The organism is Pseudomonas sp. FBCC-B1565 (assembly GCF_059133265.1).
In genome coordinates this window covers 4348946-4405903 of sequence record NZ_CP101438.1, presented here as the reverse complement: position 1 = coordinate 4405903, position 56958 = coordinate 4348946, and the positions used below count along the sequence as shown (strand labels likewise).

The window sequence follows — 56958 nt, the reverse complement described above, 5'->3', positions numbered from 1 at the left end:
TTCAGATTCATGTGTAAGCCCCTTGACCAGTTGGCGATCTATCAGTTGGTTCGTTAATACTTCGTAAGTTGTCTCCGGTTGCGAAAACCGGGCGTCAGCGACTGTCTGCCGAATACGGGCAGGGTCTTGAACCTGATGCATGTAGTCTTGCTGATGAACTGCTACGCAATGCTTTCATAACGAAGACAAGCCGCATTTGAGCGCCTTGTACCGAACCCTTCGGGCCGGTCAGCTTCATCAATCCGCCTTGTGGGCAGTGCACATCCGGAAAAAACAGCTCGGCGGTCAGACGAGCTTGTTCAAAACGCTTGTTGCCAACGCTCCCGATCCGGGAGACGTCTCGATAATGCAAGGACAAAATGGTTACGTCAACGGTTATGTAGTGATTATTTTTGCTCACTACATAAATTGCCGTGGGGACGGGAGGATGCGGGAAAACGTGACTTGGGCGTCATTTTCTGGAAGTACAGGTCAGGCTGTCTAACGCCTGTTGTGGCGAGCGGGCTTGTCCCGCGTTGGGCTGCGAAGCGGCCCCAATAAGAACACTGCGCAGCATCAGGAACTTTTCAGCGCCTGGATTGGGGCTGCTCTGCAGCCCAACGCGGGACAAGCCCGCTCGCCACAAAGGATCTGCGCTTGATTGAGTTACCGTAACCGTTCGACCAAACGCGGCAAAAGTCGCTCGCACTCGGCTTCGATCTTCACCTGCAACAGATCATCTGCGCGGGTCTTGCCCAGGTTGATGGCGATGACGGGTTTGCCCTGTTCGACCATGGCTTTGCACAGGCGGAATGCCGAATAGGCCATCAGCGACGAACCGACTACCAGCAAGCCCTCGGCATGGCCGACGGCGGCCATTGCCCTGGCTGCTGTCGCCGGTGCTACGTTCTCACCGAAAAACACCACATCCGGCTTCAGGCGCTCGCCATTGCAATGGGGGCAGTGGGGGACCTGAAAGTGTTCTTCAAAAGCAGGGTCGAGCAAGGTGTCTCCATCGGGCGCCTGCACCGCATGGACCTGCGCCAGGTAGGGGTTGTCGATTTCCATCTGCCGCTGAATTGCATCGCGTGCACTGCGCAACTGGCAATCCAGGCACAGCACCCGGTGCAGGCTGCCGTGCAGTTCGATTACATCATGGGTGCCGGCCTGATCATGCAGGGTGTCGACGTTTTGCGTGATCAGCCCGCTGATACGCCCGCGTTGCTGCAATGTCGCCAATGCCAGGTGCGCCTTGTTCGGCTGCGCAATGCGGACCCTCGGCCACCCGAGCATCGCCCGCGCCCAATAACGGCGGCGTGCCTGCGCGGTGGCGAGGAACTCCTGGTACATCATCGGCGCCTTGCCCCGGCGCACGCCGTCACTGTCGCGGTAGTCGGGAATGCCCGACGACGTGCTGATCCCCGCACCGGTCAACACCAGAAAGTGCCGTTCGGCCATGGCCCGATGCAAGGTGTCGAGGTGATCCTCTTGGTGTTCCAGGGTGTCGAGCATGGGTTCCCCTATTCGCCGCGGATGTACTGCTCCAGCTGTCTGATCAGGTCAGCCTGGTCGGCAATGGCTTCCTTGACCAGGTCGCCGATGGACAGCAGCCCCAACAGCTTGCCGTCTTCGACCACGGGCAAGTGACGCAGGTGGCTGTCGGTCATGATGTTCATGCACTCATCGACCTTTTTGTGGGTTTCGACGGTGATCACCGGGGAACTCATTACCTCATGAACCTTGGTGGTGACCGACGACAGGCCCTTGAGCATGATTTTGCGGGCGTAATCACGTTCGCTGATGATCCCGACCACCACGCCATCCTGAACCACCGGCAAGGCCCCGACGTTTTTCTCCGACATCCGGACCAGTGCTTCAAACACGGTGTGATCGTGTTTGATGACATGGACTTCCTGGTTTTTCTGGTCCTTGGCTTTGAGCACTTCTGCAACGGTTTTCATGGTGGCCACTCCGGTATTGTTGTTGGTTAGTCAGGGTCCCACTACAGAATCCTAGACCGGCCACCGCGCTGCAAGGTCCAAAGCGGCGCTAAACCCGTCAAAAAACGTCATTCACCGGTTTTTTTCAGTGTTTACCCCGCATTTGTCGGTTTTTTGGCCCGCTTGGGGCTGGCTGCCGTCTTGCGCGGTGCGCTCTTGCGTTTCTTTTTCCATGGCGTGGCACCTCGGCCTGCCGGGCTGGCGGGACCGGTGATGGTCATGCGCATGCCATTGCAGCGGGCGACCTGCTTGCTCATCCAGGCCGCCTGTTTGGCGACGAAGTCTTCCAGGCTCATTTCGCCGCTTTGCACCATGTCCAGGGCCTGCTCCCAGATGGCGGTGGTGCCTGGGTCGGCGATGGCCCGGGGCACGGCGTCGATCAGGCTGAATGCCGCCGGAGTGGCTGATAGCGCCTTGCCGTTCTTCACCAGGTAACCACGGTCCAGCAGCCCCTGGATGATGCCGGCGCGGGTGGCTTCGGTGCCGATGCCGGTGGTGTCCTTGAGTTTTTGCTTGAGCAGCGGGTCTTCGACCAGCTTGGCGACGTTCTTCATCGCCTTGATCAGGTCACCTTCGGTAAAGGGTTTGGGCGGTTGGGTCCATAGGTCCTTGAGGTTGACCTTGTCCACGGCATAGTCCTGGCCTTGCATCAATGGCGGCAGGGCTTGCGGAGCCGGTGCTTCACGTCCCTTGGCCGGCGCCAGGGCTTCGGGCAGGGCGCGTTTCCAGCCTGGTTCAATGACCACTTTGCCCACTGCACGCAACGCAAAACCTGCGCAATCGAAATCCGCCTGGGTGCGATCGTACTCATGATTGGGCAGGAACTGCGCCAGGTAGCGTGCACGAATCAGGGTATACACCGCCCGGTGCTTGCCGGTGAGTTGTCCCACGTCCTTGCCGGCGCCGGTGGGGATGATGCCGTGGTGGGCGCTGACCTTGGCGTCGTTCCACGCCCGCGAGCGTCGCTGGGGATCAATATGCGGCATCAGTTCGTTCACTGCAGTATCCGCGCTCGCCAACGCAGCCAGGATCTTCAATGCGTCGCTGTGCTGGCTCATCGGCAAGTAGCCGCAATCACTGCGCGGGTAGGTGATGGCTTTGTGGGTTTCATACAGCGACTGGGCGATATCCAGGGTTTCCTGGGCGCCGAGGCCGAGCTTCCTGGAACAGATTTCCTGCAGGGTGCCCAGGTCGAAGGGCAGGGGCGCCACTTCGCGCATGCGTTCGGTGCGCAGCTTCACCAGCCGGGCGCTGGCGGCGTTGGTCATGGCGTCGGCCGCGTCCCGCGCCAACTGCGGGTTGAGGCAGCGACCCTGGTCGTCACAGGCGTCCTCGGCCGCGCGCCATTGGGCGGTGAAAGTCATGCGTTCGTGGTGCAGGTCGACGTCGATGGCCCAGTAAGCCACCGGCACAAAGTCGGCGATGCTGCGGTCGCGGTCCACCACCAGGCGCAGTGTCGGCGTTTGCACCCGGCCTACGGGCAGCACGCCCTGGTAGCCGGACTGGCGCCCGAGCAAGGTAAACAGGCGGCTCATGTTCATGCCGATCAGCCAGTCAGCACGGGAGCGACCCAGGGCCGAGTGATACAGGCTGAAGGTCTCCGCGCCCGGTTTGAGCGCCCCGAGGGCCTTGCGGATCGAGGCATCATCCAGCGCCGACAGCCACAGCCGCTGGATCGGCCCACGGTAGCGGCAATGCTCCACCAGTTCGCGCGCGATCATTTCGCCTTCGCGGTCGGCGTCGGTGGCGATCACCAGCGCCTGGGCTTCCCCCAGCAGGCGCTTGACCGCCTTGAACTGGCTGGCGGTCTTGGGTTTGACGCGCATCTTCCATTTTTCAGGGACGATGGGCAGGTCGGCCAGTACCCAGCGCTTGTACTTTTCGTCGTAGGCATCCGGCGGGGCGGTTTCCAGCAGGTGGCCGATGCACCAGGTGACCGTGACCCCATTGCCCAGCCAGCACCCGTCGCCACGGCGGCTGGCGCCGAGCACGGCCGCGATGTCCTTGGCCTGGGAGGGTTTTTCACAGAGGTACAGCCGCATGGTCGTCACATCAGATCGGGTTGATGCTGTGCAGGATGCTCAGTCAGCGCGCATTGATCAACCATTATCTGTATGGATGTACAGCAATTTATGTAGGCGCCTGAAGGCACATGTGGGAGGGGGCTTGCCCCCTCCCACAGCGGATCTTCTGTGCTCAGGAGATCGGATTAGTTGTTATCGATATCCACGTGACGGGTCTCTTTAAGGCACACCATCCCCACGATCAAACTAACCCCGGTCACCACCACCGGGTACCACAGGCCGTAGAAGATATCGCCGGTGTACACCACCAAGGCAAACGAGACGGTCGGCAGGAACCCGCCAAACCAGCCATTGCCGATGTGGTAGGGCAGGGACATCGAGGTGTAGCGGATGCGCGTCGGAAACAGTTCCACCATCAACGCCGCCAGCGGGCCGTAGCACATCGCGGCGATCAGGATCAGCGCCACGATCAGCACCACTACCATGGTCTTGTTGACCTGGGCCACATCCGCCGAAGACGGGTAGCCAGCCAGGGTCACCGCGCCACGCAGGGCTTTTTCGTCAAAACCGTCGATACGCACTTCGCCCACGCTCACCTGCACCGGGCTGCCGGCGGGTGCGGCGGCGCTGCTGTAGGGCAGGCCTTGCTTGACCAGGAAGGTCTTGACCTTGTCGCACGGGCTGTCAAATTTCGCCTTGCCCACCGGGTCGAACTGGAAGGTGCAGGTGGCCGGGTCGGCCATCACGGTGATCGGCGCCTGGTTGCTCGCCTTGTCCATCGCCGGGTTGGTGTAGTGCGCCAGGCTCTTGAAGATCGGGAAGTACAGCACGGTGGCCAGCAGCAGGCCGAGCATCAGCACCGGCTTGCGCCCGACCTTGTCCGACAGCCAGCCGAAGAAGATGAAGAATGGTGCGCCGATCACCACGCTGATGATCAACAGCATGTTGGCCAGGGCCGGGTCCATTTTCAGGAATTGCGTGAGGAAGAACAGCACATAGAACTGCGCTGCGTAGAAGGTCACTGCTTGCCCGCCGTTGATGCTGAACAAGGCGATCAGCACCACCTTGAGGTTTTCCCATTTGCCGAAAGATTCACGGATTGGCGATTTGCTGGCCTTGCCTTCCTCTTTCATCTTCAGGAACGCGGGTGACTCGTGCAGGCTCATGCGGATCCAGGTGGAAATGCCCAGCAGCACGATGGAAAACAGGAACGGAATGCGCCAGCCCCACACTTCGAACTGGTCACCGGTGAAGTAGCGGCAGGCCAGCACCACCAGCAGCGACAGCAGCAGGCCGATGGTCGCGGTGGATTGAATCCAACTGGTGTGGAAGCCGCGTTTGCCGGCCGGTGCGTGCTCGGCCACGTAGGTCGCCGCGCCGCCGTATTCGCCGCCCAGCGCCAGGCCTTGCAGCATGCGCAGCACGATCAGGATGATCGGTGCCGCAATGCCGATGCTGGCGTAGGTCGGCAGCAAGCCGACACAGAAGGTCGCCACGCCCATCAGAATGATGGTCACCAAAAAGGTGTACTTGCGCCCGATCATGTCGCCCAACCGGCCAAATACCAGCGCACCGAAGGGGCGCACCACAAAGCCGGCGGCAAAGGCCATCAAGGCGAAGATGAACGCCGTGGTGTCGTTGACCCCGGCGAAGAACTGCTTGCTGATCACCGCCGCCAGGGCGCCGTAGAGGAAAAAGTCATACCACTCGAACACCGTCCCCAGGGACGAGGCGAAGATGACCTTCTTTGAGTCGTTGCTGGTGCTCGCGTCGATCGACGAGCCCAGGGGTTGAGCATGTTCTGACATCGGGTAGCCCTCACAGTGATTATTTATTGTTGTTCCACTGTCGGCGCCAGGTTCGGCGCCGCTATTCAGATTGCATGAACCAGTTCTTTCTCCGGGGCGAGACTCCTTGTATTCGGCGAAAGGATCAGCTGCGCGGCCTTCTCCGCGATCATCAGCGTAGGTGAACAGGTATTGCCGGACGTAATGCGCGGCATGATCGACGCATCGGCGATGCGTAAACCGGGCACGCCGTGCACCCGCAGTTGGGCGTCGACCACAGCGTCTTTATCGCTGCCCATGCGGCAGGTGCCGACCGGGTGGAAGATCGTCGTTCCGATGCGTGCGGCGGCTTCGTGCAATTGCGCTTCGGTTTGCAGCGCATCACCCGGCAGGTATTCCACCGGCTTGAACTGGCTCAGGGCCGGTGCGGCGACGATGCGACGGGTCAAGCGGATGGCATCGGCGGCCACGCGCAGGTCTTCCGGATGGCTGAGGTAGTTGGGCCGGATCAGCGGAGCGTCCGCCGGGTTGGCCGAGCGGATGTCGATGCGCCCGCGACTCTGCGGGCGCAAGTCGCAGACCGATGCGGTAAACGCCGGGAATGGGTGCAGAGGTTCGCCAAATCGCTCAAGCGACAACGGCTGCACGTGGTATTCCAGGTTGGCCGAGGTCTGTTCCGGACCCGAGCGTGCAAACGCACCGAGTTGGCTGGGCGCCATCGACAACGGGCCGCTGCGGTCATACAGGTAGCGCAGGCCCATGCCCATCTTGCCCCACAGGGTGCCGGCGATCTGGTTGAGGGTGCGGGCGTTTTCCAGTTTATAGATCAGCCGCAGTTGCAGATGGTCCTGGAGGTTGCCGCCGACGCCGGGCAGCTCGTGCAATACATTTATGCCCAACGGTTTGAGCACATTCGAAGGGCCAATTCCCGAGCGTTGCAGGATGCCCGGCGAACCCACTGCGCCGGCGCACAGTACAATCTCCTGGCGCGCTTTCCAGCTCACTTGCTGGCCCTGCTGACGCCCGACCACTTGGGAGGCACGGCCGTTTTCCAGCAGTACGCGGTCCACCTCCACTTCGGTCAGCACGGTGAGGTTGGGGCGCTGGCGCACCGGCTTGAGAAACGCCTTGGCCGCGTTCCAGCGCACCCCGGCTTTCTGGTTGACCTGAAAGTAGCCGCAGCCTTCGTTATCGCCCTGGTTGAAATCTTTGATGTTGGCGATGCCGCTCTGCGCCGCCGCATCGCGGAACGCATCGAGGATCGGCCAGTGCAGGCGCTGCTGCTCGACCCGCCATTCACCGCCGTCGCTGTGAAACTCCGAGCCGCCGGCAAAGTGGTTTTCGCTCTGCTTGAACAGCGGCAACACGTCCTTCCACGCCCAACCTTCATTCCCCGCAGCGGCCCAGCCGTCGTAATCCTGGGCCTGGCCACGCATGTAGATCATGCCGTTGATGGACGAGCAGCCGCCCAGCACCTTGCCCCGTGGATAACTCAGTGCACGGCCTTGCAGGCCTTCCTGGGCTTCGGTCTTGAAGCACCAGTCGGTGCGTGGGTTGCCGATGCAGAACAGGTAGCCGACGGGGATGTGGATCCAGGGGTAGTTGTCGCGGCCACCGGCTTCGAGCAGCAGCACGCGATGTGCGGGGTTGGCGGACAGTCGATTGGCCAGCAGGCAGCCCGCGGGGCCGGCGCCTACGACGATGTAATCGTATTCAGCAGTTGCAATGGGCATCTGAAGGTCTCGCTTGTTTTTCTTATTGGCCCCATCCTAGTTGTTAGTTTTCGTCTTAAAAATGTTAGTTTTTGCCCAGCTGCTGTGCGTTTTTAAACAGCGCAGCCCAGGGATAGGCAATGGAGGCGTCATGTTCGACTGGAACGACCTGCGGTACTTTCTTGAATTGCAGCGCAGCGGCCGCCTGCTGACCGCCGCGCAACGCTTGAAAACCACCCACGCCACCGTCGCCCGGCATATCGAAGCCATCGAGAAAAGCCTCGGCACCGCGCTGTTCGTGCAGCATGCCCAGGGCTACGAACTGACCCCCGCCGGCGAAGCCTTGCTCAAGCACGCCGAGGCCATGGAAAACGTTGCGCTGCTGGCTGAAGACGAACTGACCCACTCGGCCGCGCCCCTGGGCAAGATCCGCCTCGGTGTGGCCGAAGGCCTGGGCGTAATGTTCCTCGCCAGCCGCATGGGCGGGCTGTTCGAGCGCTACCCCGGTCTGGAAGTGGAACTGGTGGCGGTGCCGCGCTTTGTCAGCATCCTCAATCGCGAAGCGGAAATCAGCATCCACCTCGAACGGCCGAGCGTCGATCAACTGGTCACGCGCAAACTCACCGACTACCGCCTGGCCCTCTATGCCAGCCGCACCTACCTGGCGCGCAACCCGCCGATTGAAAAACGCGAAGACCTCGCGGCACACGCGTGGATCGATTACGTCGACGACCTGCTGTTCAGCCAGGAACTCAAATTCCTCAGCAGCTTCTGCCGCAACCCCAAGGTGGTATTCCACAGCACCAGCGTGATCGCCCAGCATCAGGCGGCGCGCTCCGGGTTGGGCATTGCGGTGTTGCCGTGCTTCATGGCCGCCGGCGACCCGGAACTGGTGCCGTTGCTGCCGGGGGAGGGGATCCAGCGCAGCTACTGGATCAGCTCGCGCCGGGAATTGCACAAGTCAGTGCGGCTGCGGGTGTTATGGGATTACGTGGTGGAGTTGTGCGCACGGGAGCAAGGCTTGTTGCTGGGCGAAGCCAACTGAAGAAACCGGATCGATACCGTGGAGTCATTGAACCCCGTCAGGCACGCAACTCAAACTCGGCACTGCCCAGCCTTTCCCCATTCACCCACACATGCACCACATGCCGCCCAGGGTAATGCTTGCGGGTTGTCATGTCGCGAATGTGCTGTTCGCGCCGAATGTGCTGCTGTTCCCCGGCACCCAGGCTGAACGCCTTGAGTTTGAATACCTTGTTTGCACTGTGGCCGGCGCTTTTCACATAGTCGATGGCATAGTCCACCACCAGCTTCTGTGGGGCTGCGGCGGTGGATTCCAGGGTGAAGGACAGGTTGATCCGCTCACCCAGGTTGATCACCGCCGGCGTCACTTTCAGATGGTGGAGCTTTACTTCGGCCCTGGCCCCGGCGCCCATGATCGTCAGCGCGCGCGTGTTGCCTTGCTTGATCAGGCTGCGCAGGGCATGGCGGGCAATCCAGGCGGTATGAGGGTTATCGAGGTCCCAGCCTTCGATCAGGCTGAGCACCCACTCCGGATGGTCCTTGGTGATGTCGTTGAGGTGGTTGGCCACTGATTTGCGCACGTACAGGCTGCTGTCGGCCTTGAGGTTGTCGAGGATCGACGCACACAGCGCAGGGTTGGCCTGCACCTCGGCCAGGCGGAATGACCAGGGCAAGCGCGGCCGCGAACCTTCGCTGGCGAGGCGACGCACGTGTTCGTTGGCATCCAGCGACCATTCGTGCAGCACCGCCAACGTGCGCGGGAAGTCGTGCAGCAAAAAGTGGCGGATAGCGAATTCGGCGGAGCCAAACGTCGTGAAGTACTTGAGCGCGGCCATTGAATGCTTGAAATCATCCCGTCCGTAACTCGCCACGAAGTGCGGCAGGAACAGGCTGACAAACGCGCTGTTCAAGCGCGGGGCCAACGCATAAAGCACCTTGAGGGTTTGCGGGTAGTCCAGTGGGATCACCGCATGCAGGCTCTCGCTGACCCGTGCCATGCGCTGCATCACCGACAGCTCGGCCAGCCCGGCCTTGGCGTGCTTGAGAAAGCCCTTGGCGTCGAACGCCGGGTACACCGCCGTCATCTCGCTGGCGATGTGGTGCAGGCGTTCGACGTTGAAGATTTCCTTGAGGGCCGGGGCGCTTTGGTCGGTCATCGGTGATTCCGTAGGTGATGTCAGAGAAACCAGCGATATTCCCGCGCATGGATCTCTTGCTGGAAGGCCAGGTGGTCCTGGCGTTTGTTTTCGCAGTACACGTCGACAAATTCGGCGCCCAGCTTATCGCGCAATACTGCTTGATGCTGCATGGAACGCACGGCGTCGAGCATTTCCAGGGGGAAGTCGCTGCCGCTGCTGCGGTCCTCATTCAGCGGCGCAATGGGGTCGCGCTTGGCTTCGAGCCCATGTTCCAGGCCGACCAGGATCGCGGCCAGCACCAGGTACGGGTTGGCGTCGGCGCTGGCCAGGCGATGCTCGATGCGCAGGTTGCGCGGGTCGGATTCGGGGATGCGCACGCACGCGTCGCGGTCTTCAAAGCCCCAGCTGGCGCGGGTGGCGGCGTTGACTGTGCCGCCCAGGCGCCGGAAGGCGTTGTGGTTGGGCGAGAAGATCGGCATGCAATGCGGTAGCAATTCCAGGCAGCCGGCCACGGCATGACGCAGGGATTGCTGCTGGTGTGCCGCCAGCAAATTGTTACCCACGCCGTCGTACAGGCTGACATGCACATGCATGCCGCTGCCGGGGTATTGCAGGTAGGGCTTGGCCATGAAGCTGGCGCGGTAACCGTGTTTCAACGCGACGCCACGGGTGCTGCGGCAGAACAGGGCGGCCCAGTCGGCGGCGCGCATCCCGTCGTCGAGGTGGCCGAAGTTGATCTCGAACTGGCCGGGGCCGATCTCGGCAGTCATTACGGTGATGTCGATGCCCTGGTCCTTGGCGGTTTGTGCCATGTCATCGAGCACTTCGCTGAAGCGCGACAGCCGTTCGATATGCAGGTTGGGCTGGTCGTCGGGGTCATCGCTCAGCGGGTCGCGGGCGAATTGCGGCAGGCCGTTGTCGAGTTTCTTGTCGAACAGGTAGAACTCCAGCTCGAACGCCACCACCGGGTGAATGCCCTTGTGCTGCAAGCGCTCCAGCACCTTGGCCAGCACTTCGCGGGGTTCGAATTCGATGGGCGCTTCGGTGCCGTCCGAGGTGATCAGCATCTGGCCCAGCGGCTGCGATTCCCAGCTCACCGGCTTGAGCGTGCCCGGCACCAGGCGGCGGTTGGCATCCGGGTCGCCGTCGTTGAAGCAGTAGTCGCCAATTTTGAACAACCCGCCCTGAACCCCCAGCAACACCGCGTTCTGCGGCAGCTTCAACGGGCTGCCGGCGGCGACTTTTTCCAGCATCTCGATGGGGTAGCGCTTGCCGTAGAAGTGCCCGGGAATGTCCAGGGCGATCAGGTCGACATAACGCACGTCCGGGTGGTTCTGGCGAAAGGTCCGTACTTCGGCCAGTAACGTGGAGGCATGGCTTTTCACGGGTGTTGCTCCTAGTTGTAAACCCACAACACGCGGGCGGGCAGGTCGGTCAGGTTGGCGTAGCGGCAGTGGGCGAAACTGGCCAGGTGGAAGCTGTCGCCGGGGCCGAGGGTGACTGAGCCGTCTTCACCCTCCACCCATAACGTCAACTCGCCCTCCAGCACAAAACCGGCTTGTTCGGCGCGGTCGCTCATGGTCTGTTCACCGCTGTTGGCACCGGGGGCCAGCAGGCTGTCGAGCATCGAGAAGGCGCCGTTCATGCTGGGTGACACGAGGATGTCGGTGATGCCGTTGGCGTAATACACCGTGCGCCGCTCGTTGGGGCGGGTGATCCAGTCCACGGCCTTGGGTTTGGGCTGGCTGTAGAAGTACGTGGTGGGCACGTCGAGGGCGTGGCTGATGGCGGTCAAGTCGGCCACGGTCGGGCGCGACAGGCCGCGTTCGACCTGGGACAGGAAGCCCACCGAGCGCTCGATTTTCTGCGCGAGCTGGGCGAGGGTGAGCTTCTTGTGCTTGCGCAGGTCATGGATCAGCGCGGCGAGGGTGGCGAGTTCTTCTTGGGGTGTCATGAAATTTATGTCGAATAATTTCATGAAAAACTACAGGAATTATTTCATGCAGGCAATCGGCACCTTCGCCATGGCATTGGCCTCAGGGTCGGAAGATAAAGGGTTTCACGCCCCAGGTGCCTGTCAGTTCTACGCCGCCGACCAACAGCAGCAGGTTCCCCTCGTCGCGCGCTTGAATCAGTGCATCGCGCAGGGCATACCGTTGTCCTTCCAGGTTGGCCGGTGTGGGTGCTTGAGGGTTGTACTGTTTGGCGGACAGCTTCGGGGAGTGGGTCTTGCGCAATGTCAGCCAATACCAGGTCGGTCGGTCTGGGCGCCGAAAGATCAACTCGGTGCTGTACCGCGAGTCGAAGACTTCGTAGTGGCTGTCTGTCAGCAGTTCGCGCATCAGCGTTTTGATGTTGATTTGGGTAGGCCGCTCCAACAGGTTTGAAACCAGGACGGGACGTACCCCAGCCGTATCGAACCGTATGAGGTTGAACTCATTTGAAACCCCCAATGACCACTCGAATGGCCCTGGCCCTCTCGGCAAGGTGGGCAGCAGTGCCAACGGATCGTTCGCGATCAGAGTGTGCCGCTGGGTCAGTGTGCCGACAGCGCCCCTGGTCCATTCGGTCCAGTCCTGCAGGGTGTTGAGCACATGCGCATAGCCTTTTGCGGTCAGCCCGGATGGGTTCGCTGTGTTGAACAGGCTTGCGCCAACCTGGGCGCGGGCGCGTGGGTCGAAGTGGGGAAACATGCGGTTCATGTGCGTGGCAATCGATGAGGGAAGCGGCGGCTGCGGGTGGATGAGCCAGGTGTCCAAGTGAGCGTTGTATTCCACGAGCCTGGGTTGTTCAAACGGCGCGTTCGCGACCACGTGCTCGAATTGCGCGAATGTCGAGTGAGTCTGGTCCGCCGACACGATGGCGGTTCTCGCGCCTTGTGTGGCGAATACGCTATCGCCTGGCAGGATCGCGTAGTAACGCCCGTTGATCTTGATGTAGTCCTGTAGCGCCTGGCTCGGCGTTGCCTGGCTTCGGCGCCACACGCCCGGGCGCCCCGGCACAGGGGTCATCGTCTGTGGCGCAAAGGCCTGCCCCCAATCCACAAAACGCTCGGCGTCGCTGCGCACAGGGCGCTGAGGCGGCAGGGCTGGCCTGCTTGGCCCGGGGGCGGGGCCGATGGCGGTGACGGTTTGGGTGCCCGGCAGGTCGGTACCATGCAACCTGGACCAGAAGCGGTTCTCTGTGGTTTGCAGGTACGCAAAGCTTAGATCGAGTTGGCTTGGCGCCTGGCTCAGGCGGAACACCAGGGACATCTGGTGTTCAAGGTTATTGAACGCGGGGAAATTGAAGGATTCAAACACCCTTCGAGCCTGTTGCAGGTCCAGGTGCGGTAAAAGATCCATCAACGCCCTTTCCGGCACGGTAGGGGGTGAGCCACCGAACAGCCCGATGAGTGGCGAGCGGATCTCCCAGGCTCCTTGAACCGTGCGGTAGAGCGGCTCGCCCGGGTACGCACTGGGTGCGCGCCGTGGGTCCTTGAGTCGCCAGACCTGACGATCGTGATCCCTGCGGATCGAATACCAGCGGCCACTCTCCTGCAGGAAATGCCGAGGCGCCTCGAAGGCCCCGGGCGTCGCCGTATCCTGTACGTAGATCTGCTGGTCTTCCCATCCTGCCAGCGGCTTGACGCCCGTGGGCTTGCTGCGCAACGCCAGCTTCGGGTTAAGTTTGGGGCCGGTTGCGATACCTCTACTCGCCGAACGCGCGCCGCCGATGGCGCCGTCGATCACCGCGCCCACCATTTCACCCAGGGCCCGCACAATGTATTGGGCGGCGGCGGTGCGGTCGCCGAGTTGGGCGGCTTCCACGGCATTGATGATGGACAGGATGCTTCTGGACAGGCCAATCGGCAGCATGACCTTGACCGGCAGGAACAACGTGGCGAAGTCGAGTGCCGCGGTGACGAGGGTGGCGGCGCTTTCGAGGTTGGCTTCCTGGGTGCTGGTCGATTGCGCATTGGCATCGTTGATCACGGCAGACGCTTCGGCCTGGTAAGCCTCTTCCAGGAAGTGATCGGCGATACGGCTCAAGGCGATGACCGTTTCATTGGCCCTACCCTTGAGCAGGTTGTGGATGCGCGGGCGGGCACTGAGTTGCACGCGGGCAGTCAGGTAGTCGCGCCAGGCGCTGTGGTTGATGAAGTCGCGGTGCATGGCCGAGGCATCGGCGTATTCGTGGAACAGCCGGCCGTTGGCGGTGCCGGGGGTATACACCACCAGGGAGGCGACGCTGTGGGACGCGGTTGAAAACACCAGCACCCCGCGCACCCGTTCACCGCGCAGTTTCAGGCTGCTGACGATGATGCGGTGCTCTTCGACGGTGGGGCGTTTATCGTCATCCGTGGGGCCGGCGAGGGCACTCATCACCCAGTTGTACCCGCGGTCGAGCCGGTCCGGCAGGAAGTCGCCGGCGATTTTGGCCTCGATGGCGTCCACCCGCAGTTGCAAGGCCATGAGTTGGGCGTAGCGATCCTGGTCGGCGTGCGCCTCGCTGGAGCTGACCAGGCGCGACTTGAGGAATTGCTCGTAGCTGTCACCGATATTGACCTTGCGTACCAGCTCCTTGACTTGCGCCACCGTCAGCGCGGTATAGGGTGCCTGGTCTTTATCGGTCAGCCAGGCGAAGTTCGTGAAGTTCAGGTCCAGCCATTCGATGTTTTCCAGCGCCAGTGCGGTCAGGGTCAGCGTACGTGTGGTGTAGACCGGCGTGCCCGTCGCCGGCGGTTGCGGCTTGCCGCCGACCACATAGCTGCCGGTGGGGCGGGTGGCGTAGGTTTTGGTGTGGATGAGGAGGGTGTCCGGGTCGGTCACCACGCCGTAGTCGGCCTCCAGCTGCCTGCGCAACTGCTCATTGCTGTAGGACAGTACGGCGGCGGGGTCGCTGAATTGGGACAGGGAGGGCAGCCCCTCGGGCACGGACAGCCGCTGCAGCTCATCGGCGTATTCCTGTACTGCGCTTGTCCAGCGTTGTTGATCGCCGGGGCTCGCTTGCTTGAGAAACTGCTGGAGCTGGCGCCGCAGTTTCTTCTGGTGGCGGGCGACCAGGACGCCACTGGCATCATAGGCACGGCTCAGATCGGTGACCCGGTCGAGGCTTGCCGGCAATTGCCGTGGGTCCAGGCCGTGTGGCTGACGCTGGTAGTGCGCAATCATCCAGCTGAAGTCTGCCTGTGCCCGCTCATGCAAGGCGTGCAGGCTATCGCTGAACACCGACTCCAGCCGTTCGAGGTAGCGAAACTGGTCGCCTTGGGGTTGTTGCTGGTGAAACGCCAGGCCGCTGGCACGATCGTTGTGACTCATCAGGGCCAGGATGTCGCCGAATTCGATGGCGCTGTTGAGTCGGCGATGCAATTCACGGTCAAGGCCGGCCAACGAGTCGAAGGCTTCGAAACCGCTGGTCGGGAGGTACAACAGCACATTGCCGACGTTGGCTTGGGGGGCGATGTCACGCATCTGCAGCGGTTTTTCCTCGCCTTCGAAGCGCACCTGGGCGTCGTCCGGGTCTCGGGCAGTGAGCACGAATGCCCCGTACAGCGGGATATCCCGCGACAGTTTGTCCTTGACCGCCACGCCCAAGGCGCAGGGTCGGTAGCCGTTCAAGGCGCGTCGGGAGGCCGCATCCGGGTAGCGCATGACACGCAGGAGCAGCAGCTCGCTCGCCACATCGAGCAGGCCGTCGATCTTCAGCAGTTCGGCTTCGGCTCTCATCAGATCCAGGCGCTTCTCGGCCAGCCACTGTTTGCTGGTGCGGGTATCGTTGGTGTCGATGGGCGTCCCCCAGAACTGTTCGACCTGGGTGTTGAAGCGCGCCACCAGGGTGCTTGCCAGCGTATCGAGAAAACCGTCGAAGGCCTGCGGGGTGAGTGCCAGTGCCGAGCCGTAGTCCCGACCGTCGCAGGTCAGGTGAAAGCGGGTAGCGTGCTTGGCGTAGTGGGCGGAGTGCTGCGTGACCAATCGTTCCACTGCGGCCTCCATGAGTGTCGGCAGCAACGGATTCAACGCTTGAGCCGGCTCGGTAGGGGACGCGTCTGCCGGGTTGATCTTGAGGTAGGTCCTGGTCAGGTCGAGGGGCGTGGTCAGCGTGTTGAACGCCTGGTTGAACGCATCCTGCACACAGCTGAAAAACGTGGGTTGCCCCTGCAACAGCTGCCTGATTTCGCTGTTCAGGGTCTGGATCCTCTGGACCAGGCGGCTTTCGCGGCGGTTGTCGCGCGCGTTCAACGTGGTGATCATCGGGGTCGATAGAGCGTTGCCGTATCGCATGTCATTTACCTGCAAAATAAGGTGAATGGCCATGGTGCTGCGGGTGCGGGCTGCGTGTGCGCTATCCCGTTAATACGTTGAAGGGTGGCGTGTGCGGTGTTTGTGATTGCGGCTGAATGTTTGCGTGCCGCAGCGGTCCGAACCTGGGTACGCATCATTCATTGAGGAACACCCATGACATCAAGATCCCTGTTCGCCTCCCTGCTGGTCGCCGCGAGCCTGTCCACCGCCAGCTTTATCGTGCACGCCGGTGATACGCCCCAGGAGACGGTAAAGCCTTCCAGCATCAACACCCGTGACCTGAAGGAAGGTGACCGCGCCCCGGATATCCTGATGCGCAAGGAGTCGGCCGTCAGCGACTGGAAAAAGCGCGGTCTCAAACAGCCTGAAGAAGACAGCCAATGGGCACGGGTGGGCGACCGTTTCGTGCTGCTCAAGACCACTAACGGCACCATTCTCGAGATCACCCCCGTCAAGAAATGACCTTGCATTTAGGCCCTGCTCCTGAGTTAAGGTAGCCGGCTATAAAGGCCGCGTTACCTTCAAGGAAAGAGAGCAGGATGCTTGCCACAATAAGAAACTACCCCCGCACCGTTAACCTGTTGCTGTCCTCGACGTTGCTGCTCACGCTGGCCAAGGCCATCACCTTTCCGTACCTGGTGATTTACCTCACCCGCCATTTCGCCCTCGACATTACCCAGGTCGGCCTGGTGATCGGCAGTTCGTTGATCGTTGGCTCGCTGCTCAGCGTGTATGGCGGGTTTCTGGTTGATCGTATCCACAGCTACCGGCTGTTGCTGGCCCTTACCTTGCTGTTCCTGCTGGGCTTTGTTGGCATGGTGCTCGCGGGGAATATCTGGACCTTCTACACCTGCCTGATCCTGATCAACCTGGCTCATGCCGTGATCGATATCGCGGCCAAAGCCGGCTTTGCCAGCCTGTTGCCCGAGGACGCGCGCAGCGAAGTGTTTTCCATCAAGTACACCCTGACCAATATCGGTTATGCCGTCGGCCCGGCGTTTGGCGCGGTGGTGGCCAAGGTGGAAATCAGCTTGCCATTTGTGCTGTCGGCGCTGTTGGGGCTGGGGTTTTTCCTGCTGTATTGGCGTTGGGGTGATCGTACGCTGGCGACCGTCGACACCACGCAAAAGCCAGTGCCGTTCCTCGCCGTTGGCCGGGTGCTGTTGAAGGATCGTCGCCTTGTCTGCTTCACCCTCGGCGGTGTACTGAGTGCCGTGGTATTCGGTCAGTTCACCGCGTGGCTGTCGCAATACCTGGTGACCACCACCACGGCCGACTACACCTACACCGTGGTCAGCGCCGTGCTGGTCACCAACGCGGTGTTGGTGATCGCCTTGCAGTACGTGATCGGCCGGCGCATTTCGCACCGCTACCTGGGCCAATGGTTGATCGCCGGCCTGGGCATGTTCATGTTGGGGCTCATCGGTTTCGCGCTGTCCACCAGCGTGCTGTGGTGGGTGCTGGCAATGGCGGTGTTCACCGTGGGGGAGATCATTGTGTTCCCGGCCGAATACATGTTTATCGACCGGATCGCCCCGGACCACTTGCGCGGCATGTATTACGGGGCGCAGAACCTGTCCAACCTGGGCGCGGCGCTGGGCCCGGTGCTGTGCGGGCTGGTGCTGGCCAGCCTGCCGGCGCCTTACATGTTCTGGATGCTGGGGGCGTTTATCGTCGCGGGCGGGGTGTTCTACTTCATTGGGGCGTCGTTGAAGGCAAGTCATCCAGCGTGAGCTGGCCCATGGTGTTGCTTTGCAATTCGTAGCGCAGCTCATCCACCATCTTTTCCACTTCTTGCGGGGTCTGCAGGCGGTTGGTGCTGATCCCGGTGACGACCAGGTCGACCCGGCCGGTTTCGGCGTCGTAGACCTTGAGGGTCAGGGACGCATCCCGGCACAGGGTGAACTCGCAGGTCAGCGGCGACAGACCTTCTTCGATGCAGTTTCGCAGTTGGGCGAGGGTAAACATGCAGGTTCCTTCAGGCATCAGGTTCGATACCGAGAAGGTTATTGATTAGCCCTCGCTGCAATAAGGCGAATTCGCACTAGGTGTACTAGTGCATTTGCACTGTCATGGCTTGTTTTTGACCCGCAATTCCCCGGCAAACAGCCCGCGTTCACGGGCCCAGACGATCGCCGCGCTGCGGCTGTGCACCCCCAGTTTGGAATACACCGTGGCCACATGGTTACGCACGGTGTTGGGCGCCAGTTTCAGGCGCGAGGCGATCTCCTTGTCGGCCAGCCCCTCGCAGATCAGGCCCAGCACATCGCGCTCGCGGGCGGTGAGGTCGGTGAAGGCCACGTTCGACTGGCTGGCGCTGTTGACGCTCTTGGCGTTGGCCAGTTTTTCGATGAGGGTCTGGCTGAACCACGAGGCGTCCTGCATCACTTCCTCGATGGCCGCCACCAGTTCCAGCTCCGAGCGTTTGCGTTCGGTGATGTTCATCATCACCAGCAGGTAGCAGGGCACGTCCTGGATGATGACCGTGTCGGCGGAGACCACGCAGTCGATCACCTCGTTGCCTTTCTTGCGTACCTTGAGGTCCTGGCCGTCGAGGTTGCCGGCTTTTTCCAGGCGGGCGAACAGCTGCGCGCCAGCCTGGGGGCTGTCGATAAAGTCGATGTCCTCGATCGACTTGCCGATCAACTCTTCACTGGTATAACCGGTGATGCTCATGAAGGCTTCGTTGACGTCCACCACCTGGTGGTTGCTGGCGTTGCACACCAGGGTCGGCACCGGGGTCAGGCGGAAGGATTTGGCGAAACGTTCCTCACTCTGGCGCAGGGCGATTTCCGCTTTGCGCCGTGGCTCCAGGTCCATGAAGGAAAACAGCATGCAGTCCTCTTCGTTCATGTCCAATGGCTGGCCGGCGACGATCACCAGCTTGCTGCCGCCTTCGGGCAGCCGCAGTTCGGCCTGCATCTGCGGGATGGTCGCGCCTTCGCCCAGGCGCTGGATGGCCAGGTCCTTGCGTTCGGCCTGTTCCAGCACATCCAGTTCATACACGGATTTGCCGATGATCTGGTCGCGGTTGTAGCCGGTCATCTCCAGGAAACCCTGGTTGACCTTGATATAACGCAAGTCGCTCAGGCGACAGATCACCGCCGGCGCCGGGTTGGCGTTGAAGGTTTTTTCGAAGCGCTGTTCGGCGCTGGCCCACTCGGTGGCGTCGCTGAGGATCAGTACCAGCAATTCCGCTTCACCGCGGGAGTCAGTGATCACCAGGCTGCGCAAGCGGTGCACCCAGGTCTTTTCCTCATCGGCAATGGGGGTGACTTCCACCACCACATCGCTGAACTCATCGCCCGCGGCGGCCCTGGCCAGCGGGTAGTTGTCCGCCTGCACCGGGTGGTTGTTGCGATAGCGCAGGACAAAGCGCTCGGCATATTGCTGCCCGTTGGCCCCCAGCCCCATCACGTCATGCACGCCGTGCATGGTCAGTGCGGCCTCATTGGCCCACAGGATGGTTTGATCGACCTCGGCCAGGATCACGCCGTCGGATAGCCCGGAGATGATCTGCTGCAATTGGCGGCGGTTGGTTTCCTTGGCAAGCACATCCTGGGTCATGGGTTCTCCTGGGGTTCGGCATATGGGAGTACGACACCTGGGGCTCAGGATAGTGCGGATGCATTACTGGGGCACTGGCATTGAACCGGCTGGGATGAGCCACCACTCGGCATCCCGCGCAGGGGGCGCGTAGAATGCCGGCCTTTTACGCATATCTCGCAAAGGTGCCCCGTGAGCGCAGGCAAAGCCGTCGGACTGTTGTTACTCACCTCCCTGTTGGCGGCGTGCGGCACCTCGCCGCCACGCACGCCGAATGACCTGTGCGGCATCTTCCGCGAAAAGGACGACTGGTACGACGCCGCCAAAGTCACGCAAAAACGCTGGGGCGTGCCGATCCAGGTGCCGTTCGCCATCATGTATCAGGAGTCCGGCTTCCACCAGGACGCCCTGGCCCCGCGCAAATACCTGCTGTGGATCATCCCCTGGGGGCGCGTCTCCACCGCCGCCGGCTACGCCCAGGCCAAGGACGAGGTGTGGAACGACTACCGCAAGAGCACCGGCCGCAGCGGCGCCAGTCGCCAGGACTTCGACGATGGCATCGACTTTGTCGGCTGGTACATGGACAAGACCTACACCGTCAACGGCGTGTACAAATACGACGCCTACGGCCAGTACCTGAACTACCACGAAGGCTGGGGCGGCTATCGTCAGCGCACCTACGCCGCCAAGGCCTGGCTGCCGCCGGTGGCCAGCAAGGTACAGGCGCGGTCGCAGCTGTATGCGGCGCAATATGCGCGGTGCAAGGATGATTTGGGGCGGGGGTTTTGGAGTCGGTTCTGGCGGTGGCTATAAGGACCACAGTGGTAGTGTTGGGTGTGTCTCCTTCTCTCAGCGTGGGAGTGCCGGGTGCTGGGTGTAGCCAAGCATCTGATCATAGATATCAGCGCGCCGATCCCTTTGCAGGTCATTGAGATTGTTCCAGATCGGTGCGCTGCGCGCGCTGCTGAGGTCGATATCGGCAAACAGAATCTCCTGGCGGTTCGCCGACGCCACCTTGCCGATGGGCCAACCATTGGTCCCGGCAATCAATGAGCACCCGAGATAACGGGCATCACGCTCTTCACCAATTCGACTGGCTGCTGCGATAAACACGTTATTGACGTGCGCTGCGGTCATCGTCAGGTAAGACGCCATGCACTTGCCGGCCTCATCAAATAACGGGGGAGGGGTCCATACCCAGTTGTTCAGGCTACAAATGATATCGGCGCCTTGCTGGCTGAGAATGCGCGGTACCTCGGGAAACCAGATGTCCCAGCAGATCAGCATGCCGATACGTCCAATGGGAGTATCAAAGACAGGGAAACCTGTGTTCCCAGGGGTGAACCATAGTTTTTCCAAGTTCCAGAGGTGCGCTTTGCGGTACTTGCCGATAAAGCCGTCCGGGCCTATCAGGACGCTGGTGTTGAACAATTGCATGCCGTCTAGTTCGCTAACGCCCGCAGCCAGATACACACGATGCCGGGAAGCAAATTCGATCCATACCTGCACGCTTCTTCCGTTCGGAACAATTTCGGCATGGTCAAAGGCATCTTGGCGATTGGCGAAGAAGTAACCGCAGTTTGAAAGTTCTGGAAGCACGATCAGTGTGGCGCCGCCGTTGGCCGCTTCAGTTGCGAGCGCAAGGCTGTGCTGCAGGTTAGCGGTGCGGTGCTGCGTTCCTACCTGGGGATCAAACTGCACGACAGAAACGCGGACAGGGCTGATAGCTGGGTTCATTGCAGGGGACTCTTATGGGGGACTGCTCTACATAAGAGGTGATAGGGCGGCAAGGTGTAAATCAGGTGCTTCCGTTTAGGTTGTCAGTTGGCGCCTGCCAATCTGAAGCGCTTAGTTACGGCAAGAAGCAAGGCTTCTTGCCGTAACTCATTCAGCTCGGCTGCATACACTCCAGCGACCGATCCACCATCACACTGGCCATGTCCACCAGATGCATGACCGACAGCACCAACGTGCGTGAAGTCCCTTCCAGTTGATCCCCGGCCGTTTGCGCCGCAACGGCGGCACAACGCAACACGCTACTGGCGTGGGCCAGGGCGTCTTCGAAGCTGAGGTCTGGGGTGGTGGTGAAGAATTGCAGTTCTGAAGCGGGTGGCGCGGGGACAGGTTTGTCCATGGGTTCAACTCCTAATCTAAGTTGGAATGTCACCACCATCGCTACCAAACGACTTTAAGGGTGGTGACCGTACGCAGATTGGTAGACCGGTGATTAGGACCCGGTGCACCCGAAGGTGCCCTGCGCACGGCCACCATAACGCAGGGCCGAAAAAAAGCGCCTTGCATAAGGGGGCGCTTAGCGCCTAATCACTCGTGGTCTACCAAACCCCGAGTCACTGAATTGGCAGTGACCGACGAAGACTAGCCACGTGATTTGAGCGGCGCAAGCGGTTGGGATTCTCTCGGAAACGTCCTGCGAGTTAAAGGGAAATGTCACTGATTTGAGGTGTTTCATCTCTCCAATATTCCTTGTGGCGCCATAAGATCAAGGCACAAAAACTGACATTAGTTCTCTGGCGCAAAGGTTTCGCACATCGTCATCATCACGGCACGCAAGCTTGCTTGAGGGGCGGCGGGCTTTTTTCATTGGTGTGTCATGTGTGTACAAAAAACGCATTGCCATTTAGCGGTGTGTAATATACACACCTAAGGGTGGGCGATGAGAAGTCGAGAGGTGATTGACCTGTTGGTTGCAGATGGTTGGGTTGAGGTGGCGGTGAAGGGGAGTCATCACCAGTTCAAACACCCTGTGAAGCGGGGGAGAGTAACCGTCCCTCATCCCAAGGCGGAGATTGCCAAGGGCACTCTACACAGTATTTTCAAGTCAGCAGGGCTCAAGCAATGACTCTGCTGGAGCGTTGGACGAGCGCCGAAGGGCTCGTCCAGAGGAGGATCAATGAAATTCCCAGTGGTAGTGCATAAAGACGCTGACTCGGATTACAGCGTGACCGTTCCTGATGTGCCGGGGTGTTTCTCGGCGGGTGGATCTTTCTCCGAAGCATTGGATAATGTTCGTGAAGCATTGGCTTTGCACCTTGAAGGCCTGGTTGCCGATCAAGAACAGCTTCCTCAGGCGCAGGAGGTTGATGCTCATATAGGTAATCCGGATTTCGCAGGTGGTGTCTGGGCGATCATTGACTTTGATCTAACGCCCTATCTGGGCAAGTCAGTGCGGTTTAATGCCTCTTTGCCGGAACATCTGTTGCAACGCATTGATGAGCGTGTGCAGAAGGACCATCGCTATGCATCGCGGTCAGGGTTCCTGGCGACTGCTGCATTGCGCGAGCTTTCAGCGTAAACCAACTCAAGCAAACACTATCTATCCAACGGATTCCCCATGAGCCCCGAAGAACTCCAAATCACCGACATCCGCCCCGGCACCGGCAAAGCCGTTGTCAAGGGCGCGCTGATCACCACCCAATACACAGGCACCCTGGAGGACGGCACGGTGTTCGATTCGTCCTGGGAGCGCGGCAAGCCGTTCCAGTGTGTGATCGGCACCGGACGGGTGATCAAGGGCTGGGACTTGGGCTTGATGGGCATGCAGGTCGGCGGTGTGCGGACCTTGTACGTGCCGGCGCATCTAGCCTATGGCGAGCGGTCGATGGGCGCGCATATCAAGCCCAACAGTAACCTGCGTTTTGAGATTGAGTTGCTGGAAGTACTGACGCGGGATGATTGAGACCTCCAAGACAAACGCTTCCTGAACCCTCCCTGAAGAATCCTCTTATTCACCATACGGAAACTTTCCTACGGTTTACTCTCCCATCATCGGGGCGTAAGCTTCGCGCGTTTTCATCAATAGCGGAGACCCTCAGTGGGTACTTGTTCGAGTGACAGTAGTCGGCCGGTTTCGGTAACCGGCACAGGCTTGGCAAGGTAACGCGCATTTTTCCGATGCCGTTGTCTCGCCACTAAAAGCGAGAAGCGGCATCCCGGCAGCGGCCAGTCCTGGCTCCTGCCCGAATCCCTCTCATCGACGCTGACCAGCGCCCGGCTTACCTCGGGATGCTACGGACGCGCCAGCCCTTTGCGGCAGGCGGGCCAGGGTGGCTGTGCCTGTAAAAAGGGTGCGGCGCACACGGCGGTACCTGCACGACGGTTTTTTCCTCGCGCAGGAGTAACACCATGAACCTCACTCTGCTCAAAGAGTTCTTCGCCGGCTTCCTGCGGACCCGGCACATTGCCCGGCATTTCCGCCGCCTGGCGATGCTCGAAACCGTGACCGACGCCAGCGTCAGCCGCGAAGTGCCGCCGACCCTGGCGCAAACCCTGGTGGTCTCGGCCAACAGCAGTGCCGTGCAATTGCTCGGCACCCTGGGCAGCCACGCCGAGGGGTTGAACACTCAGGAAGCCGACGCCCTGCGCGTGCAATACGGCCTCAACGAAGTCGAGCATGAGCAGCCGCTGCCTTGGTGGGTGCACCTGTGGCACTGCTACAAAAACCCGTTCAACCTGCTGCTGACCCTGCTGGCGGTGATCTCCTGGCTGACCGAAGACATGAAGGCCGCCACGGTGATTTTCTCCATGGTGGTGCTGTCGACGCTGCTGCGCTTCTGGCAGGAAGCCAAGTCCAACAAGGCTGCCGATGCCCTCAAGGCGATGGTGAGCAACACCGCCACGGTGCTGCGCCGCGATGAAGCCAAGCGCATTGAACTGCCGATCAAGCAATTGGTGCCGGGCGACCTGATTGTGCTGTCCGCCGGTGACATGATCCCCGCCGATTGCCGTGTGCTCAGTGCCAAGGACCTGTTCGTCAGCCAGGCGGCGATGACCGGCGAATCGATGCCGGTGGAAAAGTTTGCCCACCAGCACGACGCCCACACCCGCAACCCGCTGGACCTGGAAAACATCCTGTTCATGGGCACCAACGTGGTGTCCGGCGCGGCGACGGCAGTGATCCTGACCACTGGCAACAGCACCTATTTCGGCGCGCTGGCCCAGCGTGTGACCGCCACCGACCGTGCAACCACTTCGTTCCAGCACGGCGTCAACAAGGTCAGCTGGTTGCTCATCCGCTTCATGTTCGTGATGGCGCCGCTGGTACTGTTCATCAACGGCTTCACCAAGGGTGACTGGACCGAAGCGCTGCTGTTCGCGCTGTCGATTGCCGTGGGCCTGACCCCGGAAATGCTGCCGATGATCGTGACCTCCACCCTGGCCAAAGGCGCGGTGTTCCTGTCGCGGAAAAAAGTCATCGTCAAGCGCCTGGACGCGATCCAGAACTTCGGCGCCATGGACGTGCTGTGCACCGACAAGACCGGCACCCTGACCCAGGACAAGATCTTCCTGGCACGCCACGTGGATGTGTGGGGCGAAGAGTCCGATGACGTGCTGGAAATGGCCTACCTCAACAGCTACTACCAGACCGGCCTGAAAAACCTGCTGGATGTGGCGGTGCTGGAGCACGTGGAGGTGCATCGCGAGCTGAAAGTCGGCACTGCATTCCAGAAAATTGATGAGATCCCGTTCGACTTCAACCGTCGCCGCATGTCGGTGGTGGTCGCCGAACAGGGCCAACCGCACCTGCTGATCTGCAAGGGCGCCGTGGAAGAAATTCTCTCGGTGTGCAACAACGTGCGCCATGGCGAGACCAACGAGGCGCTGACCGAGGAACTGCTGACACGCATCCGGCAGGTGACCGCTGCGTTCAACGAAGAAGGCCTGCGCGTAGTCGCCGTGGCCGCACAGCCGATGGCACCGGGGCGCGACACCTACAGCCTGGCGGATGAAAAGAACCTCACCCTGATCGGCTACGTTGCCTTCCTCGACCCACCGAAGGAAAGCACCGCGCCCGCGCTCAAGGCGCTCAAGGCCCACGGTGTTGCCGTGAAGGTGCTGACGGGTGACAACGAATTGGTCACCGCCAAGATCTGCCGTGAAGTGGGCCTGGAGCAACAAGGCCTGCTGATGGGCAACGACATCGAGGACATGACCGACGCCGAACTGGCCAAGGCCGTGGAAACCACCAATGTGTTCGCCAAGCTGACGCCAAGCCACAAGGAGCGCATCGTGCGCCTGCTCAAGGCCAACGGGCATGTGGTGGGCTTCATGGGGGATGGCATCAACGATGCGCCGGCACTGCGTACCGCCGATATCGGTATTTCCGTGGACAGTGCGGTGGACATCGCCAAGGAAGCGGCCGATATCATCTTGTTGGAAAAGAGCCTGATGATCCTGGAGGAGGGCGTGCTGGAAGGCCGGCGCACCTTCGCCAACATGCTCAAGTACATCAAGATGACCGCCAGTTCCAACTTCGGCAATGTGTTTTCGGTGCTGGTGGCCAGTGCGTTCATCCCGTTCCTGCCGATGCTGCCGATGCACCTGCTGGTGCAGAACCTGCTGTATGACATTTCGCAGATTGCGATCCCGTTCGATAACGTCGATGACGAGATGCTGAGCAAACCACAGCGTTGGCAACCGGGAGATGTCGGCCGTTTCATGCTGTTTTTCGGGCCGATCAGCTCGATCTTTGACATCACCACGTTCGCACTCATGTGGTATGTCTTCGATGCCAACACCCCCGACCACCAGACCCTGTTCCAGTCCGGCTGGTTCGTGGTGGGGCTGCTGACCCAGACGCTGATCGTGCACATGATCCGCACCCCGAAGATCCCGTTCCTGCAAAGCCGTGCGGCGATGCCGTTGATGGTGATGACGGGCGTGATCATGGCGGTGGGGATTTTCCTGCCGATGGGGCCACTGGCGCACTACTTCAAACTGCAGGCGCTGCCGTCGCTGTATTTCGTGTTCCTGCCGGTGATCCTGCTGGCGTACATGGCGCTGACCCAGGCGGTGAAGGGGTACTACATCCGTAAGTTTGGCTGGCAATGAACAGGGAAGATTTCCTATGCAAGCAATCAACAACATCAACCTCGAATCCCTGGTCGACACCCTGGTCAGCCTCACCGCAGCCTTCATCCTGGGTGGCCTGATCGGTTTTGAGCGTCAGTACCGCCAGCGCACGGCAGGCCTACGCACTAACGTGCTGGTGGCGGTGGGCGCGGCGATTTTCGTCGACATGGCCAGCCGCCTGGGGGGCGCGGAAGGCGCGGTGCGGGTAGTGGCCTATGTGGTGTCGGGCATCGGCTTTCTCGGCGCCGGCGTGATCATGCGCGAAGAAGGCAATGTGCGCGGGCTCAACACGGCTGCCACCCTCTGGGCATCGGCGGCGGTGGGTGCTTGCGCGGGCGCCGACCTGGTCCTCGAAGCGCTGCTGGGCACGCTGTTCATACTGGCGGCCAACACCTTGCTGCGGCCGATCGTCAATAACATCAACCGTCAGCCACTGGACGTGGTGTCGGCGGAAGTTACCAACATCCTGTATGTGATTGCCCGGCGTACTCAGCAGAAGGCCGTACTGGCCTTGCTGGAAGCCGAGCTTGCACGCTGTAACTATCCCGCCAGCGACGTTGACGTGCGGCCTTTTGGCACGGAAGAAGTGGAAATCGAAGCCACCCTGGCCGTGACCTCGGTAGACGGTGATGAGCTGGACGCCCTGGTGGCGCGAATTTCGATGTCGACCCTGGTGGTGCAGGCGTTCTGGAGCCCCAGTACCACCGAGTAGTCCCCCGCTGTCAGGCATTGCCCTGCGTAAAGCTGGCTATGCTGTGACAAGGAAAAGTCCTACAAGCATTAGAGACTATCCCTTCATTTGAGCGGACACGCCGTTGTTAAGGTTGCGCGCTTGCGTCTGCCCAGGAAGCAGTCCGCAGCTCTACGTGTTTAGCGTGTTCTATCAAAAGGAGGGGTCTGTACTGCCTGAAGTGTCATGCAGAGTAATCAGTACCGTTTGTCGGAACTGTTACTTTTCACAGGTAGATAGGTCCCGTGTGATATGTAAGCGTACTGATCCCTCGGGGAGTCTTATGAGCAGCAAAGCTTTGATTGTGGACGATCACCCTTTTATCCGCGCCACCGTGAAGTACCTGTTGAAGCAGGAGGGCTTCGATACCATCTTTGAAGCGGGCAACGGCGCCGACGCCATGCAGATTGCTCGGGAGGAGCACCCGGATCTGGTTATCCTCGATCTGGCAATGCCAAAACTTGGCGGGCTGGAGGTGATCAGCCGGATAAAGGCGCTGGGACTGCCCTGCAAGATCCTGGTACTGACCTCGTATCTGGCGGTGTTTTTCTCCACGCGCTGCATGCGCGCTGGGGCCATGGGTTTCGTTGCCAAGACCGGTGAGCTCGATGAACTGCAAAAGGCAATCAGGGCAATCCGCTCTGGTTACAGTTGCTTCCCCAGCCTGCCCACCAGTTCAGTGCGCCGCGACGATTTGCAGACCTCCGAACAGGAGTTGGTGGAGGCGCTGTCCGACCGCGAATTGACGGTACTGCAAAAACTGGCGCTGGGCCTGAGCAACAAGGAAATCGCCGAGGATATGCTGTTGAGCCACAAGACCATCAGCACCTATAAGACCCGCCTCAAAGAGAAGTTGCGCATGTCGTCGGTGGTGCACCTGTCCAAGTTTGCCCAGCGCAATCATCTGATCTGATCTGAAATGACCACCTCCCGGCTGGTGAGATTCACGGCCATCCTGCTGATGGGGCTGTTGCCCTGTGCAGCGATGGCCCTGGATGAGCCACATGCCCTGCGACTGCTCGGCCATTCCACCCTCGAACACCCAACAGTAGCGCTGGATGACAGCGACTGGCGGTGGTTGCGCGAGCGCCGCAGTTTGGTGATGGGGGTGTCGGCACCCGACTACGCACCGTTCGACCTGAGCAACGACAACGATTTTGAAGGCATCACGGCTGACTACACGTGGCTGATCAGCCTGATCTTGAATGTACCTATCGAGGTTCGGCGCTACGACACCCGTGATGAAGTGATCGAGGCGCTCAAGCTGGGCGAGGTGGATCTGGTAGGGTCAGCCAATGGTTATGAGGCGGCCGACAAGACGTTGGTACTGTCGCGTTCCTACGCCAATGATCAACCGGTGCTGGTGACCCGCACGGGTGAAAGCCATTCCTTGAGCGTCGACCTGGCCGGCAAGCGCGTGGCGATGCTCTATCACTATATGCAACCCGACGCTGTGCAGGCCTTTTACCCCAAGGCGCAACTGTTGTTGTACGGTTCGACCCATCAGGCCATCGGTGCCGTGGCCTTCGGCCAGGCGGACGTCTACTTGGGCGATGCCATCAGCGCTCGCTATCTGATCAACAAGAACCACCTTAATAACGTGCGCATGGCAGACTTTTCCGCCCTCGAGGTCAACCCGTTCGGGTTCGCGTTTACGGCCGACAACCAGCGCCTGTTGACGATCGTCAATGCCGCGCTGGCTGCTATCCCGGCCAGCCAGCAGATGGAAATCCTGCGTCGTTGGAGTGCCGGCGGCAGTGGGTTCCTGGAGGCTGACCGATTGCGCTTGAGTGACAGCGAGCAGCGTTGGCTGGAGAAGCATCCCCGGGTGAGAGTGGCAGTACTGGATAAGTTCGTGCCGCTGTCATTTTTCAATGAACAAGGGCAGTTCGTGGGGTTGAGTGACGAGGTATTGTCGCGGATCAGCTTACGCACGGGCTTGAAGTTCGAAGTGGTGCAGGGCAGTTCGCTGCCTCGGCAAGTCGACGAGGTCAGCGCCGGCCAGATGGACATGTTGGCGGTGATCACGCCCAGTGTCGAGCGTTCCGAAAAGGTGCGCTTTACCCGACCCTACCTGTCCAATCCCTATGTGCTGGTGGTGCGCTCCGGCGACGAGCGTCTGCTGACCCTGGAGGACATGCCAGGCAAACGCCTGGCGTTCATTGGTGGCAACAGCCTCGCTGCGCAGATCGCCCGGGACTATCCAGGGATCGAGTTTGTCGACGTCGAGAACCCGGAGCAGGCCATGGAATGGGTGGCCAAGGGCAGTGCCGACGCGACAGTCATTTCGTTGATCAGCGCACGCTACATGATCACGCGCAACTATCGCGATCGGCTGCGTATCACCAGCACGGTGGGTACGGAACCGGCGCGGATTGCCTTCGGCGTCAACCGCAGCCAGTTGGAGTTGTATTCGATCCTTGAGAAGGCGTTGTTGAGTATTACGCCTGAAGAAATGGACGAACTGACCAACCATTGGCGCAGTGAAATCATTATTGAAGACAGCTACTGGGTCAGTCATCGCAACGTGATTATCCAAGGGTTTGGTCTGGCCGCGCTGTTGTTGCTGGTCACCCTGGGCTGGGTGTTTTACCTGCGCAACCTGATTCACAAGCGTGCCCAGGCCGAGCGCGCCCTGAGCGACCAGATGCGCTTTATGAGCGTGCTGATCGACGGCACGCCTCACCCGATTTATGTGCGCGATCGCCAGGGGCGTTTGATGGCGTGCAACAACGCGTACCTCGACGTGTTCGGCTTCAAGTTGGAGGACGTGATCGGCAAGACTGTTGTGGAGACCGATACGGGTAACCCGCCCCAGGCCCAGTCGTTCCATGCCGACTATCTGGACTTGATGGAGCGCGGTGAGCCGCAGATTCACGACCGGGTGCTGAAGGTGCCCGGTGGCGGTGTGCTGACGATTTACCAGTGGATGCTGCCGTACCGTGATAGCAACGGCAGCGTGGTAGGCATGATTGCCGGCTGGGTGGACGTGAGTGAGCGCCAGCGCCTGTTGGGCCAGTTGCAGGAGGCCAAGGACGATGCGGATGCCGCCAACCGTGCCAAGACTACGTTCCTGGCGACGATGAGTCATGAGATCCGAACGCCGATGAACGCGGTGATCGGCATGATTGAACTGGCGCAGAAAAACGCCGAACAGGGGCATGTTGATCGAGATGCGCTGGAAGTGGCATCGATGGCTTCGCGCAGTTTGCTGGAGCTGATCGGCGATATCCTGGACATTGCGCGAATCGAAACCGGCCACCTGTCCCTGACCCTGGAGCCGGCCAACCTGCACGAGCTGTTGGCCTCTGTGGCGCGGGTGTTCGAAGGGCTGGCGCGGGATAAAGGGCTGTCGCTGCACGTAGAGCTCGACCCGATCATCGATCGACTGGTACTGATCGATCCATTGCGCTTCAAGCAAGTGGTGTCGAACCTGTTAGGCAATGCGATCAAATTTACTCACTCCGGCCAGATACGCCTGGGTGCCCAAGCCGCATCGGTGTTGGCCGGTGAACATTTGAACCTGCGGCTTTGCGTGGAAGATACGGGGATTGGCATCAGCGCCGAAGATCAGCAGCGTTTGTTCAACCCGTTCATCCAGGGCAGCAATAACGAGCAGTCGGCGCGCAGTGGTTCCGGCCTGGGGTTGGTGATCAGCCGTAACCTGTGCGAGATGATGGGCGGCCAACTGCACCTGAGCAGCGTGCTGGGCAAGGGGACGCGGGTGGATGTGACGCTGGCACTGGCGTTGACCACGGCAGCAGCGGTTTCCTCATCTGTCCCCTGTGCGCCTATCGCGCAGGCATTGAAACTTCTGGTGGTCGATGACTATCCGGCCAACCGCTTGCTTCTGGCTCGACAGTTGACCTTCCTGGGGCATCAGATCGTTACGGCCGAAGATGGCGCCGAAGGCTTTGCGTTGTGGCAGGCCGGGCATTTTGACGGGGTGATCACCGACAGCAATATGCCCGTGATGGACGGCTACACGTTGGCGCGTGATATTCGTGCGCAAGAACGTCAGCGCGGCCTGGTGCCCTGCCTTCTGCTGGGGTTCACCGCCAACGCCCAGCCGAAGGAGGTTGAGCGCTGCCGGCTGGCCGGCATGGACGGTTGCCTGTTCAAGCCCACTGGGCTTGACGATCTGCGTGCGGCCTTGGCGTCGCGCACGGCCAGCGCTGCAAGGGATGAAGCCAAAGCGCAATTTGATTTGAGCTCGCTGGTGATGCTGACCGGCGATGACACTGCCGTGCTCAACGAGTTGCTGGCACCCTTGCTCACGAGTCTTGCAGAGGACCTCCGAGTGCTGTCGACCCTGCGGGACGGGGCCGATTTCGGCAAGCTGCATGACCTGGCCCATCGTGTCAAAGGCGGCGCGCGCATGGTCAAGGCCCAGGCGCTGATCGCCTGCTGCGACGCTTTGGAGGATGTGTGCGAAAGGCGCGATCGCGATGCAGTGGCTGCTGCGGTTGAGGCGTTGGACGCGGCTATCACTGGCTTGCATCACAGCCTAGGTCAGTACTGCAAGCAGCCTTGACCGAGGCAGGTATCCGTTCGGCGAATTTGGGAGAACTCCTACATGGAACGGGAACAAGCCTGATTTTGTCGTCGGCATATGTCTGGAGAATGGGCCTCGCTCACTGACGAGCACTGCCTGCCCAGGGGTTCGCCATGCCAAACAAAGCACTGACCATCCTGATTGCCGATGAGCAACACCTGCAACGCCTGTACATCGAAAAAATGCTCAACCAGTTGGGTTATCACCGGATCGTACCGGTGCAGACCTTCGAAGAGGTCCAACTGCTCACCGCGATTCCGGCACAGCCTTTCGATGTGCTGATCATCAACGCGGGGCTGGCGATCCACACCTGCGGTCCTCAACCCCAGGTGCATCATGTGCTGGTCTATGACCATCTGGATCTGGGCCTGTCTGCCGACGCAACGCCGGCAGTGCTGGTGCGCCTGCCCGGCGTGCCGGACAACGTCAACCTCGAACACTTCATGGACATCATCGACCCGCCTGCGGCCGCCACGGGCCTGCGCGTACTGCCGTGGCTGCGGGAGTTATCCCGCACGCCTGTGGCTGGGGTTTAGTCCCACTGGGGGGCGATACCCTTGGGGCTGGTGAGGCGATGGCCGCGTTCCAGCCCGGCCATCTGCGCCATGTCCGCAGGGCTCAAGGTCAGTTGCTGGGCCTTGAGGTTGCTTTCCAGGTTGGCGCGTTTGGTCGATGACGGGATGACTGCGTAACCCAGTTGCATCGCCCAGGCCAGTGTCACTTGCGCCGGGGTCGCCTGATGGCGCTCGGCGATTTGCTGGATCACCGGGTCCTTGAGCACTTCGCCGTAGGCCAGGGTCATGTAGGACGTGATCTGGATACCGTTGGCGGTGGCAAAATCCACGACCTTGCGGTTTTGCAGGTAGGGGTGCAACTCGATCTGGTTGGTGGCGATATTCTCCGCACCTACCGCCGCAATCGCTTGTTTCATCAGGTCGACGGTGAAGTTGGAAATGCCGATCCGGCGGGTCAGGCCCAGGCGCTTGGCCTCCAGCAACTGGCCCATGAATTCGGCGACAGGCACCTGGTCCTCCGGCGAGGGCCAGTGGATCAGGGTGAGGTCCAGGTAATCGGTTTTCAGTTTGCGCAGGCTCTCGCGCAGGCTCGGAATCAACTGGCCTTCGGCGAAGTTGGCGATCCAGATCTTGCTGGTGATGAACAGCTCATCGCGCGGTATGCCGCTGTCGGCAATGGCCTGGCCGACATCGGCTTCGTTCTCATAGATTTGCGCAGTGTCGATGACGCGGTAGCCCAGCTCGAGGCCAGTGCTGACGGAATCGATCACCACCTGGCCTTGCAGACGGAAGGTGCCGAGGCCAAAGGCCGGAACGTTTTGCGTAGCGATAGACATCAGTGACTCCTGAAGAGGGCTTGAACAATGGAGTCGAGTATCCGCTTGTCGTTCCTTCGGAAAAACCGTCGAATCCGAAAAGGACTCTTTACCGCAGATCACGAATCTACTGGGGCTGGATGGGTGTCGCCGGGTTATCGCGACTGATGTAGAGTCGTGCTGCCGACTCAACCCAAGGAAATCGCCGCATGACCCAGGAATCCCGTTTCTCCCGGATGGACCCGGAAGTGCGCAAGGCCAATCTGGTCCAGGCCACGCTCACCTGCCTCAAGCGTGATGGTTTCCAGGGCGCGTCGATTCGCAAGATCAGTGCCGAGGCCGGGGTGTCGGTGGGGCTGATCAGCCATCACTATTCGGGCAAGGACGAACTGGTGGCCGAGGCCTACCGCACCATCACCGACCAGGTCATGAGCCTGTTGCGCGCGACCATGGCCAAGGCGCCGCCGGACCCTCGGGAGCGCCTGTCGGCGTTGTTCCGGGGCTCGTTTTCCGCCGAATTGCTCGACCCGCACCTGCTGGACGCGTGGCTGGTGTTCTGGGGGGCGGTAAAGACCGCACCGGCGATCAACCTGGCGCACGAGCACTCCTACGGCGAGTACCGCACCATCATGCGCTCGGCCCTGACCGACATGGCCTGGGAGGAGGGCTGGAAGCACTTCGACGCCGACCTCGCCGCCATCGGCCTGAGCGCATTGCTCGATGGGTTGTGGCTGGAGTCGGGGCTCAACCCCGGCACGTTTACGCCCGAACAGGGCATCCAAATCTGCGAAGCCTGGGTGGATGGCCTGCAGGCTGGCGGTCGCCAGCGTTATCAGCTCAAACCCTGAGCCTGCTCCAGCCGCCTGAGCGCAAGGTTCAGGCAGGCGGTTTTCCCTTCTGAAAAAATTTGCAGTTTGCTGATTGCCTTCTTACTGAACACTTGTTTAGTATCGCCTCATGTCGCACCCCTCAGGCCAAATAAAACAATTCGAGGAAGCCATGACCGCCGATTCGCCCGTGCTCACTCATGTAGCAGCTGGTGTTGCCTGGATCACCCTCAACCGTGGCCCGCAGCGCAATGCCCTGGACATCCCCACCCTCAAGCACCTGCACGCCTTGCTCGATGCGTTCAACACTGACGCCGCTGTACGCGTGGTGGTATTGACCGGTAATGGACGAAGCTTCTGCGCCGGTGCCGACCTGGCCGAGTGGGCGGATGCCGAAGCTCGCGGCGCCCTCGAAACCTACGGCTGGACCGAAACCGCCCATGCGCTGATGACGCGCCTGCACACCCTCGATAAACCCACGATTGCCGCGATCAACGGCACCGCCGTCGGCGCGGGCATGGACCTGACCTTATGCTGCGACCTGCGCATAGCGGCCCAATCGGCGCGCTTCAAGGCCGGTTACACCAGCATGGCCTACTCGCCGGACGCGGGCGCCAGTTGGCACTTGCCGCGCCTGATTGGCAGCGAACAGGCCAAGCGCCTGCTGTTCCTCGACGAGCTGTGGAGTGCCGAGCGCGCCTTGGCAACTGGCCTGGTCGGCGAAGTCGTTGCCGATGATCAGCTCAATGCCCACACCACCGAACTCGCCGCACGCCTGGCCAACGGCCCGACGTTCGCCTTCGCCCAGACCAAGACGCTGATCCGTGAAGGCGCCGGGCGCAGCCTGCCCGAACAGTTGCAGGCCGAACGGGCGGCCGGCCTGTTGTGCGGGCGCAGTGCCGATGGCGCCGAGGCCTTGCGCGCGTCCATGGAAAAACGCCTGCCGACTTTTTGCGGCCAATAACCCCACTTCCTCCGAGCAGGTAGCGCCATGCATTTCCAACTCAGCCAAGAGCAAGACATGTTGGTGGACGCGGTACGCAGTTTTGTTGCCAAGGAATTGTTGCCCCATGAGGCGGTGGTGGACCGTGCCGATGAGGTCTCGCCCGAGCTGGCTGCGCAGATCCGTGACAAGGCCATCGCTGCCGGCTTCTATGCGTTCAACATGCCGCAGGAGGTGGGTGGCGGTGGCCTGGACTACCTGTCCCAGGCCCTGATCGAGCGGGAGTTGTCCAAGGTCTCGTGGGCGCTGCATGTGTTTGTCGCGCGGCCGTCCAAGATTCTCATGGCGTGCACGGGAGCACAGATTGGCGACTACCTGCTGCCGTGTGTGCAGGGCAAGAAAATCGACTGTTTCGCGCTGACCGAACCCGGCGCGGGTTCCGACGCCAATGCCATCAAGACCCGCGCTGTGCGCCGGGGTGATGACTTCTTGATCAACGGCAGCAAGCACTTCATCAGCCACGCCGGGCACGCTGATTTCGCCATCGTGTTTGCGGTCACCGATACCTACGAACACAACGGCCGGCAGCGCAACGCCGTGACGTCGTTCCTGGTGGATCGTGGCACGCCCGGCATGACCATCCGTCGCGGCCCCAAGTGCGTGAGCAACCGGGGTTATCACACCTATGAAATGTTCTTCGACGACTGCCGCGTCCCCGCTTCCAAGGTACTGGGCGAAGTGGGCAAGGGCTGGGACGTGGCCAACGCCTGGCTCACCGCCGGCCGTGTGATGGTGGCCGCCAACTGCGTCGGCCAGGCCCAACGTGCGTTGGATGTGTCGCTGCAATGGGCGGCGGACCGCAAGCAGTTCGGCCAGCCCATCGGCACCTATCAAGGCGTGAGCTTCAAGCTGGCGGACATGGCCACACAGATCCGCGCAGCAGAACTGCTGACCCTGCACACCGCCTGGAAGATGGACCAGGGCAGCATGACCGATGGCGAGGCCGGGATGGCCAAGCTGTTTGCCAGTGAAACGCTGGGCAAGGTCGCCGACGAGGCGGTGCAGATTTTCGGCGGCATGGGCTTGATGGATGAGGGGCCGGTTGAGCGCATCTGGCGTAACGCGCGGATCGAGCGGATCTGGGAAGGCACCTCGGAAATCCAGCGCCATATCATCGCCCGTGAACTGTTGCGGCCACTGTTGCGTTGATGGCGCGGAGAACGCTTATGTCTCAGGCTAATCGCGACAACCTCAAGCGCCTGTTGGCGCCCCGGCATCTGGCTTTCGTCGGCGGCCGCAGCATGGCCCGTGCGCTCAAGCGTTGCGCCGAGGGTGGTTTTACCGGGCCGATGTGGCTGGTCAACCCGCAGCATGACAGCCTCGATGGCATCCCCTGCGTACGTCGCGTGGCGGATTTACCCTGCGGGCCGGACGCGGTGTTCATCGCCACTAACCGCGAACTTACACTGACTTGCGTCGCCGAACTCGCGGCCATCGGCACCGGCGGCGCCATTTGCTACGCCTCAGGGTTTGCCGAGACCGGGGCCGATGGCGCTGTTCTGCAACAGCAGCTATTAAAGGCGGCGGGTGAGATGGCCTTGCTTGGCCCCAACTGCTACGGCCTGCTGGACTACCTGCACAACGCTGCGCTGTGGCCGGTGGCCCATGGCGGCAAGACGGTGGAGAAGGGCGTGGCAGTGCTGACCCAGAGCGGCAACTTCGCCTACAACCTGTCGATGAGCGACCGTTCACTGCCGGTGGCCTACATGGCATCAGTGGGTAACCAGGCGCAATTGGGTATTGCCGAACTGATGGAGGTGCTGCTCGATGAACCGCGCGTCACCGCCATCGGCCTGCACCTGGAAGGCTTGAAAAATGTGCCGGGGTTTGCCCGTGCGGCCCACAAGGCCCTGGAAAAAGGCATTCCGATCATCGCGCTGAAAACCGGCGTGTCGCAGATCGGCGCCGAGCTGGCCTTGAGTCACACCAGTTCGCTGTCCGGCTCCGATGCGCTGTACGACAGCCTGTTTGCACGCTTGGGCGTGATCCGCGTGAGCGGGCCGGTGAGTTTTGTCGAAACCCTCAAAGCGGCGGCATGCGGCAACCTTCCTGCGGGTAACCGCCTGATCGCGTTGGCCTGTTCCGGTGGCGATGCGGGGCTGATTGCCGACTATGCCGAACGCAATCATCTGGCCTTGCCCCAGCTTGATGAAAGCCAGCGCCGTGAACTGGCACAGGTACTGCCCAGTTACGCCAACCTGGTCAACCCGTTGGATTTCACCACGGCCATCTGGGGCAATCGCGAGGCCCTCGACGCCATGCTCGACACTACCCTGCGCACCGATGCCGATGCCGCCCTGTTGGTGTTGGATTACCCGGCCGAGTCCACGGGTGAGCGCAAGGAGTGCGACCTGCTGCTGGAGTTGTTCTGCAACGCGCTGGGCCGGCATGGCAAGACCGGGTTTGTCACCTCGGCCTTTCCCGAATTGCTGCCGGCCCATGCCCGCGAGCGCCTGCATGCCCATGGCATCGCGGCGCTGCAAGGTGTGGAAGACGCGCTGGCGGCGTGGGGGCGGATTGCCGGCTACCAGAGCAATCGCCGTGTGCTGCTGGAGCGCGGCGAATCAATCCTCGAACCGCTATGCCCGAAGGCTCTGCAAGGCAGCGGTGAGGCCCTCGACGAGTGGGCTTCCAAACAAGCCTTGCGCGCGTTCGGCCTGACCACGCCAATCGGGATATTGAGTACCCCGGCCCGGGCGATCAGCGATGCCCAAGTGCTTGGTTATCCCCTGGTGCTCAAGGCGGTCAGCGCGCAGTTGCCGCATAAAACCGAAGCCGGTGCGGTGGTGCTGAACCTGAAAAATGGCATGGCGCTGAGCACTGCACTTGAGCAGATGCGCGAGCACATCGGCGCTTATGCGCCCCATGTCGTGTTTGATCAACTGCTGCTGGAGGCCATGGCTGCGCCGCCGTTGGCAGAGTTGATCGTGGGCATCAAGCGCGAAAACGAGTTTGGCCTGGCACTGGTCATCGGTGCCGGCGGCATCCTGGTGGAGTTGCTCAAGGACAGCCGCAGCCTGCTGTTGCCCACCACCGACAGTGCCATCCGCAATGCCTTGCTCAGCCTGCGCAGCGCCCCGTTGCTGCAAGGTTTTCGCGGCCGTGACGGGGCGGATATGCAGGCATTGGTCGCGGCCATTCGGGCGGTGGTCGACTACGCCTGCGCCAACGCCGGGCAGTTACTGGAGCTGGATGTGAACCCATTGTTGGTCAGTGCCCAGGGCGCTACGGCGGTCGACGCATTGATACGTCTAGGAGATGAGCATGCACGATAACGCGATGACCGGTGGCCAGGCCCTGGTGCGGTTGCTGGCCAATTATGGGGTGGACACCGTGTTCGGCATTCCTGGTGTGCATACACTGGAGCTGTATCGCGGCCTGCCCGGCAGCGGCATTCGCCATGTGCTCACGCGCCACGAGCAAGGCGCCGGTTTCATGGCCGACGGGTATGCGAGGGTCAGCGGCAAGCCGGGGGTGTGCTTTGTGATCACTGGGCCCGGTGTGACCAATGCCGCCACCGCGATCGGCCAGGCGTATGCCGACTCGATTCCGCTGCTGGTGATCTCCAGCGTCAACAGCACCGCCAGCCTTGGCAAGGGCTGGGGCAGCCTGCACGAAACCCAGGACCAGCGGGCGATCACCGCACCGATCACCGCATTTTCGGCGGTCGCACTAAGTGCCGAGGATCTGCCTGAACTGATCGCTCGCGCCTACGCGGTGTTCGACAGCGAGCGCCCCCGCCCGGTGCACATCTCGGTGCCGCTGGACGTGTTGGCGGCGCCGATCAAGCGCGACTGGAGCGATGAAGTGGTGCGCCGCGCCGGTCGTGGCGTGCCGTCTGCGCAAGCCTTGGATCATGCGGTGGCCAAGCTCGCAGCAGCCCAGCGGCCCATGATTATCGCCGGGGGCGGTGCACTGGCGGCAGGCGAGGCGTTGCAGCGTTTGAGCACGCAGTTGGCTGCGCCGTTTTTCACCAGCGTGGCCGGCAAAGGCTTGCTGCCGCTCGATCATCCGTTGAATGCCGGTGCCACCCTGTGCGTCGAGCCCGGCTGGCAACTGATCAGCGAGGCCGATGTGGTGCTGGCGGTGGGCACGGAAATGGCTGACACCGACTATTGGCGCGAGCGCCTGCCCCTCAACGCCGAGCTGCTGCGGGTGGATATCGACCCGCGTAAATTCAATGATTTCTACCCCTGTGCCGTGGCGCTGCGCGGCGATGCCAACCAGACGGTGCTGGCGTTGCTGGAGCGTTTGCCAACCGTGTCAGCTGACGCGGAAATGGCAGCCAAGCGTGTGGCGGCATTGCTCCAGGCCGTTGAGCGGGGACACGGCCCGTTGCAGTCCACCCACCAAGCGATTCTTGACAGCATCGAAGCCGAACTGCCCGCCAATGCGTTCATCAGCAGCGACATGACCCAACTGGCCTACACCGGCAACTACACCTACCGCAGCCGCGCACCGCGCAGCTGGCTGCACCCCACCGGCTACGGCACCTTGGGTTACGGCCTGCCGGCGGGCATCGGTGCCAAGCTCGGTGCACCGCAACGGCCGGGCCTGGTGCTGGTTGGCGACGGTGGGTTTCTCTACACCGCCCAGGAACTGGCCACCGCTGTGGAGGAATTGGACAGCCCGCTGGTGGTGCTGTTGTGGAACAACGACGCACTTGGCCAGATCCGCGATGACATGCTCGACCTCGACATCGAACCCATCGGTGTGCTGCCGCGCAACCCAGACTTTGCGCTGTTCGCCCAGGCGTTCGGCTGCACCGTGAACCAGCCCCACAACCTGGATGAATTGCAGACGGACCTGCGCAACGCTTTCCAGCGCAATGGCGTGACCCTGATCGAGCTGAAACAGGCCTGCGCTGTTTGAGGAACTCCCATGAAGGTTTTGATTGTTCACGCCCATCCCGAACCGCAGTCGTTCACCGCGGCCCTACGTGATCAAGCGGTCGCCACGCTGCAAGGCCAGGGGCACAGCGTCAAGGTCAGTGATTTGTACGCCATGCAGTGGAACCCGGTGGCGTCGGCGGCGGATTTCTCCACGCGGGAAAACCCCGATTACCTGGTGTATGCCCTGGAGCAACGCCTGGGGGTGAAGAAACAGTCGATAGCGGCGGATATTCAGGCTGAGTTGGACAAGCTGCTGTGGGCCGATCTGTTGATCCTCAACTTTCCGATCTTCTGGTTCTCGGCACCGGCCATGCTCAAAGGTTGGATTGACCGCGTGCTGGTGTCGGGCGTGTGTTACGGCGGCAAGCGCTTTTACGATCAGGGCGGGCTGGCCGGTAAGCGGGCGCTGGTCACCGTGACCCTGGGCGGGCGCGCGCATATGTTCGGCGAGGGCGCGATTCATGGGCCGCTGGAGGACATGTTGCGACCGATCCTGCGCGGCACGCTGGCGTATGTGGGCTATGAGGTACTGGCGCCGTTTGTGGCGTGGCATGTGCCGTATATCAGTGCCGAGGCACGGCAGGATTTCCTGGTGGAGTATGAGCGGCGGCTGCAAGGGCTGGCGGATGAACAGCCCTTGGTGTTTCCGAAACTTGAGCAATTTGATGAGGCGCTGTACCCGCTGTAGCAGCGCCCTGGTCGGTCAGCCTCGTGCGCGCAAACGCTCGGCGGCGCTACGCAACAACTGCTCGGTGCCGTCCCAGCCCAGGCAGCCATCGGTCACCGACACGCCGTACTTCATCGATGCGCTCAACGGCTGGCAGCCTTCGAACAAGTGGCTTTCGAGCATCATGCCGATCAGCGACGTGTCGCCCTGCAAGCGCTGCTCCAGCACGTCGTTGAATACCGCCGGCTGACGCAGTGGGTCCTTGCCGCTGTTGGCATGGCTGCAATCGACCATGATCCGCGGCGCCACCTTGGACTTGGCCAGGTCGTGTTTCACCTGCGCCACGCTTTGCGCATCGTAGTTCGGCCCACGGTGACCGCCACGCAGTACCAGATGGGTGTCGGGGTTGCCCGGGGTCTGGATGATCGCCGGGTGGCCCTGGCTGTCGACGCCGAAGTGACGGTGCGGGTGGGACGCCGAGCGCATCGCGTCGCAGGCAATCGCCACGCCGCCGTCGGTGCCGTTCTTGAAGCCGACGGGCATGCCCAGGCCGCTGGCCATTTCGCGGTGGATCTGCGATTCGGTGGTGCGCGCGCCAATCGCGACCCAGCTGAGCAGGTCATCGAAGTAGCCGGCCGCCATCGGTTGCAGCAGCTCGGTGGCGACCGGCAGGCCCAGGCGCAGCATTTCGCGCATCAGTTCGCGGGACAGGTTGAGGCCGGCGGCCATGTCGTCGCTACCGTCCAGGTGCGGGTCGTAGGCCAGGCCTTTCCAGCCGATGGTGGTGCGCGGTTTTTCGACGTAGGCGCGGATCACCAGCAGCATCTGGTCGCTGACGTCGAGTGCGAGCTTCCTCAGGTTGCGGGCGTATTCCATGGCCGACTCCGGGTCGTGGATCGAGCACGGGCCGACGATCACCAGCAAACGTGAATCCTGACCATTGAGGATGGCGCGCACGGCGTGGCGATGGGCGTGGACTTGTTCAGTGAGGAACGGGCTGAGCGGCAGCTTGAGCTTTAAATCAAGCGCGCTGGGCAAGCGCTGGGTCAGGGCTTCATTGGCGCTGGTCAGGGCAGAAACGGGCAGGGCGGCGGTGGCAGAGTTCATATTCAAGGCTTCCTGGGCAAGCGGCGGGTTGTTCCCGCGCGCCTGGCCCTACTGGGGTGTTCGACAATGGGCCGTATTGGCTGTGTGTGTTGGCTTGCCACCCATAGGTGACCGATCGGAGGCGGCAGGCTGTCCCGAGCGGAGCTGGCTAAATCGCCATGCAGTGGAAGTGTCGTAGCGGTAATAGGTGGCGTAGTTCATGTCGTGTGTCCTTTAAGTGTTCGTCAAAAAATAGTGGGGCCTGAAAAAACAAAACCCCCGGTCGGGGAGCCGACCGGGGGTTTAGATTTCTCTGGTAGGCGACCCCTTGAGTAGTGGGCGCCGATTTCAGGTATCAGGCGCGCCAGTGGCTAAACCAATACCCAAAATAAAAGCTGACCAGTGCGCTCGAACCGTTCAGACGGGTAGCCGATACCGAGCGCGGGGCGCTGGCAGCAGGGCAAACCTGAGGGATGGTGAGTTGCAACATGGTGTGTCTCCAAATGATGGGGGGGAGCTTACTAGAGGGATGCAGGAGGATTCAATCAGTAATTTCTATTGCGCGGGGGGACTGACTGCTATCGACCGAGATATGCTTGCAACACCTTGGATGATTGCTTGGACGCGACCATGACTGCCCTGACCCTTGCTGCTGCTCAATCTGTTTCCATCGCGGGCGACGTGCCGGCCAATATCGAGCGGCACTTGGCCCTTATGCACGCGGCGGCCGACCATGGCGTGCACGTGCTGGTGTTTCCGGAACTCTCGTTGACCGGCTATGAACCGTCACTGGCGGCCGAATTGGCGATTGTTCCCGAGGACGCGGTGCTGGCGCCGCTGCGCGAAATGGCACGGGAGTTGGGCTTGATCGCGGTGGTCGGCATGCCGATCCGCCTGGCACCAGGGGCAGGTGTGCTGATCGCTGCGCTGGTGTTGGGGGCCGACGGTTCTCTTGCGGTGCACACCAAGCAGCATCTGCATCCTGGCGAAGAACTGGCGTTTGTCGCGGGGCAGGGTGGTGCGGCGCTCGACACTGGCGATGACCGCATTGCGCTGGCGGTGTGCGCGGATTTCTCCCATGCCAGTCACCCGCGCCAGGCGGCTGAGGCGGGCGCCACTGTCTACGCCGCCAGTGTGTTGATCAGCGAAGGCGGCTATGCAACAGACAGCGCGTTGCTCCGGGGCTATGCGGCCGAGCATGGCCTGTTGGTGTTGATGGCCAACCATGGCGGGCCATCGGGTGGCTATGTGTGTGCCGGTCGCAGCGCCATTTGGGCCACCGATGGCCGTTTACTGGCCGCCGCGCCGGGCCTGGGTGAGGCGTTGGTGATCGCCCGCCGCAAGGGTGCTACGTGGGCTGGTCAAGTGGTAGTGCTGTAAATGGGGTTTCACCTGCGCGCCGCGACGGACCAGGAATTGCCGTTCGCCCGAACCCTGACCTTCGAGGCCATGAGTCGCTATTACCTGCAATACGACCTGGTGTGGTCCAACGATGGCTTTGATGTCGCTTGGGCGGGCCGCGAAAACTGGCTGATCTGCAACGACGAGGCCGTGCTGGGTTTTATCAGCCTGAGCCGCGACAGCCGCGCACTCTACATCCGTGAGTTGCATATGCTTGCGGCGTGCCGCAGGCAGGGCGCGGGCAGTTGGGTATTGCAGCAGATGGCGCTCAAGGCCCAGGCGTTGGGGTTGCTGCGTTTGACCGTGTTCAAGACCAACCCGGCCCGCAGGCTCTATCAGCGCATGGGATTTAGCATTGTCGGTGAGGAAGACTGCTTCTGGCGCATGGAACGTATCTGTCCATCCAGTTAAACCATGCGCTCAATCCTAATAAGCGCATACTGGTTTCAGGAGACGACTTCCTGATTGTTGTTTTGGCCATCAGCCTCAGAAAGGATGACCCCTTCTTTCATGCCCAAAAGGACCGCTACCTTATGGGCTTCTCCACGCCGTCCCTTTTTGCGCCCCGCGAGTACTTGATAGGTGGTTGCCGGATCAACGCCATGTTCTCGGGCGAACGCTTGAACTGACTTTCCTTGATGTTCCAGCCAAGCCTTGGCTTGTGCGGCAGTGCGGATTCCGGGCATAGTTCAAAACCGTTCAAGTTTGTTTAACAAAGAGATGAGTGTGTCACCTCTTGGGGTGTGCCAAATAGGATCATACATCCAAATGAGTGGAATCGGTTCGCGTTTGAGGCAAGAAAGGGAGCGACTTGGGCTGTCGCAAAAAGTGTTTGGTGAAATTGGAGGCGTTGAAGCCAACGCACAAGGTAAATACGAAAGTGGAGGGCGGGCGCCTAAAGCAGACTACTTGTCCCGTGTCGCCGAAAAAGGTGTGGACGTGTTGTACGTATTGACCGGTATTGCCACCCCCATTCAACTGGATAACCTGAGCCAGATTGAAGAAAAGGTACTGGGAGACTACCGCGCGATGTTCAAGGAAGACCAGGCTGCGATCCGCCGCTTGACGTCTACCCTGGCCGAACATTCAGCTTCGCTGAATGGAAAACCCAAGCCGCAGCCCCAGGATTCCTGACCTGCCGCCCAACAAACAGAGCCGTTCACCCTAGGGTGGACGGCGTCTGTGTGTTCAAACTCTATATATATGACGCTTGCAGCTAGGTCTGCGCCTTGGTTTTTTGCTAAGGTGTTCAGCAACCTATAAGACCATATCGCGAGGTGTCTGCTTGATTAGGGTGCTAGTAGTCGATGACCATGATCTCGTTCGTACAGGCATTACACGAATGCTGGCTGACATCGATGGCCTGCAAGTAGTCGGTCAGGCCGAGTCCGGGGAAGAGTCCCTGATCAAGGCCCGGGAGTTGAAACCCGATGTGGTGCTGATGGACGTCAAGATGCCCGGTATCGGCGGTCTTGGCGCCACGACCAAGTTGTTGCGCAGCCACCCGGACATCAAGGTCGTGGTGGTGACCGTGTGTGAAGAAGACCCGTTCCCGACGCGCCTGCTGCAGGCCGGCGCGGCCGGTTACCTGACCAAGGGCGCAGGCCTCGCCGAGATGGTGCAAGCCATTCGCCTGGTGTTTGCCGGGCAGCGTTACATCAGCCCGCAGATCGCCCAGCAACTGGCCATTAAATCCTTCCAGCCCACCAGCGACTCGCCGTTCGATGCGCTGTCGGAGCGGGAGATCCAGATTGCCTTGATGATCGTCGGCTGCCAGAAGGTGCAGACGATCTCCGACAAGCTGTGCCTGTCGCCCAAGACCGTCAACACCTACCGTTATCGCATTTTCGAGAAGCTCGCCATCAGCAGTGATGTTGAATTGACCCTGCTCGCGGTGCGCCACGGCATGGTCGACGCCAGCGCCTGACATGACCACACCGTTTGATCCCAGTGCCTTCCTCTCGACCTGCAGTGGCCGCCCCGGCGTGTACCGCATGTTCGACAGCGAGGCGCGCCTGCTGTATGTCGGCAAAGCCAAGAACCTGAAGAACCGCCTGGCGAGTTACTTTCGCAAGAGCGGTCTCGCGCCGAAAACCGCCGCGCTGGTGGCGCGCATCGCCCAGGTCGAAACCACCATCACCGCCAATGAAACCGAAGCACTGCTGCTTGAGCAGACGCTGATCAAGGAATGGCGGCCGCCTTACAACATCCTGCTGCGCGATGATAAGTCCTACCCCTACGTGTTTTTATCCGACGGCAACTTCCCACGCCTGAGCATTCACCGCGGTGCGAAGAAGCAGAAGGGCAAGTATTTCGGGCCCTATCCCAGCGCCGGCGCGATCCGCGAAAGCCTGAGCCTGCTGCAAAAGACCTTTTTTGTGCGCCAGTGCGAAGACAGCTTCTACAAGAACCGCACCCGGCCGTGCCTGCAATACCAGATCAAGCGCTGCAAGGCGCCCTGCGTGGGCCTGGTGGAGCCGGCCGAGTATGCCGAGGATGTGCGCCACTCGGTGATGTTCCTCGAAGGGCGCAGCAATGCCCTCACCGACGAACTTTCCGGCGCCATGGAGCAGGCCGCCAGTACCCTGGACTTTGAAAAGGCCGCCGAACTGCGCGACCAGATTTCCCTGCTGCGCCGCGTGCAGGACCAGCAGAGCATGGAAGGCGGTACCGGTGACGTCGATGTGATCGCCGCCTTCGTCAACCCGGGCGGCGCCTGTGTGCACCTGATCAGCGTGCGCGGCGGGCGGGTACTGGGCAGCAAGAACTTCTTCCCGCAGACCGGTATCGACGAGGACGTGGCCGAGGTCATGGCGGCCTTCCTGGGCCAGTATTACGTGAGCAGTCCCGAACGCGACCTGCCGTCGGAGCTCATCGTCAACGTGGTGCACGAAGACTTCCCCACGCTGATCGAGGCGATCCACGAACTGCGCGGCCGCGAACTGGACATCAGCCACCGCGTACGCGGCACCCGCGCCCGTTGGCAGCAACTGGCCGTGACCAATGCCGAACAGGCCCTGGGCGCGCGCCTGGCCAATCGACAGCACGTCGCCGCACGCTTCGACGCCCTGGCCGAAGTCCTCAACCTGGACGAACCGCCGCAGCGCCTGGAGTGTTACGACATCAGCCACTCCAGCGGCGAAGCCACCGTGGCGTCCTGCGTGGTGTTCGGGCCGGAAGGGCCGATCAAATCCGACTATCGGCGCTACAACATCGAAGGCGTCACCGCCGGCGATGACTACGCAGCCATGCACCAGGCCCTGACCCGACGTTTCAGCAAGTTGAAGGACGGCGAGGGCAAGCTGCCGGATATCCTCTTGGTGGACGGTGGCAAGGGCCAGCTGTCCATGGCCCGCGACGTGCTCAACGAACTGGCGGTGCCCGACCTGATCCTGCTCGGCGTGGCCAAGGGCGCCACGCGCAAGGCGGGTTTCGAGACGTTGTACTTGAATGATGCCGCCCATGAGTTCACCTTGAAGGGCGACTCACCGGCGCTGCACCTGATCCAGCAGATCCGCGATGAAGCCCACCGTTTCGCCATTACCGGCCACCGCGCTCGTCGTGGCAAAACCCGACGAACCTCAACCCTGGAAGGGGTGGCGGGCGTCGGGCCGACACGGCGACGCGACTTGCTTAAACATTTTGGTGGCTTGCAGGAGCTATCCCGTGCCAGCATTGACGAAATAGCCAAAGCTCCCGGTATCAGTAAAAAGCTCGCTGAGTTGATTTATGCGAATCTGCACAGCGAATAGAATGCCTTTCCACCTCGTAGCCAGTTGTGCCGATGAATATCCCTAATCTGATCACCGTTCTACGCGTCCTGCTTATTCCTATTTTCATCCTGTTGTTTTATTTGCCGTACGAGTGGAGTTATGCGGCCTCCAGTTCGGTATTCGCCTTCGCGGCCGCCACCGACTGGCTCGACGGCTACCTGGCCCGTCGCCTGGAACAGAGCACGCCGTTCGGCGCGTTCCTCGACCCGGTGGCCGACAAACTCATGGTGGCCGTCGCCCTGGTCCTGCTGGTGCAGGAACACGGCAACCTGTGGCTGACCCTGCCGGCCGCCGTGATCATCGGCCGCGAAATCGTGGTTTCCGCCCTGCGCGAATGGATGGCCGAAATCGGCGCCCGCGCCCACGTCGCCGTCTCCAACATGGGCAAATGGAAAACCGCCGCGCAGATGCTCGCGCTGGTGATCCTGCTGGCCAACCCGTCGGACTTCTCCTTCTGGGTGTTGACCGGCTACGCCTTGCTGCTCATCGCCGCCGGCCTGACCTTGTGGTCGATGCTCCAGTATCTGCGCGCTGCCTGGCCGCATCTGCGCACCACCGTTGAAAAGAAATAAAACATTTTCGAATCAAGGGGTTGACCGGTTCTGATAATTCTATAGAATGCGCATCACCAAGACGCGGGAATAGCTCAGTTGGTAGAGCACGACCTTGCCAAGGTCGGGGTCGCGAGTTCGAGTCTCGTTTCCCGCTCCAAACACAAAGAAAAAGCCACTCTAACGAGTGGCTTTTTTTTGCCTGCTGTTCCGTCCAGAATCGTGTCCGCCATTCGGCCAGTCTCGATTGCCGATTGTTCGCGCAGCCCAACGGTCAACGCCTGAAAGCCTGCGTTTTGGCCATCGAGACAATCAATAGCGCCGGCAGCAGCAGCGCCAATGCTACCCAGGGAATAGCGCTCGCCCCACAGGTTTCCAGGAGAACACCGCCGATCACACCGCTGCCTGCAAATGCCAGGTTAAAGACGGTGACCAGCATTGATTGCGCAATGTCAGCGCCGTCTCCGGCAACTTCAGCCAAGGCGGTTTGCAATAAGGTTGGCGCGCCGCCGAAGCTCATCCCCCACAAGACGATGCTGATGTAGATCGCACTGGCGGGCAGGTCACCCAGCCCAAGGGCAAACGACACCAGGGTGAATGCTGTCAGGCTGAGCAGTACCAGGCTGCGAAGCCTGCCATCAATCAGCGTGCCGATCACCCATAGGCCGAACAAGGCCGCAATACCGAATGCAAGTAGGCCCCGATCAACCTGATCGGCCAGGCCAACCGAAGCCAGGAACGCTGCAATATAGGTATAGAGCGTGTAATGGGCCAGGATCCAGAGTATGACCACCGCCAGCACCGGCCGCACCCCCGGGGTTTGCAGGACCCTGCGCAGCGGCAGGCGTCGATCGGCGCGTTGTCCGGGAAAGTCAGGCACTTTCAGATAGATCCAGGCCATCAGCAAAAGGCTGAGTCCTGAGAGCGTCCCGAACACGCATCGCCATCCCAGCAATTTGCCGAGCCAGGCACCCAGCGGTACCCCCAGGGCCAGTGCCAAAGGGATGCCGAGCATGGCCAGCGCCATGGCGCGACCTTGCAATTGTGGGGCGACCAAGCGTCTGGCGTAGCCGGCCAGCAGGCTCCAGGCCAGACCGGTGGCAATGCCCACCATGAAGCGCGCCGCCAGCGTCAATGCAAACCAGGGCGAGAGGGCGGTGACCGCATTGCAGGTGCAAAACACCGCGACCGCCAGTAATAGCAACAAGCGCCGACGCCAACCCTGCAACGCGAGCGTCAAAGGAATAGCCGCCAACCCTGAGCCCAGTGCGCACAGCGTCACCATCTGGCCGGCCCATGCTTGCGACACACCCAATGCCTCGGCGATCTGTGGCAAAAGTCCTGCAGGCACGGTTTCGTTGGCGGTAGCGATAAAGCTACCCATTGTCAGCGCCAACAGGGCCGCCAGTGGCAGACGCCCGGTAGTGAGATGTTCGCGCGTGTTAGATGTCGTGAAAGAGCCATTTTCAACATGTGATTTGCCAGTCATGACCTGTGCTCAGTGGGAAGGGAGGGACAAGTGTGATGAATTGCCACAGATTTGATAATTGGCCTACCATTTGATGATCTATCAAATTTGAATTGAATATGACCACTGACCGATTGGGTGATATGCGTTTGTTTGTCGAGGCGGCGGCACTCGGCAGCCTGTCTGCCGCAGGACGCAAACTGGCACTGTCGCCAGCTGCGGCCAGCGCGCGCCTCATCAAGCTTGAGGCGGCGCTGCGCACCAAATTGTTTGATCGCACAACCCGTCAGTTGCGCCTCACGGAAGAAGGTCGGTTTTACTTGCAGCAGTGCTGGGTCGCATTGCGGGCTATCGATGAGGCGGAATCGGGGCTTCAAGCCAGTCAAACTGAAGTGCGTGGCAAGGTGCGGATATCCGCGTCTGCCGACTTTGGCCGCAATCTTTTGAATGACTGGCTTGAGGCATTCAGTGTGTTGCACCCGGAACTGTGCGTCGCGCTGACGTTGTCGGATTCGGTGTCGAATCTGGTGCAGGACGATATTGATCTGGCAATCCGGTTTGGGCAGCCACATGAAAGCTCGATGATCGCCAGGCAGTTAGCGCCCAACTGGCGAGTACTGTGCGCTTCGCCTGACTACCTGGCGCGATACGGTGTACCCCAGACCCCTGCTGACCTGGTTAACCACAAGTTCATCGTGCTGGTGACTGGCGCAGGGCCATTGAACACCTTTCACTTTGTGGTGGACGGTCAGGCATGGAACCACACCGTGCCCATGAGCCAGGCATGGGAGACCAACGATGGCGCACTCGCGCGCGCATGGGCGTTGGCCGGGCATGGCATCGCACGTAAGACCATCTGGGATGCTGCCGCCGATATCCGTGCTGGGCGACTGAACGTCCTGTTGCCTGACTTTTCTGTCCCGGAGGCCGGCGTCTACGCGGTATTGCATGGCAACCGTTACCGGGTTCCCCGCGTGCGGGTCTTGCTGGATTTCCTTGTCGAGCAGTTCGATCGCGCAACCGATGAGCTGCTGTCAGGTCTTGAAGTGCCTGATGCCAGGAGGTCGTAAGCCACGTCATACCAGATAGGGGCGTGGTCGCTCAGCCTTGGGTTTTCCTGGCGCGGGATTTCTTCTGCGCAGGTTGAGCGTCGCCCTCATCGAGCGCGTCGCCCCCCAGGCTGCGGGTCAGCTGTACGGCAGCGCTCTGAAACAGTGGGTGCAACGTCTGTGCCTGTTCGGCGGTCAGTCGGCTCGCGGGGCCGGAGAGTACCAGCGCGCCAATCAGGTTTTCCCCCGGGCCGAAAATCGGCAGTGCCATCGAGGAAGCGTGCGGGTCCGTGGCGCCCACGGAGTAAATCGGTTTCATCATTTTCGCCGCCAGGGAGTACGGCGTTCTCAACGCTTCGGCGCCGGCAGCGCCGTCCATGGGGCGCGTATCACCGGGTTGCAGGTGCAGGCGCAAGTGGTGCGGTGAGTTCACGCGATAGAGGCACATTCGGTAAGCGCCATGCCTGACATAAAAGGATGCCGTTTCTCCGGTTTCCTGGGTCAGCGTGTGAAGCAATGGGGTGATATGCCGTTCCAGGTCGAGCCCGTCCTGGTAGACGGTATTCAAGCGCATGATCTCCGTGGCCAGTTGATAGCGGCCGTCGGCCAGGCGGCTGATCAGGCCGTAATTTTCCAGGGAAACCATCAAGCGCATGATGGTGCTTTTGATCAGCCCGGTTCGGTCGGCGAGTTCAGCCAGCTCCAGGGCGGTGTCGCCCATCTTGAACGCGGTGAGCACGGTCAGCACCCGATCGGCCGAAGCAACCCCGGTGACTGCCGGGCGCGGGCGAATTTTTACCATGGGGTGGCTCCTTGTGAGGGTGGGCGTGGGCTGTGCGTGAGCAGGGTGCAAAATACTGCCATTGGCGCGCGGGGGCAATGCGCGTGAAGGATTGGCCGCGCGCGCTAAATAAAACGCTGCTGACGGGGCGGGGCCCGGCAGCAGCGAGGGTGCAGCCTATAGGGGAGATCAGCCCGCGTTGGCTTCCTTGTTGAACTCCACGGGATCACTCGATTTGTTCAGGTGCTTGCGTCCGATCAACAACACCATGAGTGCACCCAGCGCGCACAGTGCCGCGAGCGGCAGCAAGGCCAGCGCATGGCTGCCCGTGGCATGCTGGATCGTGCCGTAGACATTCACCATGAGGCCGCCGCCGATCAGGTTGGCCATCGCACCCACTGCCGCCAGGCCTGCCGCTGCGGTGGAGGACGACAGCCAGGTCGACACCAGGGCCCAGAACGGTCCCTTCATCGAGTAAGCGCCGATCAGCACCATGGACATCATCAGCACGGTTGCCACCAGTGAAGAGGTCATCAGCGCCAGCAACAGGCCGGCCGTGATCAACAACAGGGTGGTCGCGGTGTGCCAGCGGCGTTCACCGGTCTTGTCGGAGCTGCGGCCCCACAGGATCATCAGGATCGACGCCAGGCCGTACGGAATGGCATTGACCAGGCCGATTTCCAGGTTATTCAAGCCAAAGGTCTTGAGCAATTGCGGTGCCCAGACACTCATGGTGCTGCCTGCCGCAGAGGCGCCGGAATAGATCAGCGCCAACACCCAGATGTGTTTATGGCGCAGCAGCTTCCACAACGAGATATGCCCGATGGCGGTCTTGCGGCCGCGTTCTTCGGCCAGTCGGTTGGTCAGCCAGCCACGTTGCTCGTCACTCAGCCATTTGGCTTGCTCGGGGCGATCGGTCAATACGAACAGGCAGGCGATACCCAGCAACACTGCGGGAATGCCTTCGATGATGAACAACCAGTGCCAGCCGCGCATGCCAAACCAGCCGTCCAGGCTCAGCAGAAGGCCGGACAGCGGCGAGCCAATGAAGTTGGCGCCGGGAATGGCAACCATGAAGATCGCAACCATGCGTCCACGGTAGGCGGCCGGCAACCAGTAGGTGAGGTAAAGCAGTACGCCAGGAAAAAAGCCGGCCTCCGCGGCGCCCAGCAGGAAGCGCATCACATAGAGCGAGTTGGCGCCCTGCACGAATGCAGTGCCTGCCGAAATCAGCCCCCAGGTAATCATGATGCGAGCAATCCAGACCCTTGCACCGAAGCGCTGCAAGGCCAGGTTGCTCGGCACTTCGACCAGGAAGTAAGAGACAAAGAACAGGCTGCTGGCAAAGCCGAAGATCGCCGGTGTCAGGCCCAGGTCCTGGTTCATCTGCAAGGAAGCCATGCCGATATTGCCGCGGTCGATGATCGCCAGCAGGTAGCAGAGGATCAGGAACGGCAGCAGCCGCCACGCCACCTTGCGCATGGTTGAGCGCTCAACGGCGCTGATTTCGGTAGAGCTGGTAGACATGACTCTCTCCCATTTTGTTTTTTTTGGAGAAGCGTTATGACCCGCACTGCTACTTGAGGCGTGCGGGTTGCATGAATTCAATCACTGCGCATAGAGATGACGATTGACCACCGCGCGCGGGTCGGGCGCGATGCCGCCCCAGAAATCGATGATCTGTTGCACGGCCAGCAGCCCCACGCGGTCCCGCGCTTCGGCGGTATTGGCGCCCACATGCGGCGTCGCCACCAGGGTCGGCAGGCCCCATAGCGGCGAGTCGGCAGGCGGCGGTTCGGGGTTGAACGTATCCAGGCCGGCGCCGCCGATCTGGCCCGTGCTCAGGGCTTTTACCAAGGCGTCGGTCTCAATCAGCTCACCGCGTGCGGTGTTGATCAGCAGGCTGCCGGGGCGCATGCGCTTGAACTGCGCCTCGCCGAACAGGTTGCGGTTCTGCTCCGTGAGCGGGCAATGCAGGCTGATGATATCGCAGTCCGCCAGCAAGGCATCGAAGTCGCTGACCTGCTCAACGTTGGGCACGTCAGGCAGGTTTTTCAGGTAGGGGTCGTACACCTTGACCTGCATGCGCAGCGGGCCGACCAGCTCCATCAGAATTCGACCGATTGAGCCCAGGCCGACCAGGCCCAAGGTCTTGCCCGACAGCTCGATACCGACCGAGGTCGCTTTATCCCAATGCCCATCGCGCATCCGTGCATCCAGCAGGGCGGTGTGGCGGGCGACGCTGAACATCAACGCCAGTGCATGCTCGGCGACCGACTGCGCATTGGCGCCCAGGGCAATGGTCACGGGAATGCTGCGTTCGGCGGCTGCCGCAATGTCGATGGTGTCGTAGCCCACGCCGTGCTTGGCAATGATCTTCAACTGCGCGGACGCCTGGATCATGTCCCGCGTCAGGTGACCCTGGCGCACGATGATTGCATCGGGCTGTTCGCGCGCAATGATCGCAGTGAGTTCGTCGGCGGGTAGGTAGGGGATGGTCGGTATGACGCGCACGCCGTGTGAGGCGGCGTGGGCCATGGCTTCGGCAGTCAATTCAGGGCCGGTCAGCAAAAGGGTTCGGGTCATGTTGCGCACCTTGGTTTTTTTATCTGTGTGCAGCTGGGGGCTAATGACATGACCCTCAGCGGTGACTAAAACCTAACATAATGAAACGGCGTTGCAATAAAAAGATTTTTTCAGGATGAATTCCATTCTTTGATCATGCTGTAGTGCCTGTGTTTTTCTTGATAAATCAGCATTTTATTTTTGAATAAGCTGATTTTCATGCCTTGTGACAATCAGCGTTTACGCGACGAGCTGCACGCAATGCTTGCTTGCAAGTCAAAAAATGAAATGATAATTTCGAAATGCCGTTTCATTTTAATTATTCTGCAGTCGCGCCACGGCTTACAAAAAACATAAGAAGGTGACCCCATGTCCATTGGTTTCAGAGTGCTCGAACAAGCTCGCAAAGTGTCCGTCGAATGGGTTGAGCGCTACCGGACGGTGCCCGTCGCCAACATCAGCGACTCGATGAATCGCATGACCGCCGGCGGCGCCAGCCTGCGTGCCATGCACCGTCAGGGTGTGTTGGTGGGACCGGCACTGACCGTCAAGGCGCGCCCGGGCGACAACCTGATGCTGCATTACGCCATTGACATCGCACAGCCGGGCGACGTCATCGTGGTGGATGCCGGCGGCGACCTGAGCAACGCACTGATCGGTGAAATGATGGTCGCGTATGCGGTCAAAAAAGGGGTGGCCGGCATTGTAATCAACGGCGCCATCCGTGACGCCGCCAGTATCGGCGCCGGTGATTTCCCGCTGTTCGCCGCCGGCGTCACCCACCGTGGCCCTTACAAGGACGGCCCAGGCGAGGTCAACGTGGCGATTGCGATTGATGGCATGGTCATCGAACCCGGTGACCTGGTCATCGGCGACGAAGACGGCTTGCTCTGCGTGCCGTTTGATCAGGTCGGTGAAGTGTATGATCGTGCCCACGCCAAGCATGCTGCCGAACAAAAGCAGCTTGAACAGATTGCCCAGGGTGAAAACGACCGTACCTGGGTCCTGAAATCTCTCATACAGAAAGGCTGCGAGCTCCCTGGCTGATCCCGCTACACCCTGGCCGCCGTGTTCGGCCAGGGTTCACGGGCAGGGCGTCGCAGGCTTCATACCTAAAGGCTCGATGTGACTTCTGTTCCCGTCTCCCGTTGGCCCGCGCCGATCCGCGCATTGAGCCATCGCAATTTCCAGATCTACTTCGTGGGTCAGGGCCTATCGACCCTGGGTAAGTGGATTCAACAGGTCGCACTGGCCTGGCTGGCTTATCACTTGACGGGTTCGGCTGTATTGCTGGGCACGATTGCTTTCCTGACGCTGCTGCCCCAATTGTTGGTCGGCCCACTGGCGGGCGCCTGGTCGGACCGCCACGACAAACGCCGCCTATTGATGGGCGTGCAAACCCTGCTTGCCCTGCAATCGCTGGTGTTGGCCGTACTCACCTGGCAGCAATGGATGGGCCGGGAGGTGATCATCGTCATGGCGCTGATTCTCGGCTTGCTCAATGCCCTGGAAACACCGCTGCGCCAGGCGTTGATCAGCAGTTTCGTCGACGACCCCAGGGACTTGCCCAACGCGCTAGTGCTGAACGCAATGCTGATCAACGCCGCCCGCTTTATTGGCCCTCCGCTGGCGGGGTTGCTGATCAACTGGAGTGGCGAAGCCGGCTGTTTTCTCCTGACCAGTATCGCGTTTGTCATGTTGCTGATCGGGCTGGGCAGAGTGAGAAGCCGCGAGCAAACCAAGGCCCAGGGTTCCACCGCAGAGATTTTCCGTGAAGGCCTGCGCTACCTGTGGCGCACACTTCATATTCGGCGTTTGCTGATCAGCGTGATCATGGTCAACCTGCTGGCCTCTTGTTACACGGTGCTGTTGCCGATCCTGGCAAAAAACGTGTTCGCCGGTGATGCGCAAACCTTGGGTTGGTTATGGGGTGCCGCCGGTGCCGGGGCGTTTGTCGCGACGATTTTCCTGGCGTTTGTCGGCGGTGCGTCGAACCTGCAACGCATCATCGGCGCCGGGGCACTGGTGTGTGCGATCGCCTTGTGCGCGATAGCCGCCAACCCGCCGTTGTGGTTCACGCTGATCGTGCTGGCGGGCTTGGGGTTTGGCATCACCGTGAGCAATGTCAGCAGCAACATGACCCTGCAAAGCACCGCGCCCGAGGCGCTGCGCGGGCGGGTGATTGCGTTCTACATCGCCATGCGTTTCGGCTTCGAAGCGATTGGTGGGTTGTTGGCTGGGCTGGCGGCTGCGGCCTTCAGCGTGCAGTGGACCTTGTTGCTGGCCGGTGCACTGCTGTTGGCGTATCAGGGCGTCAGTGGATGGTTGTCAGTTTGCAGGCACCGTTCTGGCAGGGGGCCGTCAGGGTGACAGTCGGTTCGCTGCTTTGCTGGCAGGCGACTCGACAGAACGCGGCGCTTTGACCGATACCGATAACCGCACGTCATTTCATGTCCCTGGCCTGGATCCACAGCACCGCATCCTGGGACAGGGGTTTGCCCTTGTAGGTTTTGGTCGCGCCGATGTTGAGCGCCGCAATGCCCCACCAGCCAGCGCGTGGCAGGCCGATGGTCACGATGCCTTGGGCATCCGAATACGTACTCAAGGATTTGAAGGCGGCTTGGGGGGCAGTGACATAGTCCTTCTGGCCAAAGGCGTTGTTTTTGATGTCGACCGCATGATTGACGTACTCGATTTCGATCTCGGCGAACGGCACGGGCTTGCCGTCAGCCAGGACCAACGCGCGGAACACGCCACCCGTCCAGTTTGCATACGGCTTGTTCAGGGGTTGGATCTCAACCGCCAACCCTTGGGGTTCTGACCCGTTGCCGGGCACGCCGCCCACGTTCACGACGAGCTTGGTGAACTGTTGGATGTAGACGCCTTCCTCGGTTTCCAGATACGGCTCAGGTTCGAGTACGAAAATATGGTCGCCCAGGGGCCGCACCAACTCCCGTGGAATCGACGCACGATAGGCGGTCACTGGTTTTTCGCGACCCTGCCACTGGACGGGTTTGAGGTATTGGCGCAGGTCGGTTGTTTTTCCGCCGTGGCCGCTGATGAGGCTGAAGGCCTTGGGTTCACCCATGGCCATCGTCGGCCCACCGGAGAACGGATGCGTGAACACTATAGCGAAGTCCAGGTCGGCCGCACGCTGCAGCGCGGTTTCGTCAAGGTAGAGCATCTGGAAGTGCGCTTGCGCGGCGCAGGTCATGCAACCGAAGGTCGCGGCGGCAAAGGCTTGGAGCAGTCGTCGTTTGATCAGCATGGTCGGGCTCACTTTGAGATGTCAGAGGACTGGATCGTGGCGCCATGGTTTTCACCACCGAGGAATTCCACCGAGTACGCGCCGGCGGGGGCCTGGAACGTGTAGCTGTTGTCCTTGTCGACAGTCCCTTCGAGCAATAGCTTGTTGCTGGGGTCCTGGACATGGATTTTTCGACCTGCGGCGGAACTGCCGTCGGTGTAGCCGGCTTCACATTTCACCCAGTCATCGTGCTCGATGTAGCAGTCGAAAACGGGGCCGTGGGCCAGCGCGGCCTGGCAGAACAGCAGGGCACCTGCCAGCAGTATCGGGTGGGCCAGATCTCGCGGTTTCATAAGGTTTCGTTCTCCATGGTCGAAGTGGATCACTGCGGCGTCGCCGTTTGGGCGGCAGCCACTGCGGGAGCGGCCGGCGCGAAGGCCGCCAGCAAGGCGTCGAGGTTGGCACTCAGCAGCGCCTCGTAGCTGTTGGCCGGGTTGGCGAGCATGCCCGGGTTGCCGCTATCCAGGATCAGCAGGCGTGCGCCGCCGTCCTCGATGGCCTGTGCAATCCTGGCGTCAGGCGCCCATTTGTGGACTACCACGCGGATATCACGCTCGCGAAGGTAGCGGGTCAGGGCGGCGCGGTCGGCGTCCGTCCAGTCGATGTCCT

General features: G+C 61.1%; 51 protein-coding genes and 1 tRNA gene (2 of these 52 only partly in view). 28 read left to right on the top strand and 24 right to left on the bottom strand.

All coding sequences use genetic code 11. The annotated features are described in order from the left end of the window. The 6 genes from NL123_RS20240 to NL123_RS20215 form a co-directional block, all read right to left on the bottom strand. A protein-coding gene (locus NL123_RS20240; RefSeq protein WP_025854475.1) for a hypothetical protein crosses the window boundary here: on the bottom strand, positions 1–11 show its start. 319 nt of this gene lie to the left of the window's left edge; only the first 11 of its 330 coding nucleotides appear in the window; its start codon is at positions 9–11; the stop codon falls past the left edge of the window. A 634-nt stretch (positions 12–645) separates the two neighbouring features. Further along, positions 646–1491 carry an NAD-dependent protein deacetylase gene (locus NL123_RS20235; RefSeq protein WP_494356204.1) on the bottom strand — a complete coding sequence of 282 codons (846 nt, stop codon included), beginning with the start codon at positions 1489–1491 and terminating at the stop codon, positions 646–648. Positions 1492–1499: 8 nt separating this feature from the next. Further along, positions 1500–1940 (bottom strand): CBS domain-containing protein, encoded by a 441-nt coding sequence (locus NL123_RS20230; protein ID WP_494356203.1) that lies wholly within the window; start codon positions 1938–1940, stop codon positions 1500–1502. A gap of 131 nt (positions 1941–2071) precedes the next feature. Beyond that, positions 2072–4021: a DNA topoisomerase III gene (locus NL123_RS20225; RefSeq protein ID WP_494356202.1), complete on the bottom strand. Its 1950-nt coding sequence runs from the start codon at positions 4019–4021 to the stop codon at positions 2072–2074. 167 nt (positions 4022–4188) lie between these two features. Then, the gene (locus NL123_RS20220) at positions 4189–5811 is read right to left on the bottom strand and encodes an MFS transporter (RefSeq protein WP_494356201.1); all 1623 of its coding nucleotides are present in this window, start codon (positions 5809–5811) and stop codon (positions 4189–4191) included. A gap of 65 nt (positions 5812–5876) precedes the next feature. Next, positions 5877–7523, bottom strand: coding sequence for a GMC family oxidoreductase (locus NL123_RS20215; RefSeq protein ID WP_494356200.1), 1647 nt, complete (start codon positions 7521–7523; stop codon positions 5877–5879). A gap of 130 nt (positions 7524–7653) precedes the next feature. Between NL123_RS20215 and NL123_RS20210 the strand changes: the two genes are divergently transcribed. Next, positions 7654–8547: a LysR family transcriptional regulator gene (locus NL123_RS20210; RefSeq protein ID WP_248487561.1), complete on the top strand. Its 894-nt coding sequence runs from the start codon at positions 7654–7656 to the stop codon at positions 8545–8547. A 37-nt stretch (positions 8548–8584) separates the two neighbouring features. Here the strand turns inward: NL123_RS20210 and NL123_RS20205 are convergent, their stop codons facing one another. The 4 genes from NL123_RS20205 to NL123_RS20190 all read right to left on the bottom strand — a co-directional run bounded on the left by NL123_RS20205 (position 8585) and on the right by NL123_RS20190 (position 15927). After that, positions 8585–9682: a DNA alkylation repair protein gene (locus NL123_RS20205; RefSeq protein ID WP_494356199.1), complete on the bottom strand. Its 1098-nt coding sequence runs from the start codon at positions 9680–9682 to the stop codon at positions 8585–8587. Positions 9683–9702: 20 nt separating this feature from the next. After that, positions 9703–11049, bottom strand: a complete 1347-nt coding sequence (locus tag NL123_RS20200; protein ID WP_494356198.1) for a glutamine synthetase family protein — start codon at positions 11047–11049, stop codon at positions 9703–9705. Positions 11050–11060: 11 nt separating this feature from the next. After that, positions 11061–11618: a helix-turn-helix domain-containing protein gene (locus NL123_RS20195; RefSeq protein ID WP_058425569.1), complete on the bottom strand. Its 558-nt coding sequence runs from the start codon at positions 11616–11618 to the stop codon at positions 11061–11063. Between the two features lie 82 nt (positions 11619–11700). Next, positions 11701–15927 carry a dermonecrotic toxin domain-containing protein gene (locus NL123_RS20190; RefSeq protein ID WP_494356197.1) on the bottom strand — a complete coding sequence of 1409 codons (4227 nt, stop codon included), beginning with the start codon at positions 15925–15927 and terminating at the stop codon, positions 11701–11703. A 174-nt stretch (positions 15928–16101) separates the two neighbouring features. On the opposite strand from NL123_RS20190, the gene NL123_RS20185 reads away from it, so the two are divergent. Both NL123_RS20185 and NL123_RS20180 read left to right on the top strand, forming a co-directional pair. Continuing rightward, complete coding sequence (locus NL123_RS20185) at positions 16102–16410, top strand: RcnB family protein (RefSeq protein WP_071495083.1); 309 nt, start codon at positions 16102–16104, stop codon at positions 16408–16410. 77 nt (positions 16411–16487) lie between these two features. Next, positions 16488–17681: an MFS transporter gene (locus NL123_RS20180; protein ID WP_494356196.1), complete on the top strand. Its 1194-nt coding sequence runs from the start codon at positions 16488–16490 to the stop codon at positions 17679–17681. Here the strand turns inward: NL123_RS20180 and NL123_RS20175 are convergent. Both NL123_RS20175 and NL123_RS20170 read right to left on the bottom strand, forming a co-directional pair. Continuing rightward, positions 17644–17916: a DUF1652 domain-containing protein gene (locus NL123_RS20175; protein WP_071495081.1), complete on the bottom strand. Its 273-nt coding sequence runs from the start codon at positions 17914–17916 to the stop codon at positions 17644–17646. The two genes, NL123_RS20180 and NL123_RS20175, sit on opposite strands and share 38 nt — an antisense overlap. Positions 17917–18018: 102 nt before the next feature. Next, the gene (locus NL123_RS20170) at positions 18019–19515 is read right to left on the bottom strand and encodes a PAS domain S-box protein (protein WP_494356195.1); all 1497 of its coding nucleotides are present in this window, start codon (positions 19513–19515) and stop codon (positions 18019–18021) included. 171 nt (positions 19516–19686) lie between these two features. Between NL123_RS20170 and NL123_RS20165 the strand changes: the two genes are divergently transcribed. Beyond that, positions 19687–20307, top strand: a complete 621-nt coding sequence (locus NL123_RS20165) for a transglycosylase SLT domain-containing protein (protein WP_494356194.1) — start codon at positions 19687–19689, stop codon at positions 20305–20307. A 36-nt stretch (positions 20308–20343) separates the two neighbouring features. Here NL123_RS20165 and NL123_RS20160 read toward each other — a convergent pair whose 3' ends face one another. After that, positions 20344–21231 (bottom strand): nitrilase family protein, encoded by an 888-nt coding sequence (locus NL123_RS20160; protein ID WP_248487572.1) that lies wholly within the window; start codon positions 21229–21231, stop codon positions 20344–20346. 151 nt (positions 21232–21382) lie between these two features. Then, a complete protein-coding gene (locus tag NL123_RS20155; protein WP_016976709.1) occupies positions 21383–21628 on the bottom strand; it encodes a DUF6124 family protein in 246 nt (81 codons plus the stop codon). Between the two features lie 540 nt (positions 21629–22168). Here NL123_RS20155 and NL123_RS20150 point away from each other — a divergent pair. From NL123_RS20150 to NL123_RS20115, 8 genes are all read left to right on the top strand, one after another. After that, on the top strand, positions 22169–22354 hold the full coding sequence (locus NL123_RS20150; protein WP_081049342.1) for a type II toxin-antitoxin system HicA family toxin: 186 nt from the start codon (positions 22169–22171) through the stop codon (positions 22352–22354). A gap of 51 nt (positions 22355–22405) precedes the next feature. Next, positions 22406–22807 carry a type II toxin-antitoxin system HicB family antitoxin gene (locus NL123_RS20145; protein WP_016977415.1) on the top strand — a complete coding sequence of 134 codons (402 nt, stop codon included), beginning with the start codon at positions 22406–22408 and terminating at the stop codon, positions 22805–22807. A gap of 39 nt (positions 22808–22846) precedes the next feature. After that, on the top strand, positions 22847–23191 hold the full coding sequence (locus NL123_RS20140; RefSeq protein WP_248487574.1) for an FKBP-type peptidyl-prolyl cis-trans isomerase: 345 nt from the start codon (positions 22847–22849) through the stop codon (positions 23189–23191). A 446-nt stretch (positions 23192–23637) separates the two neighbouring features. Next, positions 23638–26343: a magnesium-translocating P-type ATPase gene (gene mgtA, locus NL123_RS20135; RefSeq protein WP_248487576.1), complete on the top strand. Its 2706-nt coding sequence runs from the start codon at positions 23638–23640 to the stop codon at positions 26341–26343. 16 nt (positions 26344–26359) lie between these two features. Next, positions 26360–27076, top strand: a complete 717-nt coding sequence (locus NL123_RS20130; protein ID WP_058427147.1) for an MgtC/SapB family protein — start codon at positions 26360–26362, stop codon at positions 27074–27076. A 301-nt stretch (positions 27077–27377) separates the two neighbouring features. Next, positions 27378–28007, top strand: a complete 630-nt coding sequence (locus NL123_RS20125; protein WP_248487577.1) for a response regulator transcription factor — start codon at positions 27378–27380, stop codon at positions 28005–28007. 6 nt (positions 28008–28013) lie between these two features. Continuing rightward, positions 28014–31628, top strand: coding sequence for a transporter substrate-binding domain-containing protein (locus NL123_RS20120; protein WP_494356193.1), 3615 nt, complete (start codon positions 28014–28016; stop codon positions 31626–31628). 134 nt (positions 31629–31762) lie between these two features. Next, a complete protein-coding gene (locus NL123_RS20115) occupies positions 31763–32185 on the top strand; it encodes an ANTAR domain-containing protein (protein ID WP_092249752.1) in 423 nt (140 codons plus the stop codon). On the opposite strand, the gene dkgB is transcribed toward NL123_RS20115, so the two are convergent. Next, entirely contained in the window at positions 32182–33000 is an 819-nt protein-coding gene (gene dkgB, locus NL123_RS20110) for a 2,5-didehydrogluconate reductase DkgB (RefSeq protein WP_494356192.1), read from the bottom strand. The two genes, NL123_RS20115 and dkgB, sit on opposite strands and share 4 nt — an antisense overlap. A 188-nt stretch (positions 33001–33188) precedes the next feature. Between dkgB and NL123_RS20105 the strand changes: the two genes are divergently transcribed. The 6 genes from NL123_RS20105 to NL123_RS20080 all read left to right on the top strand — a co-directional run bounded on the left by NL123_RS20105 (position 33189) and on the right by NL123_RS20080 (position 40389). Continuing rightward, on the top strand, positions 33189–33827 hold the full coding sequence (locus NL123_RS20105) for a TetR family transcriptional regulator C-terminal domain-containing protein (RefSeq protein WP_248487583.1): 639 nt from the start codon (positions 33189–33191) through the stop codon (positions 33825–33827). A 151-nt stretch (positions 33828–33978) separates the two neighbouring features. Beyond that, positions 33979–34770 (top strand): enoyl-CoA hydratase/isomerase family protein, encoded by a 792-nt coding sequence (locus NL123_RS20100; protein ID WP_494356191.1) that lies wholly within the window; start codon positions 33979–33981, stop codon positions 34768–34770. Positions 34771–34797: 27 nt separating this feature from the next. After that, entirely contained in the window at positions 34798–35958 is a 1161-nt protein-coding gene (locus NL123_RS20095; RefSeq protein WP_494356190.1) for an acyl-CoA dehydrogenase family protein, read from the top strand. Between the two features lie 17 nt (positions 35959–35975). Continuing rightward, complete coding sequence (locus tag NL123_RS20090) at positions 35976–38084, top strand: acetate--CoA ligase family protein (protein ID WP_494356189.1); 2109 nt, start codon at positions 35976–35978, stop codon at positions 38082–38084. Next, positions 38074–39681, top strand: a complete 1608-nt coding sequence (locus NL123_RS20085) for a 5-guanidino-2-oxopentanoate decarboxylase (RefSeq protein ID WP_494356188.1) — start codon at positions 38074–38076, stop codon at positions 39679–39681. Before NL123_RS20090 ends, NL123_RS20085 begins: the two co-directional genes overlap by 11 nt. Positions 39682–39690: 9 nt before the next feature. After that, positions 39691–40389: an NAD(P)H-dependent oxidoreductase gene (locus tag NL123_RS20080; RefSeq protein ID WP_248487593.1), complete on the top strand. Its 699-nt coding sequence runs from the start codon at positions 39691–39693 to the stop codon at positions 40387–40389. A gap of 15 nt (positions 40390–40404) precedes the next feature. Here the strand turns inward: NL123_RS20080 and NL123_RS20075 are convergent, their stop codons facing one another. Further along, positions 40405–41475: a 3-deoxy-7-phosphoheptulonate synthase gene (locus NL123_RS20075; protein ID WP_248487595.1), complete on the bottom strand. Its 1071-nt coding sequence runs from the start codon at positions 41473–41475 to the stop codon at positions 40405–40407. Between the two features lie 609 nt (positions 41476–42084). Here NL123_RS20075 and NL123_RS20070 point away from each other — a divergent pair. Both NL123_RS20070 and NL123_RS20065 read left to right on the top strand, forming a co-directional pair. Further along, positions 42085–42834: a carbon-nitrogen hydrolase family protein gene (locus NL123_RS20070; RefSeq protein ID WP_494356187.1), complete on the top strand. Its 750-nt coding sequence runs from the start codon at positions 42085–42087 to the stop codon at positions 42832–42834. Continuing rightward, positions 42835–43266: a GNAT family N-acetyltransferase gene (locus NL123_RS20065; RefSeq protein ID WP_494356186.1), complete on the top strand. Its 432-nt coding sequence runs from the start codon at positions 42835–42837 to the stop codon at positions 43264–43266. A gap of 35 nt (positions 43267–43301) precedes the next feature. Here the strand turns inward: NL123_RS20065 and NL123_RS20060 are convergent, their stop codons facing one another. Continuing rightward, the gene (locus NL123_RS20060) at positions 43302–43541 is read right to left on the bottom strand and encodes a DNA-binding protein (RefSeq protein ID WP_248487600.1); all 240 of its coding nucleotides are present in this window, start codon (positions 43539–43541) and stop codon (positions 43302–43304) included. 82 nt (positions 43542–43623) lie between these two features. Between NL123_RS20060 and NL123_RS20055 the strand changes: the two genes are divergently transcribed. The 5 genes from NL123_RS20055 (at position 43624) to NL123_RS20035 (ending at position 47339) form a co-directional block, all read left to right on the top strand. Further along, the gene (locus tag NL123_RS20055) at positions 43624–43989 is read left to right on the top strand and encodes a helix-turn-helix domain-containing protein (protein ID WP_058427132.1); all 366 of its coding nucleotides are present in this window, start codon (positions 43624–43626) and stop codon (positions 43987–43989) included. A 151-nt stretch (positions 43990–44140) separates the two neighbouring features. Beyond that, positions 44141–44782, top strand: coding sequence for a response regulator transcription factor GacA (gene gacA / locus NL123_RS20050; RefSeq protein ID WP_003190387.1), 642 nt, complete (start codon positions 44141–44143; stop codon positions 44780–44782). 1 nt (position 44783) lies between these two features. After that, entirely contained in the window at positions 44784–46607 is a 1824-nt protein-coding gene (gene uvrC, locus NL123_RS20045) for an excinuclease ABC subunit UvrC (protein ID WP_248487603.1), read from the top strand. 32 nt (positions 46608–46639) lie between these two features. Beyond that, positions 46640–47200: a CDP-diacylglycerol--glycerol-3-phosphate 3-phosphatidyltransferase gene (pgsA, locus tag NL123_RS20040; protein WP_003232771.1), complete on the top strand. Its 561-nt coding sequence runs from the start codon at positions 46640–46642 to the stop codon at positions 47198–47200. Positions 47201–47263: 63 nt separating this feature from the next. Beyond that, positions 47264–47339 (top strand) — tRNA-Gly (locus NL123_RS20035). A 114-nt stretch (positions 47340–47453) separates the two neighbouring features. Here NL123_RS20035 and NL123_RS20030 read toward each other — a convergent pair. Beyond that, on the bottom strand, positions 47454–48668 hold the full coding sequence (locus NL123_RS20030; protein ID WP_494356185.1) for an MFS transporter: 1215 nt from the start codon (positions 48666–48668) through the stop codon (positions 47454–47456). 98 nt (positions 48669–48766) lie between these two features. On the opposite strand from NL123_RS20030, the gene NL123_RS20025 reads away from it, so the two are divergent. Then, positions 48767–49717: a LysR family transcriptional regulator gene (locus NL123_RS20025; protein ID WP_494356184.1), complete on the top strand. Its 951-nt coding sequence runs from the start codon at positions 48767–48769 to the stop codon at positions 49715–49717. 31 nt (positions 49718–49748) lie between these two features. On the opposite strand, the gene NL123_RS20020 is transcribed toward NL123_RS20025, so the two are convergent. From NL123_RS20020 to NL123_RS20010, 3 genes are all read right to left on the bottom strand, one after another. Further along, positions 49749–50498 carry an IclR family transcriptional regulator gene (locus tag NL123_RS20020; RefSeq protein ID WP_494356183.1) on the bottom strand — a complete coding sequence of 250 codons (750 nt, stop codon included), beginning with the start codon at positions 50496–50498 and terminating at the stop codon, positions 49749–49751. A gap of 168 nt (positions 50499–50666) precedes the next feature. Next, complete coding sequence (locus NL123_RS20015; protein ID WP_248487610.1) at positions 50667–52004, bottom strand: MFS transporter; 1338 nt, start codon at positions 52002–52004, stop codon at positions 50667–50669. An 81-nt stretch (positions 52005–52085) separates the two neighbouring features. Next, complete coding sequence (locus NL123_RS20010; protein ID WP_494356182.1) at positions 52086–53063, bottom strand: hydroxyacid dehydrogenase; 978 nt, start codon at positions 53061–53063, stop codon at positions 52086–52088. A gap of 348 nt (positions 53064–53411) precedes the next feature. Here NL123_RS20010 and NL123_RS20005 point away from each other — a divergent pair, with 348 nt between their 5' ends. Together NL123_RS20005 and NL123_RS20000 are read left to right on the top strand one after the other, a co-directional pair. Beyond that, positions 53412–54089, top strand: a complete 678-nt coding sequence (locus NL123_RS20005; RefSeq protein ID WP_494356181.1) for an RraA family protein — start codon at positions 53412–53414, stop codon at positions 54087–54089. Positions 54090–54167: 78 nt separating this feature from the next. Next, entirely contained in the window at positions 54168–55412 is a 1245-nt protein-coding gene (locus tag NL123_RS20000) for an MFS transporter (RefSeq protein ID WP_494356180.1), read from the top strand. Between the two features lie 73 nt (positions 55413–55485). Here NL123_RS20000 and NL123_RS19995 read toward each other — a convergent pair whose 3' ends face one another. The 3 genes in view from NL123_RS19995 to NL123_RS19985 are tightly spaced (at most 29 nt apart) and all read right to left on the bottom strand, a layout consistent with a single transcriptional unit that may run on beyond the window. Beyond that, positions 55486–56310, bottom strand: a complete 825-nt coding sequence (locus tag NL123_RS19995) for a DUF4198 domain-containing protein (RefSeq protein ID WP_248487619.1) — start codon at positions 56308–56310, stop codon at positions 55486–55488. Between the two features lie 8 nt (positions 56311–56318). Next, on the bottom strand, positions 56319–56642 hold the full coding sequence (locus tag NL123_RS19990) for a hypothetical protein (protein WP_058427124.1): 324 nt from the start codon (positions 56640–56642) through the stop codon (positions 56319–56321). Positions 56643–56671: 29 nt separating this feature from the next. After that, positions 56672–56958: the end of a metal ABC transporter solute-binding protein, Zn/Mn family gene (locus tag NL123_RS19985; RefSeq protein ID WP_494356179.1), read on the bottom strand. It continues 706 nt past the right edge of the window; 287 of the gene's 993 nt are visible here — the last part of the coding sequence; its start codon lies beyond the right edge, outside the window; its stop codon occupies positions 56672–56674.

Coding starts and splice junctions, on each gene's coding strand:
- NL123_RS20235 (WP_494356204.1), bottom strand. CDS start 1,491: ATGCTCGACACCCTGGAACACCAAGAGGATCACCTCGACACCTTGCAT.
- NL123_RS20230 (WP_494356203.1), bottom strand. CDS start 1,940: ATGAAAACCGTTGCAGAAGTGCTCAAAGCCAAGGACCAGAAAAACCAG.
- NL123_RS20225 (WP_494356202.1), bottom strand. CDS start 4,021: ATGCGGCTGTACCTCTGTGAAAAACCCTCCCAGGCCAAGGACATCGCG.
- NL123_RS20220 (WP_494356201.1), bottom strand. CDS start 5,811: ATGTCAGAACATGCTCAACCCCTGGGCTCGTCGATCGACGCGAGCACC.
- NL123_RS20215 (WP_494356200.1), bottom strand. CDS start 7,523: ATGCCCATTGCAACTGCTGAATACGATTACATCGTCGTAGGCGCCGGC.
- NL123_RS20210 (WP_248487561.1), top strand. CDS start 7,654: ATGTTCGACTGGAACGACCTGCGGTACTTTCTTGAATTGCAGCGCAGC.
- NL123_RS20205 (WP_494356199.1), bottom strand. CDS start 9,682: ATGACCGACCAAAGCGCCCCGGCCCTCAAGGAAATCTTCAACGTCGAA.
- NL123_RS20195 (WP_058425569.1), bottom strand. CDS start 11,618: ATGACACCCCAAGAAGAACTCGCCACCCTCGCCGCGCTGATCCATGAC.
- NL123_RS20190 (WP_494356197.1), bottom strand. CDS start 15,927: ATGCGATACGGCAACGCTCTATCGACCCCGATGATCACCACGTTGAAC.
- NL123_RS20185 (WP_071495083.1), top strand. CDS start 16,102: ATGACATCAAGATCCCTGTTCGCCTCCCTGCTGGTCGCCGCGAGCCTG.
- NL123_RS20180 (WP_494356196.1), top strand. CDS start 16,488: ATGCTTGCCACAATAAGAAACTACCCCCGCACCGTTAACCTGTTGCTG.
- NL123_RS20175 (WP_071495081.1), bottom strand. CDS start 17,916: ATGTTTACCCTCGCCCAACTGCGAAACTGCATCGAAGAAGGTCTGTCG.
- NL123_RS20170 (WP_494356195.1), bottom strand. CDS start 19,515: ATGACCCAGGATGTGCTTGCCAAGGAAACCAACCGCCGCCAATTGCAG.
- NL123_RS20160 (WP_248487572.1), bottom strand. CDS start 21,231: ATGAACCCAGCTATCAGCCCTGTCCGCGTTTCTGTCGTGCAGTTTGAT.
- NL123_RS20155 (WP_016976709.1), bottom strand. CDS start 21,628: ATGGACAAACCTGTCCCCGCGCCACCCGCTTCAGAACTGCAATTCTTC.
- NL123_RS20150 (WP_081049342.1), top strand. CDS start 22,169: ATGAGAAGTCGAGAGGTGATTGACCTGTTGGTTGCAGATGGTTGGGTT.
- NL123_RS20145 (WP_016977415.1), top strand. CDS start 22,406: ATGAAATTCCCAGTGGTAGTGCATAAAGACGCTGACTCGGATTACAGC.
- NL123_RS20140 (WP_248487574.1), top strand. CDS start 22,847: ATGAGCCCCGAAGAACTCCAAATCACCGACATCCGCCCCGGCACCGGC.
- mgtA (WP_248487576.1), top strand. CDS start 23,638: ATGAACCTCACTCTGCTCAAAGAGTTCTTCGCCGGCTTCCTGCGGACC.
- NL123_RS20130 (WP_058427147.1), top strand. CDS start 26,360: ATGCAAGCAATCAACAACATCAACCTCGAATCCCTGGTCGACACCCTG.
- NL123_RS20125 (WP_248487577.1), top strand. CDS start 27,378: ATGAGCAGCAAAGCTTTGATTGTGGACGATCACCCTTTTATCCGCGCC.
- NL123_RS20120 (WP_494356193.1), top strand. CDS start 28,014: ATGACCACCTCCCGGCTGGTGAGATTCACGGCCATCCTGCTGATGGGG.
- NL123_RS20115 (WP_092249752.1), top strand. CDS start 31,763: ATGCCAAACAAAGCACTGACCATCCTGATTGCCGATGAGCAACACCTG.
- dkgB (WP_494356192.1), bottom strand. CDS start 33,000: ATGTCTATCGCTACGCAAAACGTTCCGGCCTTTGGCCTCGGCACCTTC.
- NL123_RS20105 (WP_248487583.1), top strand. CDS start 33,189: ATGACCCAGGAATCCCGTTTCTCCCGGATGGACCCGGAAGTGCGCAAG.
- NL123_RS20100 (WP_494356191.1), top strand. CDS start 33,979: ATGACCGCCGATTCGCCCGTGCTCACTCATGTAGCAGCTGGTGTTGCC.
- NL123_RS20095 (WP_494356190.1), top strand. CDS start 34,798: ATGCATTTCCAACTCAGCCAAGAGCAAGACATGTTGGTGGACGCGGTA.
- NL123_RS20090 (WP_494356189.1), top strand. CDS start 35,976: ATGTCTCAGGCTAATCGCGACAACCTCAAGCGCCTGTTGGCGCCCCGG.
- NL123_RS20085 (WP_494356188.1), top strand. CDS start 38,074: ATGCACGATAACGCGATGACCGGTGGCCAGGCCCTGGTGCGGTTGCTG.
- NL123_RS20080 (WP_248487593.1), top strand. CDS start 39,691: ATGAAGGTTTTGATTGTTCACGCCCATCCCGAACCGCAGTCGTTCACC.
- NL123_RS20075 (WP_248487595.1), bottom strand. CDS start 41,475: ATGAACTCTGCCACCGCCGCCCTGCCCGTTTCTGCCCTGACCAGCGCC.
- NL123_RS20070 (WP_494356187.1), top strand. CDS start 42,085: ATGACTGCCCTGACCCTTGCTGCTGCTCAATCTGTTTCCATCGCGGGC.
- NL123_RS20065 (WP_494356186.1), top strand. CDS start 42,835: ATGGGGTTTCACCTGCGCGCCGCGACGGACCAGGAATTGCCGTTCGCC.
- NL123_RS20060 (WP_248487600.1), bottom strand. CDS start 43,541: ATGCCCGGAATCCGCACTGCCGCACAAGCCAAGGCTTGGCTGGAACAT.
- NL123_RS20055 (WP_058427132.1), top strand. CDS start 43,624: ATGAGTGGAATCGGTTCGCGTTTGAGGCAAGAAAGGGAGCGACTTGGG.
- uvrC (WP_248487603.1), top strand. CDS start 44,784: ATGACCACACCGTTTGATCCCAGTGCCTTCCTCTCGACCTGCAGTGGC.
- pgsA (WP_003232771.1), top strand. CDS start 46,640: ATGAATATCCCTAATCTGATCACCGTTCTACGCGTCCTGCTTATTCCT.
- NL123_RS20030 (WP_494356185.1), bottom strand. CDS start 48,668: ATGACTGGCAAATCACATGTTGAAAATGGCTCTTTCACGACATCTAAC.
- NL123_RS20025 (WP_494356184.1), top strand. CDS start 48,767: ATGACCACTGACCGATTGGGTGATATGCGTTTGTTTGTCGAGGCGGCG.
- NL123_RS20020 (WP_494356183.1), bottom strand. CDS start 50,498: ATGGTAAAAATTCGCCCGCGCCCGGCAGTCACCGGGGTTGCTTCGGCC.
- NL123_RS20015 (WP_248487610.1), bottom strand. CDS start 52,004: ATGTCTACCAGCTCTACCGAAATCAGCGCCGTTGAGCGCTCAACCATG.
- NL123_RS20010 (WP_494356182.1), bottom strand. CDS start 53,063: ATGACCCGAACCCTTTTGCTGACCGGCCCTGAATTGACTGCCGAAGCC.
- NL123_RS20005 (WP_494356181.1), top strand. CDS start 53,412: ATGTCCATTGGTTTCAGAGTGCTCGAACAAGCTCGCAAAGTGTCCGTC.
- NL123_RS19995 (WP_248487619.1), bottom strand. CDS start 56,310: ATGCTGATCAAACGACGACTGCTCCAAGCCTTTGCCGCCGCGACCTTC.
- NL123_RS19990 (WP_058427124.1), bottom strand. CDS start 56,642: ATGAAACCGCGAGATCTGGCCCACCCGATACTGCTGGCAGGTGCCCTG.